Consider the following 41,879-nt stretch of genomic DNA (forward strand, 5'->3'; position numbering starts at 1 on the left):
TTTTCAAAGAGCATTTTCACAACAACCTCTTTATCTTATCAGGTTGTCCAAGTCGTGTCAACAAGTTTTTTTAACGTGTTTTTCAGCGACCTCATTAATCTATCACATTTCTTGAAGGAAAAGCAAGAACTATTTTCACATCATTTTTGTGATCGATTAAGTAAAAAAGAAGAACAGGTATTAATATAACACTTAACCTTTTTAAGTGCAAGTAAAAAAATAAAACCACCTGAGTTTTTCTCAGATGGTTTTATTCTGCTAGACTAGTCGCGGTTACGCATATGAGGGAACAGCAGTACGTCGCGAATAGAAGGAGAGTTGGTCAACAGCATTACCAGACGGTCGATTCCGATTCCTAATCCTCCAGTTGGCGGCATGCCGTACTCCAGCGCTTCAATGAAATCGTCGTCCATATCATGCGCTTCGTCGTTACCAGCTTCTTTTTCCAAGAGCTGTGCTTCAAAACGTTCGCGCTGGTCAATTGGATCATTGAGCTCTGTAAATGCATTAGCATGCTCACGAGCTACGATAAACAACTCAAAACGATCCGTGAATCGCGGATCCTGGTCATTTTTCTTCGCCAATGGCGAAATCGCCACAGGATGACCGTAAACAAAGGTAGGCTGAATCAGCGTATGCTCCAGCTTTTGCTCAAAGAATTCATTCACTACATGTCCGAACGTATGGTGAGGCTCAACGGATACGCCATGCTCTTTTGCCAAAGCACGCGCTTCATCGTCACTCATTTCCTTCCAGAAATCGACACCGAGATTTTCCTTAATCAAATCTACCATGTGTACACGGCGCCATTTTGGTGTCAGGTCAATCTCATTGCCTTGATATTGAATTTTCATAGTGCCCAATACTTCCTGTGCGATATGAGCAACCATTTCTTCAGTCAGGTTCATGATATCCTGGTAGTCGGCATAAGCTTCGTACAGCTCAATCATCGTGAACTCAGGGTTGTGACGAGTAGAGATACCTTCATTGCGGTATACGCGACCGATCTCATACACCTTTTCCAGGCCACCGACAATCAGACGTTTCAAGTGCAGCTCAATTGCAATACGCATATAAAGCTGCATATCCAATGCATTGTGATGCGTGATAAATGGACGAGCAGATGCACCACCGGCAATCGCATGGAGTGTAGGTGTTTCTACTTCCAGATAGCCCAGGTTGTCCAAATAACGACGCATCGAAGTCAGAATGCGGCTACGCGTAATGAACGTGTCGCGAACTTCTGGATTCACAATCAAATCCACGTAACGCTTGCGGTAGCGAGTCTCGATATCTTTAAGACCATGGTATTTCTCAGGCAGTGGACGCAGTGATTTGGTCAGGTAGGAAAGTTCCTTTGCTTTTACACTAAGCTCGCCGGTTTTTGTTTTGAAAACAACACCAGTTACACCGATCATGTCACCGATATCAGCCAAATCAAATACTTTGCTCAGCTCTTCGCCAACGGTATCCTGACGGACGTAGATTTGAATTTGTCCGGAACGATCCAGCAGTTGAGCAAAGCTCGCCTTACCCATTCCACGTTTCGCCATCAAGCGGCCTGCAATCGTAACGACGTTCTCTTCCGCTTCCAGCTCTTCCTTGCTCTTTTCGCTAAAAGCTTTCGTTATATCTGCAGCGTGATGCGTTTGCTCGAATTTTTTACCGAACGGATCAAAGCCCCACTCACGCAATTGATTCATTTTGTCGTGACGCACTTGAAGAAGCTCGTGGAGCCCTTCCTGTTGCTGTTCTTCTTGCTGTAGGTCTTGCTCGTTTGCCATTTTACTCACTCCTCTAGAAAATGCCTGCATTAACAATTTTGTACAGACTTTTATAATAGCGATACGGCGTACCTCGCAAAAGGTACGCCATAGATCGACTGCTTACAGGTTAATATCAAGAATCTCGTACTGAATGACTCCCGCCGGTACGTTAACGTCAACAATCGCGCCTTTTGCTTTGCCGAGGAGCGCTTGACCTACCGGGGACTCGTTGGAAATCTTGTTGTTCATCGGATCGGATTCAGCAGAACCTACAATCGTGTAATCTACAACATCACCGAACTCGAGGTCTTTCAGCTTCACACGGGAACCAACGCTTACAACACCTGTATCTACATCTTCATTTGTGATGATGCGGGCATTGCGCAGCATTTTTTCCAGCGTCAGAATGCGGCCTTCAATGAACGCTTGCTCATTCTTTGCCTCTTCGTATTCAGAGTTCTCACTGATATCTCCAAAGCTAATCGCTTCTTTAATACGAGCAGCTACTTCCTTGCGTTTAACCGTTTTCAAATCTTCAAGCTCTTGTTCCAGCTTCGTTAAACCTTCTGGTGTAAGGATGACTTCTTTTTCAGACATGGTTCAATTCCCCCGTTTTAAAAAATGATTCCATTTATACTGGGTAAAGTACAAAGGATTATATGTAGATGTTCTATACAATATACAGCAGAATGCAATCGTCTGTGAGGTTCAAAGGTAAAGCTGCCAGTGTGGACTGGCAGCTCGGCTCCCAATATTACGGAGTATTATAGGATATGAAGGAACCCTTGTCAATGTCTGGAATGAACCACCAATTTTAGTAGCTGACAGCCTCGTCACGTTCTGTTTCCAGCGGTTCTTCGCTGTCATCTGCGTAGTTTTCAATCCAGTCGACATAGTTCATGAGGACGCTGCGAAGCTCCTCTTCTGTCTCAACTGCATTCACGAGATTTTTCGTGTGCGTCGAGCCCTTCAAGCCTTTCAAGTAATACGCCGCGTGCTTGCGCATCTCAAGGACTCCCACTCTCGGACCCTTCAGCGCGATTAAACGCTCTGCATGCAATAAACAAATATTCATCTTTTCACGTGCGGTTGGCTCTGGACCAAGCTCGCCCGTCGTCAGGTATTGAATGGTGCGATACAGCATCCACGGATTTCCGAGAGCAGCACGTCCAATCATAACGCCATCGCAACCCGTTGTATCCAGCATGCGTCTCGCATCCTCAGGAGTAGCCACATCCCCGTTTCCAATCACCGGGATCGAAACGGTTTCCTTCACCCGACGGATCCAGTCCCAGTCCGCTTTCCCTTTGTACATTTGTACGCGGGTGCGTCCATGAACGGCAATCGCTTTGCCACCTGCACGTTCTACCGCCTTGGCGTTATCCAGTACGTACAGATGATCTTCGTCCCAGCCCAATCTCATCTTCACGGTAACCGGCTTGTCGACCGCATCGACTACAGCAGATACGACTTCGTAGATTTTATCTGGATCGAGCAACAGACGCGCACCTGCATCACAGCTCGTAATTTTCGGCACAGGACAGCCCATGTTGATATCAATGATATCCGCGTTCGTATGCTGGTCTACATATTTCGCCGCACTCACCAAGGTTTCCTTGTCTCCGCCAAAAATCTGCAAGCTTAGTGGTTTTTCGCGTTCGTCGACAAACAGCATATCCATCGTTTTTTTATTTCCGTGCACAATGCCCTTGTCGCTTACCATCTCGGCGCAAACCAATCCAGTACCGAACTCCTTGGCAATCAGACGAAAAGCAGGATTACAAACACCTGCCATTGGAGCGAGAACTACGTTGTTTTTTAATTCGATATTGCCGATTTTCATCTATTTTCGCCTCCTTATTCCCGATTAGTCGGGGTCTTGGAGAGGACAATCCTATCCAAACTTCATTACATCACTTATTTATAGCACATAATTCATCGTAGTCTACCTGTAAAGTGCTGGCGATCTTACGTAATACAGGCTCTGTTGGCGTACGAGTTCCTCTCTCTAGCGATCCAACAAACGACAGTGACACTCCCATCTTTTCCGAAAGGGACTGTTGCGTATACCCTTTTAGCTTTCGGAAGGACCGGATTCGATTTCCCAGTTGATTGCTCCCCACTCACGTACCCCCTTGTGATCTTCTACCAATAAGGAAAGATAATGATCAATGGTCTGGTTATGCTCAGGTAAAACGCCGCCTTCCCAAACGTCTCGAAGCGGCACGAGTACAAAAGCACGCTCGCTCAGCCCGGGATGAGGAATCATGAGATTGTCTTGCGAAACACGAGATGTCCCGTACAACAGTAAGTCAATATCAATCGTGCGCGGTCCCCATCGAACTGTTCGTACACGTCCCAGCTCTCGCTCTACTGACAACGCCGTCTCTAGCAGCTGATCTGGGGTCTGTTCTGTTTCCACAGCGATCGCCATATTCAGAAATGCGTCTTGTTCAACATAACCAAATGGATCCGTCTCATAAACAGAGGAGGTACGAAGGACGCGAATTCCAGGTTGCTCATTCAGTCTCTGTATCGCCCGGCGCAAGTTCTGTGCCCGATCCCCGAGATTGGAGCCTAACGCTAAATACGCACAAACTGTCATGAAGCAAAATCCTCTCTTCTACGGATCATCTCAATCGCAACCGACTCGTAATGCCCATTGATCGGCGGATTCGGCTTGGTTACTTTTGCTTTGACTTCATGCAAAGGGAATTGCTCCAATAGACGTTCTGCTATCACGGCAGTCAGTTTTTCGACCAGATGAAATCGTTCACCCTCGACAATTTTTTGCACACAAGTAAAGATATCGGCGTAATTGACTGTATCATGAAGATCGTCACTTTCTCCGGCTTTGGATAAATCGAGCGATAGCTCCAAATCGACATAAAACCGTTGGCCCAGTTCAGCCTCTGCTCCAAACACACCATGATATCCGTAAAAAGACATGCCATTGAAGTAGATTTTATCCAAGGTTAAATGCCCCCTTTTAGCATCGCATCCATCATCTTCGTCACGCGCTTCATTTCTTTGACGTCATGCACCCGTACCATATGACAGCCTTTTGCCGCCCCGAGAGCAACTGTCGCTGCCGTACCTTCGACACGTTCATCTACAGGCAAGTCGAGAACATGGCCGATCATCCGCTTGCGTGAAGTAGCGAGCAGAACGGGGTAGCCCAACCCTACCAGATCATCCAGCCTGCGCATCGTTTCGAGATTTTGCTCGACAGTCTTTACAAACCCGATCCCCGGATCAAGAATGATTCGCTCCTGTTTTACCCCCGCCTGCAAGGCGATCTGTACTGACTCACGCAGGTCTTTGATATAGTTTGGGAAAAAGTCGTGATAGTCCGTGTCTTCACGATTGTGCATCAGGATAATGGGCACATCGAGACGAGCAGCTACCTCTGCCATCCGCGGATCACGCTTCGCTCTCCATACATCATTGATGATATGTGCCCCTTCTAAAATGGCCTGTTCCGCAACTGCCGCTTTGTACGTGTCAATGGACAGCGGAACAGACAATTCCTGCGAAAGTATCCGAATGACTGGCAGCACTCTGTCCAGCTCCGTCGCCTCATCGACTGCTTCCGACCCCGGACGTGTCGATTCTCCCCCGATATCAATCAGGTCAGCTCCAGCCTCAACCATTGCACGCGCTTGTACCAGTGCTGCCTCCACATCGACATAGCGACCGCCATCCGAAAACGAATCAGGTGTCACATTCAAAATACCCATGACTAGCGTACGCTCTCCCAATGGCAGGACATACTGGCCACAGTTCAGTTCGCGGCGCGCACGAAGCTTGGCAGGCATAGCTAAAACTTCCCGTACCTCTGCCGCCAACGCTCGCAGTTCTTCCGTTTGGGTTTTCATATAATCCAACGCCAAATCCATCTTCTTGTGTGAAGCCAACAGCAGCACGTATTTTTTGTCGGCAGTACCTGGTTGGTCTGAGATAACGGCTTCCGCATCAAAAGAGTGCATAATCTCTCTCACACTCTGTGCTGTTGCCACACTCATGTTTTCCGTGTGAATCTTCAGGATCGTCCCCGCTTCCGTCATGCGTTCGGCTTCAGGAACAGGTACTCCCCTTTTGACAAGCTCCGATACCATCTCAGCGAAGGTCGCAGCATGGATTCGAAATGAATTGTATTTCATGACCAAACTCCCTTTTTCCGTCTTCGCACATTGAATAGTAGCATACCATAATTTACTCGCTAGCCGCTACAGACTGACGGTAGGCGCGGTGCAGTTCGTACGAATATGTACCATATGTCGAAGGAACGGATTGCCCGTCAATTTCGGTAACCGGAACGATCTCTTGCACGGAATTTGTCGTAAAGACTTCATCGGCGTTGAGCAGATCTTCCAAGTGATACCGACCTTCTTCGACAGGCATCGATAATTGCTGTGCCAAAGTCAAAACATGTCGCCTCGTCACACCATCAAGAATGCCCGTATCAATAGAAGGGGTAAACAACTTGCCGTTCTTGACCCAGAACACATTGCTCACAATTCCTTCTGCCACGAAGCCATCATGCGTCAAAAACAGACCTTCCACATCGGGACGTGCGCCGAGTTCTTGTCGAGCAAGGGCATTGTTTAAGTAATTGTGCGATTTAAAGCGCTGCTGGCCTTCTGCTGTCTGTCTTGCCAACGCCAATGTCTGCAACCGTTTTGGCGAAGGAGGTACTGCTAAAGGAGCTACGGGTTTGGCAAATACAAATAAGGACGGACGCTCGTACCCCCCTGCTACCAAGCCTACTCCTTCTGCGCCAGCCGTAATACTCAAGCGGACGTAAGCATCACGCAAATCATTGGCATCAATTGTCTGCATAATAGCTTCAGCCAATTCTCCCTTGGTCCAGGCAGGGTGAATCTGCAACGCCAAAAGCCCGGAACAGAGCCGGGCGTAATGGGCATTCCATAAAAATAGCTTGCGGTCATATACACGTAACGTTTCAAACAGACCAATGCCGTATAAAAAACCGTGGTCCAATACTGATACTGTAGCCTCGTGAGCTGGACATATCGTCCCGTTAACATAAACGTGCATCTTCGCTCTCTCCCGATTATATAGTCGAGAGCATCATATCATATTTTCCGAGGAAACCGCTGTCTCCTGCACACGTTTGCCATGTACGAAACGCGAGATAGTAATGGAGATTTCATATAAAACGATGAGTGGCACAATTACCATAATATCGGAAAGAAAATCAGGCGGCGTAATGGTAATCGAGATAATCGCGAGCACCAAATAGGCGGGTTTGCGCATTTTAGCCAAGCGATGCGGGTTGAGAATCCCCAAATGGCTCAAAAATAAAACGATAACTGGCAGTTCAAAAAGCAACCCAAACGGCAGACACAGATTGAGCATAAAGGTGAAATAATCGTTCGCTGTAATGACCAGTTCAAAATTCCCGTTGGATAGCCCCAGTACAAATTTGTACATCATAGGAAAGAGCACAAAGTAGGCGAAGGAAAGCCCGAAAATAAACAACAGGAATAGAGCCGGGATATACATAAGCGCCACTTTTCGCTCTCTTTCTTCCAATGCGGGCACCACGAAGCGCCAAACTTGATACGCGGCAACCGGGATTGTTATCGCAAGCGCACCGACTGCGGACAACTTCACATAGATCGACAGGATATCTCCCGGCCCAAGAATCGCCAGCTTTTCCCCTGAATGATTCGCTAACGCCAAATAAATATGGTCCACAAACAAAAAGCAGATAACCATACTGACAACCAGAACAGACAGCACAAGCAAAATTCTGCGGCGCATGTCTGTAACATGCTCAAGTATAGGCATCTCTTTGCTCACTCTAACTCCTCCTCATGCGCGGAAAAAAGGCAGTGCGTCTCGTGTACGCACCGCCTCCTCTCAGGCTGGATTAGTTGATTCGTTTCAACGCTTCTTCTGGAGCCTTCTCTTTTTCATCATCGTCTTTGGTCAAATCTTTTGCTGCGGTTTTAAATTCGGTCAAGGTTCGTCCAAAAGCACGACCGATCTCTGGCAGTTTACTCGGCCCGAAAATCACCAAAGCAATGATCAGGATCAGAATTAATCCAGGAATACCGATGCTCGACAGCATAATCTGTTACACTCCTTGTCCTAGAAACCTGTAATAGCAATCACGCTCGGCATGGCTACTGCATTTCCGCCTTTAGGCCAGTGGCTGGTCGGCTTGTCATACGACTTCAGGTTTTCACCTGGATGCTGCACCGCCAGGAACAGTGTTTTTTCATCAGGGGTGAACCAAGGGCCTGTCATTTCAGCGCCTACTGGTGCAGACGCGAATTGTGCGGCTTCTCCCTTGCTGTTACCCGTTGTTGGAATGAAAAACACACCATTGTTTCCAAAGGATTTATAAATACCGCTGTTCATCGACGAGGACGAGATATCTGTCACGACCCACAGGTTACCCGCGCTGTCGAAAGCCATGTTGTCTGGCGCCGCAAAACCGCTTTGTGGTCCACCTGCTGCAAAAATCTCAAACGTAAACTCCAAGCCTGCATGGTTGTTGTCATTCTCGAACAGGCGAACGATTTGTCCGTAGAAGTTTCCATGCTTGTCGTTGTTGGTCAAGGCAATGAAGACGGAACCATCAATCGGATGCACTTCCAGGTCTTCTGGGCGATCCATCGGGGTAGCCCCTACTGCTTTGGATGCATCTCGGCAGTTGAGAAGCACGTCAGCCTGAGAAGCAAACATTGGTTTGCCATCTGCATTGACTGCCTTTTTCAGTGCTTCGTTTGTTGCGAAATCCAACGCAATCCACTTGCCCTTACCGAAGTTGGCAACGTACAGTGTACCCTCTTCCAGCAGTTTGGAATTGTTTTTCCCTGCCTTCGGATCGTACTTGCCTTTAGATACATACTTGTACACGTATTGGTCCTTCGCATCATCCCCCATGTAAACGACCAATTGTCCAGATGGAGCCAGAACCATCGCCGTGTTTTCGTGGGAGAATCTGCCCAGTGCCGTATGCTTTTTCGGAGTCGATTTCGGATCAAATGGATCAACCTCAACAACCCAGCCATAATGCTCGGCTTCAGGCAGCTTGCAATCACCGACGACGTCCATGTAGTTTTCCTCGCAGGAAAGAATTGTATTCCACATCGTCACGCCGCCAGAGCAGTTTGCAAATGTTCCGGTTACTTCTTTAGCAATAGAAGCTGCTGGGCCAGTCAACACATGCTTGGTCAGTCCGCTTACCCGACGGCCATATTCGGAATCGGAAACAAGCTTCCAGCTGCCATTTTCTTTTTTGATTTCAATAACGGAACCGCCCAGTGCATACAAGTACTTCTTGATTTGCTCAGGGGTACGTTTGTTGTCATCTTCATCTGCATTCAGATAGTCATAGCCATTCACGTAATATTCCAACTCACCTAAATATTCGTGATTCACCCAAAGCAGGCCATGATCGGATTTGCCTTCGATTGGCAGGAAACAGGTGAAGTCATTGTTGAATCCGAAGGTATCTCCTGCTGCATTGATTTTATCGCCATAGGAAGCCACTACATCGTATTTGAAGCCGTCCGGCAGCACAACATCGTCTTTCGTAGTCGGATGAATTTCTTTGAATTTCGGATTGAAGTTATGTTTTTTTGTATCGAGACCAAACAGATGGTCGGCTGTTTTTCCTGATAGGGTATTACCAGCTGCCAGAGCAGGAATTCCTGTTGCTACCGAAGCCAACGCCGCTGTCCCTACACCGAGATAAGTCAAAAACTGTCGACGATTTACATCCATTTACTATCTCTCCTTTTTTGCCTTCTTCTGTTTCATTGTACAAGCCGTATATCGAGGAACCATGAATGTTGTATAAAGAGTATGTAAATAAAAAACCGCCTTCGAAAAAAGGCGGTTTTCCTGTCGTCTCTATGTGTTAACCTGTCGTATGGCGCGCGTATGCAGTAAGGAAGTTCTTCAGCAATTGCTTGCCGTGCTCGGTAATAATCGATTCAGGGTGGAACTGGACGCCTTCGATTGGGTACTCCCGATGGCGCACAGCCATGATTTCTCCTTCCGCTGTCCGGGCGGTTACTTCCAGCTCACTCGGAATGGACGCTTCCTCAATAATCAAGGAATGATAGCGTGCCGCTGTAAAAGGGGAAGGGATGTCCTGAAAGATGGTTTTGCCGTCATGGAAAACTTCCGACGTTTTTCCGTGCATCAAGCGCTCCGCCCGAATGACTTTTCCGCCAAACACTTGCCCAATGGACTGATGGCCCAGACAAACACCCAAAATCGGAATTTTTCCGGCAAAATGGCGGATCACATCCATGCTGATCCCCGCTTCATTTGGTGTGCACGGCCCTGGAGACACCATCAAATAATCAGGTGCCAATCGTTCGATTTCTTCCAGTGTAATTTTGTCATTGCGATACACTTGCAGTTCTTCCCCAAGCTCTCCCACATACTGCACCAAATTGTAGGTAAAGGAATCGTAGTTATCAATCATCAAAATCATCGTACACTCATCTCCTCTCAACTCATCGTTCTCTGCTCGCTCAACTCAAGCGCTTTCCACAACGCTTCTGCCTTTTTCAATGACTCGGCATACTCAGCCTCTGGAACCGAGTCAATCACAATACCCGCTCCCGCCTGCACATGAGCTACGCCATCCTTGATCACCATAGTGCGGATGGCAATGTTGACCTCGATATCGCCATTGAAGCCAAACCAGCCGATTGACCCCGTATAGACGCCTCGCTTGACTGGCTCCAGCTCTTCGATGATTTCCATCGTGCGAACCTTGGGCGCTCCGGTGATCGTCCCTCCCGGAAAAGTCGCCTCGATCGCATCAAGCGCATCCTTGCCTGCTGCCAGCTCTCCTTTGACGTGGGAGACGATATGCATGACGTGGGAATATTTCTCCACGACCATGAATTCGCTGACCTCCACACTGCCAAAGCGACAGACGCGGCCCATGTCATTGCGTTCCAGATCAACCAGCATGACATGCTCTGCGCGTTCCTTTTCATTATCAATCAGCTCACGTGCCAACGCATCGTCTTGCTCGTCCGTTAATCCGCGCGGACGTGTACCGGCGATCGGACGCGTATGCACTTCCTTGCCTTTTACCTTTACAAGTAGCTCTGGCGAGGCACTAACCAATTGAAATTCAGGGAAGCTCAGATAGCCCATATAAGGAGATGGATTCAGCTTGCGAAGCACATCGTACACTTCTGGGGCTGTCACCTGCACCGGCTTGCTTTGCCGCACCGACAGATTGACCTGAAAAACATCCCCTTGGGCGATGTACTCCTGCACACGACGAACAGCATTCTCGAATTGGTCTTTGGCAAAGGATACTGACGCTGGCACCAGCTTGGCAAGCGGTCTTTTGCGCAAAGCTTCCCAATCTGTCTCATCGTGATCCATTGCCAATGAAGCAATCGAGTCCATACGTTTTTCCAGCTGGAGTCCTGCTTGTCGATAGCTCTCTTCGGTCAAATTGTCCGCGTTCAAATGCGTCAGGCAAATGATCTCTCGGGTCTCATGATCAAAGACAAGAAGGTCTTGCATTATCATAACATACAGGTCTGGCAACTGTAAGTCGTCAGTCGCTATCTGTGGCAAGCGGGGCTCAAAAAAGCGGTTCATCTCATAGCTGATATAGCCTACAGCCCCTCCGGAAAAATCCGGCATACTTGGAATCGCAGGCGTACGGTAACGAGATAGCAGCTCTCGTAAAGCATTCAATGGGTTGTTAGCATCTATGCTTTCAATTTTTCCTTCTGGGTACGAAACGATGGTTTCTCCTCGCTGACTGCGCAGCGTAGCGATAGGCTCATATGCCAAAAAGGTATACCGCCCAGCTCGTCCACTTTCCAACAGGACAGCATTTTGCAGAGAAGGCTGTAGTTTTGTGAGCACCTGCCACGGATCAAACGTCGAAGACCACGGTCTACGCAGGGCTAGGGGAACCAACGAATAAGATAAGGCATATGTCTGGCAATCAGCAAAGGTAGGGAACATTCTTCCTCTTCACGCTCCGGTTTTCACTATTTATCCGTTCATTATATAGTTGCCTGATACAAAAAGAAAAGACCACGTAGCCAACATGGCGCTCCGTGGTCTTGCGGTATCTTTTTACAATTAATCTTCGAACTGATAAAGAGGCGTGGACAAATAACGCTCCCCATTCGAAGGAATGATAGCGATCACTTTTTTGCCTTTGCCGAGCTTGGCTGCTACTTGCAGAGCCGCATGGATCGCTGCTCCAGAAGAAATCCCGCCGAGAATACCTTCCTGACGAGCAACACGACGCGCGGTTTCAAAAGCGTCCTCGTTTTCTACCTTAATGATCTCGTCGTAGATTTGGGTATCGAGAATTTCTGGGACAAAGCCAGCCCCGATCCCTTGGATCTTATGTGGACCTGGTTTGCCGCCAGACAAAACTGGCGAAGCCGCAGGCTCAACAGCCACGATTTGCACATTTGGATAGTGTTCACGAAGAACTTGCCCTACACCCGTAATCGTTCCGCCTGTACCGATACCGGAAATAAACGCATCTACACCGCCGATTTCCTTCGCTTGATCTAACAGCTCACGGGCAGTCGTCTCACGGTGAATGGCCGGGTTTGCCAGGTTTTTAAATTGCTGCGGAATGAAATACGAGCTATCTTCTTTCGCCAGCTCTTCCGCTTTGCGAATCGCTCCGCCCATCCCTTCGCTGCCTGGTGTGAGAACCAGCTCCGCACCATATGCACGCAACAGATTGCGGCGTTCCATACTCATCGTCTCTGGCATGACCAGAATAGCACGATATCCTTTTGCAGCAGCAACCATCGCGAGTCCAATACCGGTATTTCCGCTCGTAGGTTCAATGATGGTATCACCCGGTTTCAGACTTCCATCTGCCTCTGCTGCCTCAATCATCGACAACGCAATTCGGTCTTTTACACTGCTTCCCGGGTTGAAGAACTCCAGCTTCAAGTAAATGTCCGCAATATCTTCGGTGACAACACGATTCAGCTTTACAAGCGGAGTAAATCCAATCAAATCGGTAATGGAATTAGCCACGCGCATATGTTCTGCCCCTCCTATTTTTCATAACCGAGTAAAACGCTAGGATTTATTGACATAATTATATCAACGGTAGCCTATTTGGTCAATGAGGCATTTGCCCAGAAATCTGGACCCCTACCGATTTTCGCAATCGCTCCAGCACGACATCCAGCGACTCAACCTGGGCAAATGCAATTTCTCGGCGCAGCTCATCTTTTACCTCTTCAAACGTCCGTTGACTGGCTTCCCTGCGCTCTATCAGTTGGTAAATGACGTATTGATCTTCTATTTTGATCGCTTCGCTATATTTGTCTTTCTCCAGCTTTTCTACAATGGGCTTCGCCTCGTCAGGCAATCGATTATCCTTGATGGAAACCCAGCCTACATCGCCGCCATTCACCGCTGTATCCGCATCAATCGAACGCTCTTTGGCAATCGTCTGAAAGTCGGCCCCGTTTTTTAAATCAGCCAAAACTTGTTCCGCTTCTTTTTGTGAAGCCACGACGATTTGCCCTAAACGCATCTGCATCGGTCGGGTATAACGGTCAGATCGGCTATTATAGACCTTTAATATCTCTTCATCCTTGATGGTCATGTCCTTCGTTGCCAGAGTTTGCAACAGGATTTGGTAAGAAATCTCCTGCTTCAGAGCTTCCACGGTCGTCCCCGCTTGTTTTAACAGCGCAGCCTCAAACTCACTGTCTGTCCGACTGCCGTAACTGTCGCGAATCTGGGAAAGCTCTTGCTCCAGCTGCTTCGGATCAACCGTGATGCCGGATCGCTTCGCCTCTTGAAAAACGACTTCCCGGTTAATCATGTCGTTTAGCACTTGCTTACCGAACTTTTGTTTCAGCGCCGTTACATACTCGTCGTTGCTAATCGTCTTATCCCCTACGATGGCGGCAGGCTGCAGCTTGCCTGATGCCTGGTACCATGCCCAGGTAACGGCAAGCAGCAACAATACAAGCGCCCCAATGAATGCCCACAACCCTTTTACGTTGGTCATGCCAACACTCCCCTACTTGACGCCGCGCTTACATGTCTTTCAGGATGTCTTCCAACGCGGATCTGTCATAATGGTAACGTTCATTACAGAAATGACAGTGTACTTCTGCTTCGCCCTGTTCCTCAATCAGACCTTCCATTTCTTCGCGTCCCATGCTGATCAGTGCCTGAACTACCTTATTCGCTGTACATTTGCAGCTAAATTGAATCTCCGTGCGGCTCAGGATTTTGGGATCATCCAATACGCGGGCCAAAATCTCTTCAGGAGTCAAACCTTCGCCAATCATGCGAGAAACCTGTGGAAGCTGTCCCAAGCGCTCTTCAATTGCTGCCACAACCTCTTCAGGCGTATTCGGCAACAGCTGAAGAATAAATCCACCCGCAGCCAAAACAGAACGGTCTTCAGGATTCACCAGTACACCCACACCTACTGCTGAAGGCGTTTGCTCGGACATCACAAAATAATAAGTGAAGTCTTCCCCAATCTCACCAGAGACGATCGGCGCACTGCCTTGATACGGCTCCTTGAGACCGAGATCTTTCGTTACGTACACAAACCCGTCTGTTCCCACTGCACGCGCTACATCGAGCTTGCCTTTATCGTTTAGCTCAAAGTGGACGTGCGGGTTGGATACATACGCGATTCCTTCACCATGTGCGTTTGCTTCCGCCATGATCTGCCCGATTGGTCCGCCTCCTTTTACTTTGACATGGAGGCTCTCGTTTCCTTTTAACATAGCCCCCATCATCAAGGTAATAGTCAGCGTACGTCCCGCTGCAGCTGTCGCTGTATTCCACATGTCGTGACGACGACGCATATCTTCGACAGATTCTGTCGTGCGTGCGGCAAATGCGCGAACATGCCCATTAAAACCCGTTGCTCTTATCATATAATCGCCCATGTAGCGATCCTCCTTTTTGAACTCCTTCTTTAAAATAGCGAAAAAATCATGAAGCTATCTTACCAGTTTACCACAAGGAGAAAAAGACTACGCTTCTCCCGCTGTGAGTCTGACACTTTGAGAATTCGACCATTTCTGACAGAAAAAACCCCTCTGTACGAAGAGGGGCCGAAATATCCAAATCCTATGTTAGGTTAAATAATCTTTTAATACGTGTGAAGCTTTTTGCGTTCGCAATCGGTCAATCGTCGTCGCTTCAATTTGGCGAATACGCTCGCGGGTAAGACCAAACATTTTCCCCACTTCCTCCAGCGTATACACTTGATCATCATAGAGACCATACCGCATGGAGATAATTTCTTGGGCGCGGGGACTAAGTCGCTCCAACGCTGCGCGCATTTGCGAGCGAAGGTCTACCTTTTCAATCCAGTCATCCAGCGAGGACAACCCATCATCCATGATTTCTGCGTAGCTCAAGCTCTCGTCTTCATGCCAAGCTTGCCATTTCTCACTATCCAGCTCAGCGTCGATGGATTCCATCTTCATCATGAGAGCCAGCTCGATGGCCTCCACCTTTTCTAATGGAATATCCAAGAGTACGGCAATCTCCTGCCGATCTGGCGTCCGGTTCAAAGCATGGACGAGATGTAGTACTTGCTTCTGATACTGACGAATCTGCTCATGCATGTGGACAGGAATGCGAATCAAAGTTGCTTTGTCGTTGATGGCACGGGTGATCGCTTGAGAGATCCACCAGTGCGAGTAATGATAGAGACGCACGCCTCGTCCCACATCAAATTTTTCAATCGCGGTAAACAAACCTATCGTGCCCTCCTGAATCAAATCCAGGAACGGCATCCCTCTTTTCAAATGGCGCAAAGCAGTACTAACTACGTATCGTAAATAGGCGCGCACAATCGTTTCACGTGCTTCAAGATCGCCATCCCTTTGATAGCGAATCAGGCAAGCAAGCTCTTCTTCTTTGTCCAACATGGGTGTTGCAGCGACGCTTTCCAAAAACAGTAGAGCCGAAGTGTCCGATCGAAGCGATCGAGGGACAACAATTCCCAACTGTGTCTCCACTTCCCGCCAACGACGGGGAGTTGAATGGAACGAGGAGGTACTCAGAGTCATATGCAACCCTCACTTCTCTGGAATGGAAGATCACGATGAAGTAGGTGAGTCACGGAATGTTTTACTGTATCCGTATTTCGACAAAACCCGTTCGATTCCTGCCAGTTTACAGAATATTAACAGTTCTCATCTGCAAATAGTTGATGAAAGCCCTTTCATGCGATAGAATTAAAAGTTTATGAAGAAAAAGCCATCCCCGTTAATCAGGGATGGCAAAAAGACAGTGTCGAATCTTCTGATAAAATCGAAGACTACTGATACAAGTGACAGGAGACGAAGTGGTTGGTGTCTACTTCCTGCCAGATAGGCTTCTTTTCGGCGCATACTGCTTTGGCTACCGGACAGCGCGTACGGAACACACAGCCGCTAGGTGGATTGATCGGGCTCGGAACGTCACCTTCGATAATAGTGCGCTCACGGCTTTTCTCCAAATCGGGATCGGGGACAGGAATGGCCGACAACAACGCCTGCGTGTAAGGATGCTTCGGTGATTCGTAAAGGATTTCACTGGCAGTCATCTCGACCATATTGCCCAGGTACATGACGCCAATACGGTCACTGATGTGCTTAACCATCGCCAAATCATGCGCGATAAACAAATACGTCAGCTTTTGTTCCTGCTGCAATTTCTTCATTAAATTAACGACCTGTGCCTGAACCGAAACATCGAGTGCCGAAATCGGCTCATCGGCAATGATGAAGGTAGGATTGACGGCAAGCGCCCGCGCAATCCCTATCCGCTGTCGCTGACCACCACTGAACTCGTGCGGGAAACGGTTGGCATGCTCTTTTTGCAAACCAACCATCTCCAACAGCTCGATCACACGTTTCATTCGTTCCTTCCCTTTATATAGCCCATTAAGATACAGGCCCTCTGAAATGATTTCCGCAATGTTCATTCGGGGGTTCAGAGAAGCATACGGGTCCTGAAAAATCATTTGCATATGGCGTGTCAGCTTGCTCCGCTCAGCAGATGATGCCTGATGGACGTTTTGCCCATCAAAAATGACCTCCCCTGTCGTCGGTTGATACAATCCGATGATTGTACGGCCTGTGGTCGATTTGCCGCAGCCAGATTCCCCTACCAGTCCAAACGTTTCCCCCTCATATATATCGAAGGAGACATTGTCCGCTGCCGTAAGTGAGAGCCCTTTACCCAACGTAAAGGTTTTTGTCAGGTTCTTTACTTGGACCAGCTTCTTTCGTTGCATCTGGCCACTCCTCCCCGTTATCCGTTTACCAGTATCGTCTGGAGACGCAATGTTCCTTTTCGAGCTTGTAGCCATCCATCTTGACGATCTCGATGGCACTTCGCGAATCCGGAGAATGAATCATTTCGCCATTCCCCATGTAAATACCCACGTGATGGACTCTGCCTTTCCCCTCTTCATGGGCAAAAAACAGCAGATCGCCCGGAAGCAAAGCTTCTTTTTCCACGAGCTGTCCAGCTTTTGCCTGATCAGATGCATCACGCGGAATCTGGAGACCGACAGATCGGTGCATGTTGTACGCAAATCCTGAGCAGTCATACCCGTAAGAGGACATACCGCCCCATAAATAATGCAGGTTGAGGAATCGCTTGCCCGCTTCTACGATTGCCTCTCCACGATTTCCGGAAAGCTCGATGGGCTCGTTTGCCTTGACGATTTGGACGTCTGCTTTTGGCAAAAGTCCTGTGCCGCTCGGTGTCGCTACCGTTACCCAGTCTGTGGCTTCCTCGATCAGCGGCAGTTTGGTCAAAAAGGCAAGCTCCATGTCTGGCTTCTTGTCGGCTGTGTGTAGATGGGTAAACGCCGCCGTGACCATCGCCAGCTTTTGGCCTTGCTGTACCTCAAAGGCATCTGAACACGGTGCTAGCTGACGAGACGGAACCCAGCCGGGATAGCCTGTTGCGCTTTTGTTCGTAGTCTGATCAGGAATCAGAATATGTGACCATTCCCCTTGCTCCTCCACTACCTCTACGCGTGTACCGTACAACGCTTGGGTTTGAATCGCGTTATTGTCGTAAAAACCGAGCTTCTCCTCAACAGTAAGGGAAGCGAGCCAGCTTCGTGCATCTACCGGGGATTGAAGCGCTACTTGGTCAATATCACGCGGCGACTCCGGCTTGGTCCACACAGTGGCGACAGAGACAGAAACAATGGCAGATTTCATCTTAGTTCTCCCCTTCCCACAGGCTGACGGAACGAATACCGAGCCCAGACTCTTCTGGCATGCGCATCAAGCGGCCTTCGTACGTTACGCCACCTTCTATACCATCGTGCAAAAGCATCAACGGGGCATCAAAATCAAAGCGTGTGATGTTTTTCTTGCTGGCTGCAAAATGTGCTGCTGCTGATACAGCCAGACGCGATTCGATCATGCTGCCAACCATGCATGGAATACCGTGCTCTTCAGCCAATTGGTTGATTAATTGTGCTTTGTAAATGCCGCCAGCCTTCATCAGCTTGATATTAATCATGTCAGCCGCACGGTTTTGCAAAACCTGCAGGGCCTGCGCTGGTGAAAACACACTCTCGTCAGCCATGATTGGCGTATCGACTGAATCTGTTACCCGCTTCAAACCTTCTAAATCATGGGCTTTTACAGGCTGCTCAATGAGTTCGATGCCAAGACCCATGTCCTCCATTTTGCGAATGGATAGGATCGCTTCTTTTACATTCCATCCCTGGTTGGCATCAAGACGAATCTTCACCTGATTGCCCACGGATTTGCGAATTTCCTGGATGCGCAAAATGTCATCCTCGATATTGTCCTTACCGACCTTGATTTTCAGTACATGAAAGCCTTGCTTGAGATAGGCGGCCGCATCCTCGCCCATTTCCTTGGGGGAGTTCACGCTGACGGTATAATCCGTCTCCAATTGGTCACGGTAGCCACCGAGGAATTGATACAACGGCATTCCTGCGCGCTGAGAAATGATGTCGTACAACGCAATGTCTACCGCTGCCTTCGCACTCGTATTTCCTACCATGGATTGGTGCAAGGTTTGGAAAACCCGTTCATAGGCAAGCAAATTCAAGCCGATGAGCTGAGGTCTCATCGTATTCATAATCGCCGACTCGATGCTTTCGATGCTGTCTCCGGTAATGACGACCGTAGCCGAAGCTTCGCCCCACCCGACCATACCATTGTCGCAGGTGATTTTCACCAGAATCGATTCCAGACTATGCACCGTTCGCAAAGCCGTTTTAAAAGGCTTTTTCAATGGAACAGATATTCGTTTTACTTCGATGGCTTGAATAATCATGTTTTCCTCCATCTTCTCCAGCACTCGTGCTTTCTTTCGTTGTGTTTTTTCTAATAGACATACTAAATTATAGCACTATTAAAAATTCTAGCAAAAAAGGGGGAGAGTCATTCCACCCGCCTGAAATGACTTCTCCCAACTTACTCCTTCTTACTTCACGACAGCTTTTCTCAGGTCTGTGTAGCTCAGTGAGGAGCTTTGTACACCACTCACCTTGTCGCTTGAGAGCAAGGAAGTGTTATAGAAATAAAGCGGTGCGATTGGCGCTTCATCCAACAAGATTTTTTCTGCATCATGCAGCAGCTTCAGACGTTTTACATCGTCTGGCTCCTTGTATGCGTCTTGGATCAGCTTGTCGAATTGCGCATTGCTCCAGCCCGTACGATTGCTTGCTGCCTTCGATTGGAAAATATCGAGGAAGTTGATCGCATCACCGAAGTCAGGCAACCAGGAAGAACGGGCAATTTGATACTGCAATTGTTTTTGCATATCCGTCAAAACTTTTCCTTCCACCTTTTGCAGCTTCACATCTACGCCCAGCGTCTGCTTCCACATTTCTTGCGCGGCTTGTGCCGTTTTTTCGTTAGCCGTTCCACTGCGGTAGGTGAGTGTAACCTCTGGCAGTTTTGTATAGCCTTTTTCTTTCATTCCTTGTTCCAGGAGCTTCTTCGCTTCATCTGGGTTGAAGTTCACCAATTCTCCGCCTACTTCACGGAATTGTCCTTCACCGTTGGCATCAGGCAAACCATAAGATACGAAGCCTGTTCCCGGCTTTTGTTGACGCATCAGCACCAGATCGACCAGTGTCTTACGGTCAATCGCCAAGCTAAAGGCTTTACGAATATTGGCGTTATCAAATGGCTCCTTCGTTACGTTGAAACGATAGAACTCTGTACCTGCTCCATCACGCACGAATACTTTGCCTTCTTTGAACAATTGGTCTGCCATGTCTGCCGGAACGGTTGTCGTTCTGTGCAGCTCCTCGTTCGTAAACATTTGATACTCGGTATTCTCGTCATCAATCATTTTCCAAACAGCGCCAGGCAGGGTTACATTAGCTGCATCCCAGTACGTATCGTTCTTCATCATTTTCAGTTCACTGTCATGCGCCCACTCTGTCAGCTTGAAAGGTCCGTTTCCAACAAAACTTGCTGCTTCTGCTGCCCATTTCGGGTCTTTTTCTACAGTTGCTTTGTGTACAGGGAAGAAAGCTGGGTTGGATGCCAACAGGAGCGTCCAGGAAGCTGGTTGAGCGAGCACGACCTCTAGTGTTTTGTCGTCCACCGCTTTTACTTTTACGCCATCCGCCGGTCCTTTACCGCTGTTATATGCCTCCGCTCCCTCAATAATGTACGCGAGGGATGCTGCCGGAGATGCCAGTGCAGGATCAAGCATACGTTTCCACGCGAATTCGAAGTCCTGAGCCTTTACCGGTTCACCATTGGACCATTTATTTTCACGCAGGGTAAAGGTGTAGGTTTTTCCATCCTCGGAGATTGTCCATTCGGAAGCGGCAGCTGGTTGAGGCTTTTGATTTTCATCCAGGCGAGTCAAGCCCTCCATCAAGTTGTTCAAAATGTTATAGGACGGCTCATCGAAGCCAATCGGCGGGTCCAATGATGTCGGTTCCTTGATATTATTCAACAACAGGAGCTTTGCCGCTTGATCGCCCGGCGTGGGAGCGTTTGGCTGAGCCGTGTTGCCTGGTGCAGGCTCACTCGGTGCAGCTGGTTGACCCGATGTACATCCAGCCATGAGCATAGACACACCCAACGTAGCCGTCAGCAACAATGTTGATAGTTTTTTCACTGTTTCTTCCCCCTTATTTTTTGTTTTTGTATGTCGTAAAAGGATAGCGCCGTCAACGACACCCTCTTTTACACGAATGCACTGCCCTCCAAAGCTATGAATCAAGTCCCCGTTGGCGGTTGCATCGACGCCAGCAACTTCTTCGCCCGTGGGTCCTGCAACCAGCAGGAAACCGCGTGTTTGCTGTGGACATGGGTCTCCGCAGGCTGGTAATTCCGACATACTTCCAACGCGTAGTCACAGCGCGCAGCGAATGCACAGCCAATTGGCGGGCTGAACAAATCCGGGGGTGTTCCAGGTATTGGGCTGAGCGGAATGGAGCGATCCGAATCCAAACGAGGCATCGACGCCAGCAAGCCTTTGGTGTACGGATGCTGCGGATTGTAAAAAATGTCGCGAACAGGTCCGGTCTCTACCACTTTTCCGGCATACATGACGTTGACCCGATCCGCAATCTTGGCGACGACTCCCAAGTCATGCGTGATAATAATGATCGAGACTCCCGTCTTTTGCTGAATGCTTTTGAATAGCTCGATGATTTGCGCCTGAATCGTTACATCCAACGCTGTCGTAGGCTCATCCGCAATCAGAATAGACGGCTTACAGACAAGCGCAATCGCAATCATGATTCGTTGGCGCATCCCGCCACTGAACTGGTGTAAGTACTGCTTGAGACGACTTTCTGGATTGGCGATTCCGACCAAGGTGAGAATTTCAATTGCTTGCCGCTTGGCTTCGCTTCTGGTGACCTTTTGATGGCGAATGATTCCTTCCATAATCTGCTCACCAATGGTGATGGTCGGGTTGAGCGACGTCATCGCATCTTGAAAGATCATGGAAATTTCTTTTCCACGCAGCTCGCGCATCTGCTTTTCCGGTAGCTTTGCCAGGTCCTGCCCTTTAAAATGAATGCTTCCACCCGCGATTTTTCCGATATGCTCCGGGATCAGACGCATAATGCTCCTTGCAGTCACGCTTTTCCCACATCCGGATTCACCAACAATGGCCAGTGTCTCCCCTTTGTTCAAGGTAAAGTTCACGTCCCGAACGGCGTTCACTTCACCGCCATGCGTCTTGAATGTGACCCGAAGCCCACTGACTTCCAGCAGCTTTTCCGTTTTATCCATGTTGCCTACCTCCTTGACTTCGGATCGAATGCATCGCGCAAGCCATCACCGAGCACGTTGAACGCGAGCATCGTCAGCGAGATTAGGAAAGCAGGGAAAAAGAGTCGCCACCAATGACCGGACAAAATGGTTGGGAGTCCATCATTCGCCATTACCCCCCAGCTAGCCATCGGTGCTTGGATGCCGAGACCGAGGAAGCTCAGGAACGCCTCTGCAAAAATCGCAGATGGAACAGATAACGTGACATATACAATGATGATGCCAATTGTGTTGGGCAGCAGGTGCTTGCGAATGATGTAGAAAGGCTTTGCCCCCATTGTTTTTGCCGCCAGTACGTACTCGGAGTTTTTCATTTGCAGAACCTGTCCGCGCACAGTCCGGGCCATCCCAATCCAGCCTGTCGCACTCAACGCGATAATAATGGTTAAAAGTCCTGGCCCCATAACGACCATCAGCAAAATCACAACCAACAAATAAGGAAGTCCGTACAAAATGTCGACGAAGCGCATCATGATGTTATCGATTCGCCCGCCCAAATATCCGGCAATTCCTCCATACAAGACACCAATGAAAAAATCGATAAGGGCTGCTGTCAAACCGACAAACAGGGAAATGCGCGCACCATACCAAACGCGGGTGAACACATCACGGCCAAAATCATCAGTACCAAACCAGTTCGCTTCCGATGGCGGTTTGTTTTTCATAATAATCGACTGTTTCGCGTATTCATGACCAGAGATTAGCGGTCCAATCGTAGCCATAACCCCAAGCAAGACAATAACCACCAACCCCATCAGAGCCAGCTTGTTTCCTCTCAGGCGAAGCCAAGCTTCTTGCCAAAACGTCAGTTGAGGTCGCACAATCGCTTCCGCATTGAGGTTATCTTTTCGCATGGGGACAAATAAATCATCAGAAACGATCATCCTTCGCTCTCCTTTCGATGCAGCTTAATTCGTGGATCAATGATGCCATACAGTACATCGACGACAAACATCAGGAAAATCAAAAGTGCGCTATAGAAGACAGTCGTGCCCATAATGACAGAATAGTCGCGGTTATTAATGCCTGCGACGAAATATTTCCCCATCCCAGGAATCGCAAATATTTTTTCGATCACAAAGCTTCCCGTTAAAACGTTGGCAATCAATGCGCCTAGTAGCGTAACGACAGGCAAAATCGCGTTACGAAGTGCGTGCTTCAACACGATCGTCGCTGGAGACAGCCCTTTTGCACGAGCGGTTTCAATGTATTCCTGAGTCAACACTTCCAGCATGTTGGTTCGAGTCAAACGAGCGATAATCGCAATCGGACCAAACGCCAATGCAAGCGCTGGCATAATTACATGCTGCCAAGTACCCCACGTTGCGGTGGGCAACAGCTTCCATTCGACCGCCAAATATTTGATTAATAAAGAAGCGACAACAAAGCTGGGAACAGATATCCCAATAACTGCAATAATCATGGCAAGGTAATCAATGAGACGGTTATGTCGTAGTGCGGCGATCACACCGAGTGCGATACCCGTGACAATCGCAAAGACGACAGAAATCAGTCCGAGTTGAAAAGAGACGGGGAATCCACGGGCGATCATTTTGTTGACCGTATCCGAGCTGTTGGCAATCGATGGTCCAAGGTCAAACTGCACCAGCTTTTGCAAGTACAGCCCGTATTGGACGAGTAGTGGCTTATCCAGGTTGTAGTAGGCATTGAGGTTCGCAGCAACTGCTTCGTTTAATGCCTTTCCTTCTTTTTCAAAAGGAGATCCTGGAACGGCATGCATCAGGAAAAAGGTGAGGGTAATGATGAGCCATAACGTCACGATCATGGAGATAAATCTGCGGAAGACAAAAGATAGCAAGGACTCTCCTCCTTTTCATCAAAAACTGACCTCTCGTAATAAGCAAAAAACCCAGCAAATGCACGCGATCATGGCATTTGCTGGGTTTTACTTACGTGTATGCCGTGCATACGAATAAATAAAGCAGCGGGTGTATTCATTTGGTGACTGTGGCTTTATTTCTCGTGGAAACTGCTTGTTTGTACTTCTTTTGGGCGTCCTTAAACGCTGCGATCAATGTTTTTTGGGAAGATCCAAAATACCGAAAGCGAATCTCTTCGCCAATTTCCTCCGACGCCATAATCGAATGACCGACAAAGATCGACCGAGCAAAATCAGACGTCAGTTGGACCGTGGAGGAACAGGCCGCATCTACGATCTTGTCGTTGGAAGTATCGACAACCAATCCAATAAAAAAAGCGCTGAATTGCTGTGTAATAGGATTGTTCGAAGAGGACTGTGCATCGCCTACGATATAAATGGTATCTTTATCAAACAAATCAATAACCCCACTTTTACTATGCTTAACGGACCGGCAAACGGGATGTTCGGAGAGCGACTTCCTCACAATCGCAAGCTGGGTAAGCACTTTCCTACATAGTACCAGAAGAATTTGCAATTTGCAAATAAGTCTGACTAATCTTTCAGTTCTTCTACAGATACGACCGGAAACGAGTGTGACGGCAGTATCGGCAGAAACGGTCGCTCGTCGATGTAGGCAACTACGACATGGGATGGACCGACCATCGTTTTCGGTGCTAGCTGCAGTTCCTCCCCACGCTCAGTTACGACGGTAATTTGCAGCATTCCACCTCCCGGACGAGCTGGTCCTTTCGTTGCTCGCTCTGTCACGAGAGTTGTCCCATTGTACTGCAGGCGTAATTGAAGGTCATTGCGCCACGAACGGAAATCCACATAATAGCGGGAGAAAGGAATGGGATCAGTGGTCACACTGTCTGCTTGAGGGACGAACATGGCTTGCTCACGACGGTAACCACCATTCTCATACATTCTGTCATCAAAACGTTCAAGAGCCTCATTTTCGAGCAAATCAATCACACCCTCTGTTTTCAATACAGGATCAACAGCAAAGGTGGCGTGATGATTAGACAACTCCAGGAGTATCTTCAGTTCTGTTTTTTTCTGCATGGCGATGTCTGCATCTACAATAAACATACCTACCAGCAAAAAGAACAACATCGTAGAAATGGATAAGATATTTATACCCGTAACAATAGCCTCCTAACGGGAGCTTTTACAGATCGTAGTCCATGATGTTAACTGTACCTATTCTTTGGACTTGCAAGGAATTAGCCGGCATTGGAATCCACGAGGTAAAGCCGGGGTATGGAATTGCCAGCTCCACGACAAACTCATCTTCGTGGCTCCACAGAACGGGATCAAGTGAACGAGTCCGAGTGACACTGACAGACAGCTCCTTATCTGGAATGGAGAACTTTTTCTCTCTCAGCTCCCGAGCGATCAATGCCCGAACCTCTTGTTGCAGGTTGGCTGCACTCGTCCCCCCGTGGTTGCTAACGTATTTTGTAGCGGCCGCGCTCACTTCCAATAATTCGTTCCTGGCCTGAACAACCGTATGTACCTGTAAAAGCCCTAATGGAACGAGTAGCATAACCATAATGTTCAGTAACACAGCGATTAATTGACCCATTAGCCTGTACCAAAACGCGTTACTTCAGCGAGCAAATCACCGAAAAACTGCGTACATGCCGAAAAGAGATTTTGCGGACCGTTGAGAAGCAGACCTACCGTCAAAGGCAAAACAATCGCCATTACAGCCAAAATGCTAATCATTTTATTCATGCACTACCACCCTGGATCAAAGTATTCGGACGGACGGCTTCCCGTAAAGGAAAAGGATGTATCCCCCTCCACAAATTTGTGCAGCCATTGGGTCACTTTTGAAGGCTGGATGGTAACCGACAGGGTAATCGTCTCCTGCCGCTCTTTGCGAGCCCGCTCGCTCTCGGTTCGAGGCCAACTCCCAGCAAACGCATCCCCCGTCACTTCCCAACCCAGTTCTTTCATTTTCAGAAGATAGTAATCTGCTAACATCGGCTCCAAATACCCGATGTCCTGCATATCATCCAGTAAGTCAGCATAGATTCCACGGGCAATCGCCCTTTCCATTGCGTACAAGTGGTAAGCTCCCAGTGCGGAAGTGATCAATAGAAGGACCAGTAGACAAATAAGAAAGACTTTTGCTTTCACCATTTTTTAGAAACGCCAGCTCTTCTTTAATGGAAGATGACCGTCGCTGCTCTATACACCCTTTCTTGTTGTGTCTGTTTAAGCTGCTCCTCCGGTTGGAGATTCCAAAGCACCGCGCACAAGCTCCCTACCATAATCGAAATGATGAGAAGTACGTGGATGTGCAACATCAGTTTGACGACGTATAGGATGTGCCGTTTTGCATTCTAAAGTTGATGTTTTCATTTCGGGTATCGTAGTTCAACGATGTGATGGATTGGTTAATGCTCTCGGCAGAATCGTTTGCCGCAGGGCTTAACTCATTGCCATAACTGCTGACACCGATCCCTAACACCATGACGCACGCTAAAAATATAAAAAACATTTTCGACATTTCAATTTTCCCCTTTTCTCATACGTGATTTAAGGTATAGCTTTGTCGATCCACCCAACTGCTCGATCTCTCAGCCCGTCTTCTCTCACTACCGATGTGTTTATTTCAGACAGGCTAGAAACAATTATTCCTAAAGAGAAAACGATGCACATGATGATAGATAATAGCTTCGTCATAAGTTGCTCCTCCTCAGGTCAAATATTTATCCAATATTTCTGTCAGCAGCTTATACCAAGGAAACATGGCTACCAATAAACCCATGTAAAATGCCGGGTAGACAATGACCGTGTAGCCAATCCCTAAAGACTTTATCTTTTTTCGATGACGAAACATTCTTCGATGATCGACAGCCCACTCCATTCGTTGCATAGTTGCACTTACTTGTCCTTCGCTCAGCGTCTCAATTGTACGCATACTTGATACGAGGATAATTCCGTCATCGACGCCAATTTTACGTTTAAAGCTCTCAAGAGCATCATTAGGGTCTCTGTTCCACTCAGATAAAGTAGGGATATATTCCTTTAGCTTTCTAGTCGGTCTTGCTGCCTTGACCATGGCATTGTAAATGGGCACCTGATTTTCCAGAAGGGTCACATATCGATTGATAAATCTGGCGATATCTGTGCTCAGCATGTCCTCTCTGTGATTTGCCCACATCTTCAAGCCCATGTAAGGAAGCATGTAACTGCCTGCAGTTGCCAGACACATCGACAGAACTGGGAATGATTCCATTCGACTCACGACGACCCACATAAGAATCAGGATGCAAACGGTACTTCCAGTCAACATTTGAAGAAACACCCACTCCGGTTTCCCCCATCCAAAAGGCCTTCCTGCTCGTGATAGTAACTGCTCCCATTTGTCGTCTTCGTCAGGCTTGAGTGCCTGCTCCCACTTTTCCCACCACACCCCAGAAACAAACAGCTTCGGCTTTTGCTTGTGAAACAAATACTTCCCGATCATAAACGCTGCACTAAAAACAAATAGAGCGCCTAATCCAAGGTAGGTATACATGATTAGCTTTGGCATTAGCGATATCTCCTTCCCCAAATAAAAGCCAATAGGATCGAAAAAATCCACACAGTCACCGCAATCGATAATATGGCTTGTCCATCTGGCGTGTAGAAATAGAGACGATAGGAATCCTGAAGCAACCCTTGATTGTAGGGGATCAAGCAAATGCAAATCGCTATGACGATTAACAGGCTGATCCAAATGGAGTATATTTCACTATCACGCTCATGCTTTTCATCTTGTTGTACAAACATCTCATTCGTTAACCGATTTAGTGGTGCTTGAATATCTTCTGTTTCCCCTTCCAAACCGCTGGAAATATACGTTGCAAAGTCAAAAGCCCATGGATGGTCCAGTCTCTGCGCAAACTGTTCCACTGCCGCAACCGAGTTTCCCCCATCCGAAAGGCTATTGTTTAGCAGAAGGAGGTCAGGTAATAACTCTTTGGGGCATTCCTCTATCATTTCGCGAAAAGTAAGGACAATGTTTTTTCGACTGTTATAATAACGGGAAAACAATTCTACGAAACGACAGAATGAGCTGATTTTTTTATTCATTTGTACGGTATAGCGCGCGTATAGGATCAGTGTTGGCAGCAAGAGGAATAAGAGAAAAAGCGATAAGGATACAATCATATTCCCTAGCAAAATACCCGAGATGAATCCCGCTATCCCGCCAATCATGGATAGTAATAAATACCCTTCTGGTTTACCTTCCACGATTTGACACCAACGCTCGAAGCATTCATACATCATGCGCCGGGTGGAATGCCTTAAGAATTTCTCTCTCCATACCTCAACTGTACGCGGGAAGAATACGCGCGGACTTCTCCATCCCTTATAAAAGTGTAAGCCGAGAAACAAAAAGCCAGAGAAGAGACATAGAAACACTGGGAAAAGAAACGTGTAAATCATAGTTGCCTGCTTATATCGGTGAGACGTAGCTCTTTCAACACTTCCATGTCGGCTTTGCCGACGTAACACATGTATTCAACTAAATGTGGGCTCAGTTGATTCCCCGTCCATTCATAAGCTCCCGTCTGCATGTTGCGACTTACAAGGGGAATAGATTCGACTCGGTTAAAAGCTGAATTCCACTCCGTCGTGTGAATGGCATCAATAAAACGGTGACCACTGTTGCGGTATGTAAGCGAATTGACAAAATTAACTGCCCTGCTAATTCGCTCCTGGGTCAGCTCGACACTTCGCCCTCCGTATTGATAAACAAGATCGGTCAAATCATGTAAAGCTCTATGAGCAAATCGTTCGTGCATCGCTCCGATTGTAGCGTCTGTCCCTCTGATTCCGGCATTTATAAAATGGTACGCTTCTATAGGCTCACGAATTTCGCCAATCAAAATCGTATTTGCTGTTGATCGATACATGTCTTTGAAGCAGTGCCCTAATTCAATGCCGATTTCCTCCACGTTTTGGAGTTCAATCACTTCCCCTGGCCAAATATCACCAAATCGCATCTCGTGTTCGCTTTCAAAGATCGTGATATATTCTGTCCGAGGGTCCTTCAGCTTCAACATGCACATCATCAACGTTGTTTTCCCTGCAGCCATCGGTCCAATAACCAGCACATTGCTGCGTCCGTACACTTGCTGTTCGATAAGCCATTGAATTCTTTCGTCGAAGGCTGGCTGTTGCTGTGTACGGAGTTGGTCGAGCGAAAACGCAGGTGTTGTAAATCTTCGAACCAGAATGGTTGGTACTCTGGAATAAGGGAAAGTGAACATGGTCAATCTCGCTTTTAGTGAATGTAAGTATCCGCTCAATCTTGGTTTTTTTTCGTTAAATGATAGGCCCGCTGTATTGGTCAATTTTTGTTGTAGGGTTTCAACCTCTTTCCAGCTTGGTGTGTAAGAGAGAAATTTTTTGACCCCTTGCTCCAAGTACGCAATGTTGCGGTTTGCAGAAATTCGCACTTCCTCTACCCACGGAGACAAATGGAGGACAGCATCGAGTATGCCCCAACCGTAAGTAGAAAAGGTGAGACCTTCGTAACCATTAACATGCGGCAAAATTTGTTCGGTTACGGGTCGTTGGAGAACTTCCTCAAAATAATGCTGTAAACGAAGAATAATATGATTGTGACTATCACGGTCTCCCTGTTCTGCCAGAGCGAGAATTCGTTGCATCTCTAGCTTCTCTTCTCGAGTTTTGCCAAAATGATTTAAATAATCTCTTGCTACTTGTTTAATGTCCTCGATGGTTTGGATGTCCGATTTAACTGGTTGTTCTCTATCTATCCCTCTCATCAGCAAAACACCGCACTTCTCTCCATATATTGTGCCTTAGCAATTTCCTTCAAACTGCTGATGTACGATTTGGGCGCGAAAAACTCTTCTATTAATACACTGCAGCTCTGATGAGATTGCATGAGCCTGCTCTCCGAAATGCGTGGTACTACACCGTAGACTGAAACATCCTCCCCGATTCGAAAAGGTTGCCCAGGATCTAAATGACTGAGCAGAACCTCGCATTTTACTCCTCTTTCTCTCCATTTATAAAGCCACTCTCTAGCACTATCGATACTAAAGGGATCAGCTCTCACGAATAAAAGATTGCGGTCAACAGTATGAAGCAACCTCTGTAGAGTCTCAGACTCAGGAAAGCAGTAACCCCAATCGACGTATACATAGTCAAACTGCATGCGAAACACATTAATTAGATTGCTTAATTCTGAGCTTTTCCATTTGCTAGCAGCATGAGCGTAATACAAATTAGGTAAGTGAGCGCTCTGTTTGCAGACATTGCTCCAGTTACGCTTGGCAGTTGTTTGTATATCGATAAAGTCAGGACGAAATAAAGATAATTGATGTTGTTGGAGTTTGAAGAATCGTGATAAATCCGGCTTAGCGTCATTCATATCAAGTACGACAATTCGCTTTTCAGGATGCTGCCTCGCTAGTATGACTGGATAATTAATACAAAAAGTAGTAATGCCAGAAGCACCGTAGCTCAATAAAGCGTAAACGAGCCCCTTTTCTTTTGATGATCGGATATCTACACACTCTTTGACGAAGCCTAGAATCAGACTGATTTGGTGGCGTATTTCTTCTTGGGATAAATGGGCTGATAACAGGTATACATGCTCTAGCCCGGACTCCTCAGCTACCTTCTCAATCATCTTCTCATCCCGATAGAGAGGAACAATAATTAACGGTGAGTTAGGCGGGAGCTGTGCTTTCAGTGCCGGAAGCCATTCCCAAACGGGAGAGTTGAACATTTCGGAAAAGATCACGGAAGCTTCTGGCATATAAAGCTGCACAAGCCTTGAAAACTCCGCCGCCGACTCAGCTACCAGCACATCACTGTACACAGGCATATACGTCTTGGCGAGTGACTTCATCGGATAACAAACTAAAATTTTCATGACGCTTGCTCCTTCGAACCCATGATATGACCTACCTGAAGCATCCCATATGACATTGCCTCGCTTACTATCACATACTCCTCGTCTGTCAAATTAAAGCCGATAAAAGCAGGTAGTGCTGTTGGCTGAACTCTGTAGTCACGATATCGTTTTTCGCCATTCTGCAACGGTTTTTCTCGTGATCCATGAAAGATGGAATCCATCTGATCAGGCGATGGCAACAAGCTCGGCTTTAATGTATAGATCTCAATACCATTACTGTCCCTCACGCTTGCAAGCTGACTTTCAAATAACAGATCTGCCGTATCATTAGTTTTTTGAAAATGTATTGGTGCAGGATAGCCTTGCAGTTCCGAAGGACTCTTGTATTTGACCCAAATTTTCACATGATCGCCCTTACGTAATTCCGTTAAAGGATGAATGGATAGTAGGGGGAACTCGTAACGCGCCTCCCCTTTTTCCGGTAAAAGCTGCGAATCTGTCAGCTTCTCCACTAATAATTGCTCGCCTTCGTATATAGTCTGCGTGCTCCTTTTCCCCAGAACGGTATCCAAATCACGCGCTGAACCTGGAAGAATTTCATCCACCTCTTCCTGTACAAGTATCACGTCATCTTGTGTAATTGGCTCAAAGGCTGATATTTCTTTCCCTGCGGCTACCTTTACGACTGGGGCAAACAGCTTTTCCGCAGCCATCGCGTCAATATATTGAGTCGCTGCATAAAAGGACGACCCTGCTAGCAAAAACGAAATTAAGCAAATGACAAGCAATGTTTGCTTCTTCATAACATCCTTCCTTTATAAGCATGAATCAATGACTGAAACTCAATCTCTTCCTCGGGGAAAAGCTCCAAAAGTAGATTGGCTTTGGCGCTTGCCATTGCTGTTTTCTCTCCATCCATCAACGGAATCATGTCAGTTACCTGTATGCCTCCAGGCTGCTGATCCCATAGGGAGAGCGTTCCTTCTACTTTTTTCATGATGCTTGTCCGAGACAACCGGCTATTCCACTTGTTTGCTATCATTTTTATTTTTCTTCTTTCTGTCTTCCACCAAGCAGGGATAGGCTCTACCAGGAATAAACGGGTAAGCCTAGCCAAATCGGCATCAAAAACTACCCATATTTCGTCGGCATGCTCAAAAATTTGTTTGGAGTGGATATCATTCCAGTAGGAAGAAACATCAATGACAACAATGGGACTATCCTTACAAACTCGTAGTAACCAGTTGGCTGTATCTGCTTGAGAAGATTCGTGCTGAAGTTGTGCTGGGGGTTCTATCTGGATGCGAAGATGGTTATTCTGCATGAGGAGCAATGATGTAGGAGAGTCTCTTACTCTTTGTTGAGCTCTACGTTCAAAATCTAGAGCAAAATAATAATAGGATGTCACTTTTGGCAACTCGCAAAGGGTAACAGGAATACCTTTTCCGGACCATGAATACGCTAGGTTACTCGCAAGAAAACTAGCTCCAGCCTGTGCATACAAACTCATAACGGCAATACATTTACGCTGATACGACTCCTGTTGATCAACTATTTGTGGAGAAGCAAGCTTTTCTTTAAGTACTCTCCATTGCCGCTCTTCCTCAATAGACTGTGAAAACTCCTGCTGCTCCAAATCACGGAACCTGGAGACAAAGCGGCTCATTTGGTGAAACATGATTATCCCACCTGGGAATCATTTGATTTATTTTTACTGGCGATGTATTTCTCAAATTTCTCAACCATCTCTCGAACAGTGAGGGACTTGCGATGATAATAGTATATTTTGCGAAGCCGCTCCCGTTCCTGAGCTGTCATTTCTGGTCTCACTTTCATGGCTAGCTCGATTAACAGAGCGAGCTCGACGTTGTTAGGTCTTCCCCTTCTTGGTGGATTGGCAAATAGCTCCTGCTGCTTCTTATTAAATGCGTTTGGGTACTCTACCAGCCACATGTCTACCAACGTTTCAATATCTTCATGTGTACGTACTCCGAGCTTCATCAAGTATTTAAAATATGTAGGGATGGGACGTTCACGTATCTGGCCATTTTGCCATCGGGCGAGGAACCCATTTGGCATAGTTAGGAGCTTGGTTACGTCTCGGATGAGTGCTATCCGATTTGGCGATTGGTATTGAACGACTGCTTCCTTTACCAGCGTAAACAAAATGTCATGATAATTGACGCCTTTATACCCGCTTCCATACTCTGTGATGTACCATTCCTCAACTGCACGATCAAAATCTCTCCGGCAATTCGATAACTGAAGCTGATTCAGATGCTCATAAAACTCTTCCAGATCATACTGAACCATAAACTCTTCCTGGTAATCTCCAAAAACAAAAGCAATAAAGGATTCCTTAAACTCTTCCAATGACAACAATGTCAGCTTGTTTGTCTCCTCATAGCAGCGGTTGACTAATTCGATTGCACTCTTTGCCAACACGTCAAGATACCCCCATTTTCCTTTTTATAGAACGATAGATATTCTCCAACAGCGTTCTCAACTCGTCGATGAATCGTATTTAGCCTGATAAACCAGGCATTTCGCTTTATGGGTCGCCTCACACGCACCCGTGCAAGGCGATTAAGAGAACCTACTCAGTTACAAAGTAAAGTTCTTCTCCGGTCGCGAAAAGAAGAGCGATCCTTCCCCCGCGCTCCATGACGGTTGGAGCATTCTCCATTACTATTAGCCCGTCATTGAGTACTACTCTGTCTCCAAATCGATGTACGGATTCGATCTGGAACGCTCCCTGCGGAACTCTTTCCACTGAAAGATGTCTGCCGGGTTTGTGCTTCTGGTAGCGTACTTGTCGCCCTAGAAGCTGCTCCACGGATGCAGAGCATTTCTGGTGAGCCTCTACTGTTGCCATACGCAACGCCTCCTTCTCTCACCTGTAGAGTACGGCCGTTTCATCTGCTTATAAGCCTATGAAACTATCTCTACCGTAAAAAAAGACAGCAGGGTTGTGCAAATATTTTTATAACTCTTCCCAATAAGAGGGATCACTCAGTTCGGGATACATTTCAGTGACCATATCAAACGGTGAAAAGTAGAGTGTATCGACGAGAATCTTGAGTTTATATGTTTTCAGGAGCGTATAGGCTCTCTCTGTTTTGCTGAAGATACTTGGTAGTTGACGCAAATCTGCCAGCTTTAGCAGATGCTTGCACATGTAGTCGACGCATATTTTTGCCCGTTCCTCACCCTTTATGCTCTGAAAATAAGCTGGGGGAAAATGACGTCTTATGCCTGAAAGAACTTCTTGGTAAACCCACAACACTCGTTGTTCTTCTGAAAGCCGAGGTAAATACGGATAAGCGAATTCGACGAAGTAATACACATCCTCCGCCTTTGCCTCGATAGGCGGCTCAATAAATTCTCTCACCAAATGCAGCTTTAGTTCTTTGACATCCTGCAAGCTCAATTCACGTCTCGCCTGCTCAGGAGTCCATCTTTTTACATTTTCAATCGCATATCTAACAACTAATTGGACTTTTTGCTTTCGGTACATCACATCTTCGAACTCATACGGGGAAAAACGCTTTTGCTCTCCATTAAGAATTCGTTTGTACCGATCAACTATTTTTGAGGGCACTGTCATCTCACTCCCATCCCCATTTCTGGAATATGCTACTAAATTACCATGCGGGATTAGGACAAAAATAACAGTATCTTCGTTCAAAATTGTGACTTTATTCATAGAGCCCAGACTGGGAGACTCTGTTCATTTTTACAAAAAGCTCATCCCAAAATACAGGTATATTTTTTTCAACCTTTACTTCTAAATGGTAGATTCCTTGCAAGTACAAATAAGGCCGTTCACCTTTTTGGTGAATGACAGAGACCTCATCACTTGTCCCCTCTAGATTCGGCCTGTTTAACCTCCAAAGAACCCCCGCTTCTTCACGTGCCCCGCGAATGATATCCGCATCACGCTCTTCAGCTTCTTCTGTTGTCGCAAACAATCTGGTTTGCTTATCTCCGTTTGTATCCACGTACTCCCATTTTCCAGCCGTACGTGCTCCTTTGGTAATCAGATCTGCCGTATGTTGCATCTTCATTTTTAGATAATCTGTTTGCTCCAAAAATAACAAGATAGAGAGCAGACTGCCCAAGCAGAAGAGAAAGAAGAGCACAGTAATCATTGTTGCCCCGCGCTCTTCCTTCACTCGAATCAAAAAATGATGCAACGAATCATTCATTGCTTCTCCTCCGCATTTTCAACCATCATGTGATAGCTTTCCGTTATCTCGAATAATTCTCCCGTGGCGAGAAGCCGAAATGAAACTGTTGCTTCAGCTTTTACATGACTGCCTTTTCTCCAGCCGTTCCCATCAAGCTCCAGCTGCACATCTTTGTGAATGACTCCAATACCTTGTGCTAATTCGGATGTACCTCGCTGTTTCGCATGGAATTTGGCCAAACCGAAATTAGGCTGCACTGCAGCAATTCTCCCCGCCTCATACGCAGCCGCCAATGCCTTTTGCTTGTTGTACATCATGCTGAATTGGTCAAAGGAGAATACGATCAAGATCCAAACTAAAGGAAACACTAAAATAAACTCGATCATTTGGCTGCCTCGCTCATCTTTCACCCTCGCACGTATCACTCGTCCCATGCGTATGATCATCTGCTTGCTCCGATGACATCACATACGAAATGGAACACAAAAGCACCCAGCAAATATACGGCGTAGGGGAATGAAAAGGCTGTTTTTTCCCTGCCTGGAAGCCAAACTTGTCGATGAGCTGTCCATCCGGCTGCTATAATTTGAAGATTGTTGTGAAGGCGAGCCCAATTTTGCGGATAGAACACCATAACAATCAGGCACAAAATGATAGAATGCAAAAACAAAGAATACACAACGCTCCAGCTCGTCCAAGCCCCAACCGCCATTAGTAGCTTTTGATCACCCATCCCCATCCCTTTTAAGAATACGGGGCCAACTGTCAACAAAAAGGCTCCTGCCACACCTAACAATGCTCCGGCTAATAATTCACCTTCCCACTGATACCATAAACCCACAGCAATCACTGGAAAAACAAGAGTATTCGGTATTTTTCTTTGTCTCCAATCCATCCATGCTGCCGCCCCTAATACGCCTAGCAAGACTACGTTTGTCATTTGCTTATCTTTTCTTGCAGTTCCTTCAGCTTCTCGTCTTCGGCAGTGCCTAATTGTGTCAGTGTCGGAATAAGCACAATCAAGATGACAGCAATGATAATGACCATTTCCACGATCGTAACACCGTCCTCCTCATACCAAAAACGCTTGACGTAATCTGCGATGGTTCCCATTCCATTCACTCCTCATTGAGATTTTGGTTCTATTATCACTCTGCCAAAAGACAGTGCCTCTCGCAAAAATATTTACACATGCTTCTTTTTCTACAAGCTTTCCCCGATGCCAATGAATGCAGGACCCATCACCAAGAACAACAGCGGCAGACCCATTAACAAAATGACAAAAGGCAATAACCTGATATTCAACCGATTCATATGGGTAGCAGCTTCATCTTCTTGTTGTCTCACTTGCTCCTCTACTTGGGCAGACAACATTTGTGATATGCTTACCCCTTTTTTCATCGCCTCGTTCATCTCCAGCGCGATGGTAGTCAACGAATCTACCTCCCACCGAAAGGCCAACTCTTCAAGCGCCTTTCTCCAGTTCCCATGCTTTTTTTCACCCATTTCTAGGCTCGCGAGCTCTCTGCCGAGTCTTGCATCAAAACGCCTCGCTGTCTGCTTAACAGCTTGCTGCAATGGCGTGCCTGCTTCCACCAGTGATTGCACAATGCTGAAAAAGATAGGGACCTGCTCTCGAATTTCAGCTTTTGCTCGCTTGTCCGCCCGATCTAGCAGCATGTTCGGCAACAAGTACAAAAATAAGCTAAACATTAAGGGAAGCCCATCCACCGTACCAACTTTTTCACCGTTCACCATGCTCATTGACAATGAAGATAGTGATGAAACAATGAAACACATACTGATGAGCCGGAACAAAACAATCTCTGTCAGGCTTATATCGATCCCCAGACGAGCCAATGTTTCCTCTATTTTTTTCTTATCAATACCCGTCCATTTGTAGAAATGCTGTAGCAGTACTTGGTTTTTCTCCAAGCTTTGAATCAGTGTCCACCTTTTTCTTCCTTGTTGAAACGATTGCTCAAGCTTGGCTTGTTTCTCGGAGTCAATCCTGCCGGATAGAGTGGCGGAGACTGGTTCCCCTTTACTCACACAATACGGCAAGCCGTACAGAAATATAGCAACACTCACCAGTGTACTAAGAACGAGAACGAACATTGCATCCTCTCCTATGCTCCCCTGCTTATGCTTTTATGCGCAACATAACGAATCGCTTCTCCCCCAATCAAAATAGAAGCCAAGCTTGCCAAAATAAGAAACCGTCCCCCCATTGTGGCCGTTAGTGGGTCGAAATGATTCGGATTATTCACATACAACGCAATGACAAAAACAAACGGCATGACACTTAGTAAATTCACTTGTGCAACGATCTGAGCCATAGCTGCTTTTTGTCTACGGAGCGACTGTCTGCGCCGCAATATCGAAGAGGCAGCCAAATCGAGCGTTTTGGCCATATCTCCCCCCATCTCACGTTGAATGTGGACGATAGTTGCTAAATATTTGACATCTGCTGATCCTGTGCGTTCAAAGAATCGATTCATTACGTGCTCCAACGGGACTTGTGCCCGCAATAGCTCTACAATACGCCTGTATTCCTCTAAAACGATTTCTGATAAAAACGGACTAGCTGCTACCTGTTCAAACGCATGCAAATACGATGGAGAAGTACGTAAAGAACTGGCCATGAGGCGAATTGCTTTTACATTGCCTGCTTCGAACTCGTCCTTTCGACGAGCTCCCCATACACTCACTAATCGTTCAGTGAACATAATCCCCGCCAGCAAAGCAGGCAGTGCCATCCACCAAGACTGCAAGATCTGACTACTTACACCAAAGGACGCGATCCCCAATAAAAAAGAGAGGGTCACATACTGGTTTACCCCCCACCCTGAGCGCGATTTGACCAGCCTCTCCTCAAACTGCTTCCAAATAGTTTTTCTGTCCTGTTGCAGCACTTCTACGATTTCGTGCTTCCCCATTGGTTCTCGCATATACAATTTGTTGGGCAAGATCAATAACAGGATGGCCATCCCCATCCCGAGTGCAACAGGTAAGCTAACGTCCATGCTTTCCCCTCCTATAGCGGTATTGGTGTGGTGAAAAAGACTTGCTCAATCTCCTCTCGCGACAGCCCTTTCTCTAGCCATCGCTTAATCAGCCGCTCTGGGCGATAGCCTGTCCATTTGAAGTGACCCTTTACTCTCCCATTCTCCACCCCTGTTGCTTCGTACACGTATATATCCTGCAAATACACCCGATCAGGGAGAACCTGTTTAATATTGCAGGCTCGCTTTATCCATTCTTCATGCGATTGCCCCGTCCCAACTACCTCCGTTATCGCTACCACCTTGCGACTGCCATCTTCTTCAAAACGTTTTACTTGAACAATCAGATCCAGTGCTGAACCGATCATTAAATTGCGCTCTTCGGAACTATACCCTTCATCTGCTTTTCCAAATAAAATGGGCAATGTTGAATCAACCAAAGCACGCGGTGAGTTTGCATGCGCTGTGCTCCAGCTACCAGGGTGGTCCGTATTCATCGCCCAAAGCATATCTACGATTTCCCCACCTCGTGTCTCACCGACCATAATGACATCCGGCCTTTTTCGCAAGGACAAGCGAACACAATCCTTGATCGAAAACCCACCCTTCCCCTCGTAATTTGCAGGTTTCGCTAAAAATCTGCGTACAAAAGGATGCTGAAGCTTCATCTCTAAAACGTCCTCGATCGTAATAATACTTAAATGATCAGGGACGTATTGGGAGATAAGATTGAGCATGTGTGTCTTGCCTGAGCCTGTTCCTCCACTGACAATGCCAGATGCACGAGATAAACGTACGGCTCTGTTTAAAAAGAGAAGCATGGGCTCACAAATGGAACCGTACCGCAAATAATCGGATTCACTGAGTAGCTCACGGTGTTTTCTGATCGTGAGCATATGACCATCGGGAGAAATAGAGCGATGCGTAGCAGCAACCCGGGAACCGTCCGGAAGCTGTGTATGCAACTCTGCTTTTGTTTCATTAAACTCACGTCCCATTGTCGCTGCAATCTGTTCCAATAAGCGCAGCAGCTCTTCCTCATCGCGAAAAACAGCAATGTCCGGAGATTCAAGACGACCAGTACTTTTTCTTTCAATGACGAGATAGTTATATCGATGAAAAAGAATCTCCGTGATGTCGTTATCCTCTAATAAAGCGTCTAATGGGCCCCAACCCGTCAAGGAATGCAGCAGTCGTTTTACTTCTGTTTCCATTTGTATGGATGTCAGGGTGGTTTGCGACTCCAGCAGTATTCGAATATCTGCCGTCAGCTCATCTAAAAAAAGTGGGGAATGCTTTTCCTCCCATAATCGCTTTCCGTATTTCTCGACAATCTGGGTGCGAATCGACGTTTCTCTATCTGTCCCAACCCATTTTTCATTCGTCCGCTCGTGATCCGGGGCTTGCATTTTTTCGTGAAGCGTCGTAGGAACTCCCGCCATTCCCCTCCCCGCTGATCGTATTTCTTGCGTAGGGCGGACTTGATTAGAAATGCCTAGTAACTGTTTTTTATCGAACATGACACCCTCCCTCATCCCCATAACCACTTGAAGAGAGATGTTTTCTCTTTTGGTTTCTCTCTTCCATCCGCCTTCACTTGCTCCTCATCTACGGGGAACAGTGCTTTTCCTAGTGTCTCAATGGCTTCCTTGGCCGGAATTCTCCCTGACTGGAGCATGACCGGCGTTCCGGTGTTAATCGATTTTTTTACTTCCACATCGTCAGGTATGGAGAAGATTTTTTTGCTAGGGTGAAGTTGGAAGTAGGCCCGAATTTCATCTAAGCTAAACATTTCTTTCCGCTGCAAACGATTCATGCAAATTTGAATGCGTTCTTCAGGATACTCTGCTTCCCTCAACAGTTTCAGCAATCGTTGAATATTTTCAATGGAGTCTACCACCGGATTTCCCACCATCACGACATGTTCTGCAAAAAATAGAGCTTGAATCGTTGCATCTGTTGTATCCGGGGCCGTATCGATAAGAATGACGTCGTAGTTGCTTTGTTTTAACGTTTCGAGAATCAGATATAAATGATAGTCACGGATTTCAAAGCTTTGCCGAATATCACGGGGGGACGTAAGTACATGCAATCCCGTATCAGGATGAGCAACCACATATTTCTCGATTTGTTGAGGAGATAACGGCAAGGCTTGTGCGTATTCCTGCCATTCCTCACTGCTAATGGAATACGGGTCTTTTCCTTGACCCTGAATATACGAATGCAACTGAGTATCAAGATCTTTTACCCACGTAAAAAGATTCGGAGTACGGGGGAGATTCAAAGTAGTCGCAAATGTACCGAGATCAAGATTGAAGTCAACAGCGATTACCCGCAATGAGACACCCTCGTTTTTTTGCATGGAAAAGAAAATCGCTAGCTCACGGGAAATAAATGTTTTTCCTACACCGCCTTTGGGGCCGTAAACAGTAATAAGTTGTTTGGAGCGAGTCATTTCAGGAACCAGACTACCTGTGATCGGCTCGGAGAATGAAGGCGGCTGGCTCGGATAGCTCTTGGTCTGTTCCTGGATTACATACTGGTGTTGTTGTGGAGCAGCTTCTGCTACCATGCCTGGAGGTTGTATCATCATGGCTAACGCTTCGATTTGCCCTGGTTCAATGGGCTTGGCAATAACCCATAAGCCTAAGTTCCGGAAAAAAGGCTCCCACATTAATTCATTGCTTGAGCAAGCAGCAATAAATGAAAGATGAGGAAAGGCTAGCCGAAATTGCTGACACAACACACCTCTTTCCGTTCCCTTTATACCACCCAGCAACACCAAATGGGGTTGGTTTTCCTGTAATTTTGCCCATGCCTCTTCCACTCCGAGTGCTTCCCCGCACACTTCGATCCATCTGCTGTTTATAAGTTGCGCCGTTAACAAACGAACTGAATCTCGATCGTCATCTACTATGAGCAAACGTCTTTTCACTCATGCTCCTCCTTTTTAATACCCCAGCGTGTTTTCGTCTTCATTAAATCTGAAGCGAATTTTACGTCTCCTATTCCCGGATTTCCCTCATCCTTCACTGCAGCTAAGCCCAATCTGATTTTTCCATAATGAAGTGCGTGTGTTAGCAGAACAGCCTCATCTCGTGTCAGGGAGAGAGTCACAGCTACCAGATTGGGATGATCGCCTTCCATTTCGCGTTGGATGCCAATGATTGGCATGTTTTGCAATAGGAGTCCAGAATGTGCTCCTGTCTCATCTTCAAAGGAAGCATAGACGTGCACCCTTTCTCCGCTTGATACATGCGGTGAAACTCCTGCTACATTGTCTACGGGGATGCTCATACCTGTCATTTTTTCTGTGATCACTCCGCTGCCTTGCGCATTACTGGTTTGTTCCAAATCACTTTGCAATAACGGTCGGCCTCCCTTCACTTGACGGGTGAATGCTAAACCGACAAGACTCTGTCCTTCTTCCCATGGAATCAAGCCTGGAATTGGGGCAATGGGTTGTTGAAAGATCCCTCCCAGTCTCAGTGTTAATGGCTCCATATCCCTTGCTTCAAGTAATTGACCACTTTCTTTTTCTACTGTTGATCGCAATTGAATATAGGTCACTTGATGCGGCTTCAAAATGCTGTAGGTCGCTACACCAATACTTGTAGCGAGAAGCAATATAGCCAAAAGTCGTAACGGATGTATGGACATTCTCCCCCTCCTTCCATTGTTTCTAGCGTAGGGGAGAATAGAGGGACAAAAAAAGAAAACGAAAAAACCGTGCAGATCGAATGCACGGTTAACCTATTACATAACAAAAAAAGCTGCATTCTCCATTACTTTTACAAGTAATCGGGAATACAGCTTTTCGCCTCATTCCTTCAAAACTGAATAC

General features: G+C 47.0%; 49 protein-coding genes. All 49 read right to left on the minus strand.

Annotation, left to right across the window (positions count from 1 at the left end):
• Positions 1-263 precede the first annotated feature (263 nt).
• Positions 264-1,784, minus strand: a complete 1,521-nt coding sequence (gene lysS, locus C7R91_RS27835; protein WP_047074767.1) for a lysine--tRNA ligase — start codon at positions 1,782-1,784, stop codon at positions 264-266.
• Positions 1,785-1,886: 102 nt separating this feature from the next.
• Positions 1,887-2,363, minus strand: coding sequence for a transcription elongation factor GreA (gene greA / locus C7R91_RS27840; RefSeq protein ID WP_047074771.1), 477 nt, complete (start codon positions 2,361-2,363; stop codon positions 1,887-1,889).
• A gap of 217 nt (positions 2,364-2,580) precedes the next feature.
• Positions 2,581-3,609 carry a tRNA dihydrouridine synthase DusB gene (dusB, locus tag C7R91_RS27845; protein ID WP_047074772.1) on the minus strand — a complete coding sequence of 343 codons (1,029 nt, stop codon included), beginning with the start codon at positions 3,607-3,609 and terminating at the stop codon, positions 2,581-2,583.
• Between the two features lie 70 nt (positions 3,610-3,679).
• The gene (locus tag C7R91_RS27850; protein ID WP_047074774.1) at positions 3,680-3,889 is read right to left on the minus strand and encodes a helix-turn-helix domain-containing protein; all 210 of its coding nucleotides are present in this window, start codon (positions 3,887-3,889) and stop codon (positions 3,680-3,682) included.
• Complete coding sequence (gene folK, locus C7R91_RS27855; protein ID WP_047074776.1) at positions 3,841-4,371, minus strand: 2-amino-4-hydroxy-6-hydroxymethyldihydropteridine diphosphokinase; 531 nt, start codon at positions 4,369-4,371, stop codon at positions 3,841-3,843. Before folK ends, C7R91_RS27850 begins: the two co-directional genes overlap by 49 nt.
• Positions 4,368-4,739 (minus strand): dihydroneopterin aldolase, encoded by a 372-nt coding sequence (gene folB / locus C7R91_RS27860; protein ID WP_047074778.1) that lies wholly within the window; start codon positions 4,737-4,739, stop codon positions 4,368-4,370. The genes folK and folB overlap by 4 nt, the downstream gene beginning before the upstream one ends.
• Positions 4,740-4,741: 2 nt before the next feature.
• Positions 4,742-5,929, minus strand: a complete 1,188-nt coding sequence (gene folP / locus C7R91_RS27865; protein ID WP_174769398.1) for a dihydropteroate synthase — start codon at positions 5,927-5,929, stop codon at positions 4,742-4,744.
• Positions 5,930-5,981: 52 nt separating this feature from the next.
• Positions 5,982-6,827, minus strand: a complete 846-nt coding sequence (gene pabC, locus C7R91_RS27870; protein ID WP_047074780.1) for an aminodeoxychorismate lyase — start codon at positions 6,825-6,827, stop codon at positions 5,982-5,984.
• Positions 6,828-6,860: 33 nt separating this feature from the next.
• Positions 6,861-7,595, minus strand: a complete 735-nt coding sequence (gene tatC / locus C7R91_RS27875) for a twin-arginine translocase subunit TatC (RefSeq protein WP_047074782.1) — start codon at positions 7,593-7,595, stop codon at positions 6,861-6,863.
• A gap of 70 nt (positions 7,596-7,665) precedes the next feature.
• Positions 7,666-7,866 (minus strand): twin-arginine translocase TatA/TatE family subunit, encoded by a 201-nt coding sequence (gene tatA / locus C7R91_RS27880; protein ID WP_017247013.1) that lies wholly within the window; start codon positions 7,864-7,866, stop codon positions 7,666-7,668.
• Between the two features lie 20 nt (positions 7,867-7,886).
• Positions 7,887-9,530, minus strand: coding sequence for a PhoX family protein (locus tag C7R91_RS27885; RefSeq protein WP_047074784.1), 1,644 nt, complete (start codon positions 9,528-9,530; stop codon positions 7,887-7,889).
• A 136-nt stretch (positions 9,531-9,666) separates the two neighbouring features.
• On the minus strand, positions 9,667-10,251 hold the full coding sequence (pabA, locus tag C7R91_RS27890) for an aminodeoxychorismate/anthranilate synthase component II (protein WP_007725240.1): 585 nt from the start codon (positions 10,249-10,251) through the stop codon (positions 9,667-9,669).
• 17 nt (positions 10,252-10,268) lie between these two features.
• Positions 10,269-11,762, minus strand: a complete 1,494-nt coding sequence (locus tag C7R91_RS27895; RefSeq protein WP_047074786.1) for an anthranilate synthase component I family protein — start codon at positions 11,760-11,762, stop codon at positions 10,269-10,271.
• Positions 11,763-11,882: 120 nt separating this feature from the next.
• Entirely contained in the window at positions 11,883-12,815 is a 933-nt protein-coding gene (cysK, locus tag C7R91_RS27900; RefSeq protein ID WP_047074787.1) for a cysteine synthase A, read from the minus strand.
• An 82-nt stretch (positions 12,816-12,897) separates the two neighbouring features.
• A complete protein-coding gene (locus C7R91_RS27905) occupies positions 12,898-13,800 on the minus strand; it encodes a peptidyl-prolyl cis-trans isomerase (protein WP_047074789.1) in 903 nt (300 codons plus the stop codon).
• 28 nt (positions 13,801-13,828) lie between these two features.
• Positions 13,829-14,701 carry an Hsp33 family molecular chaperone HslO gene (gene hslO, locus C7R91_RS27910; RefSeq protein WP_047074791.1) on the minus strand — a complete coding sequence of 291 codons (873 nt, stop codon included), beginning with the start codon at positions 14,699-14,701 and terminating at the stop codon, positions 13,829-13,831.
• Positions 14,702-14,890: 189 nt separating this feature from the next.
• Entirely contained in the window at positions 14,891-15,835 is a 945-nt protein-coding gene (locus C7R91_RS27915) for a sigma-70 family RNA polymerase sigma factor (RefSeq protein ID WP_047074793.1), read from the minus strand.
• Between the two features lie 251 nt (positions 15,836-16,086).
• Entirely contained in the window at positions 16,087-17,046 is a 960-nt protein-coding gene (locus C7R91_RS27920; protein ID WP_047074794.1) for an ABC transporter ATP-binding protein, read from the minus strand.
• A 25-nt stretch (positions 17,047-17,071) separates the two neighbouring features.
• The gene (locus C7R91_RS27925; protein ID WP_047074796.1) at positions 17,072-17,989 is read right to left on the minus strand and encodes a C40 family peptidase; all 918 of its coding nucleotides are present in this window, start codon (positions 17,987-17,989) and stop codon (positions 17,072-17,074) included.
• Between the two features lies 1 nt (position 17,990).
• Positions 17,991-19,085 carry a dipeptide epimerase gene (locus C7R91_RS27930; RefSeq protein ID WP_047074798.1) on the minus strand — a complete coding sequence of 365 codons (1,095 nt, stop codon included), beginning with the start codon at positions 19,083-19,085 and terminating at the stop codon, positions 17,991-17,993.
• Positions 19,086-19,235: 150 nt separating this feature from the next.
• Positions 19,236-20,894 carry a peptide ABC transporter substrate-binding protein gene (locus tag C7R91_RS27935; RefSeq protein WP_047074801.1) on the minus strand — a complete coding sequence of 553 codons (1,659 nt, stop codon included), beginning with the start codon at positions 20,892-20,894 and terminating at the stop codon, positions 19,236-19,238.
• A gap of 101 nt (positions 20,895-20,995) precedes the next feature.
• On the minus strand, positions 20,996-22,021 hold the full coding sequence (locus tag C7R91_RS27940; protein WP_047074803.1) for an ABC transporter ATP-binding protein: 1,026 nt from the start codon (positions 22,019-22,021) through the stop codon (positions 20,996-20,998).
• Positions 22,022-22,026: 5 nt separating this feature from the next.
• Entirely contained in the window at positions 22,027-22,944 is a 918-nt protein-coding gene (locus C7R91_RS27945) for an ABC transporter permease (protein WP_047074805.1), read from the minus strand.
• Complete coding sequence (locus C7R91_RS27950) at positions 22,941-23,879, minus strand: ABC transporter permease (protein WP_047074807.1); 939 nt, start codon at positions 23,877-23,879, stop codon at positions 22,941-22,943. Before C7R91_RS27950 ends, C7R91_RS27945 begins: the two co-directional genes overlap by 4 nt.
• Positions 23,880-24,015: 136 nt before the next feature.
• Positions 24,016-24,357, minus strand: coding sequence for a DUF3870 domain-containing protein (locus C7R91_RS27955; protein WP_047074809.1), 342 nt, complete (start codon positions 24,355-24,357; stop codon positions 24,016-24,018).
• A 137-nt stretch (positions 24,358-24,494) separates the two neighbouring features.
• Positions 24,495-25,058, minus strand: coding sequence for a hypothetical protein (locus C7R91_RS27960; protein ID WP_047074812.1), 564 nt, complete (start codon positions 25,056-25,058; stop codon positions 24,495-24,497).
• Positions 25,059-25,113: 55 nt separating this feature from the next.
• On the minus strand, positions 25,114-25,530 hold the full coding sequence (locus C7R91_RS27965) for a hypothetical protein (protein WP_047074813.1): 417 nt from the start codon (positions 25,528-25,530) through the stop codon (positions 25,114-25,116).
• Positions 25,530-25,682, minus strand: a complete 153-nt coding sequence (locus C7R91_RS29550) for a hypothetical protein (protein WP_162837773.1) — start codon at positions 25,680-25,682, stop codon at positions 25,530-25,532. The genes C7R91_RS27965 and C7R91_RS29550 overlap by 1 nt, the downstream gene beginning before the upstream one ends.
• Before the next feature lie 3 nt (positions 25,683-25,685).
• Positions 25,686-26,009: a hypothetical protein gene (locus C7R91_RS27970; RefSeq protein WP_236697993.1), complete on the minus strand. Its 324-nt coding sequence runs from the start codon at positions 26,007-26,009 to the stop codon at positions 25,686-25,688.
• A 250-nt stretch (positions 26,010-26,259) separates the two neighbouring features.
• Positions 26,260-26,463, minus strand: a complete 204-nt coding sequence (locus tag C7R91_RS27975) for a hypothetical protein (protein WP_007725184.1) — start codon at positions 26,461-26,463, stop codon at positions 26,260-26,262.
• 29 nt (positions 26,464-26,492) lie between these two features.
• A complete protein-coding gene (locus C7R91_RS29555; RefSeq protein WP_007725181.1) occupies positions 26,493-26,639 on the minus strand; it encodes a hypothetical protein in 147 nt (48 codons plus the stop codon).
• Positions 26,640-26,652: 13 nt separating this feature from the next.
• Complete coding sequence (locus C7R91_RS27980) at positions 26,653-27,492, minus strand: hypothetical protein (RefSeq protein ID WP_047074817.1); 840 nt, start codon at positions 27,490-27,492, stop codon at positions 26,653-26,655.
• Positions 27,492-28,196, minus strand: coding sequence for a hypothetical protein (locus C7R91_RS27985; RefSeq protein ID WP_236697992.1), 705 nt, complete (start codon positions 28,194-28,196; stop codon positions 27,492-27,494). The genes C7R91_RS27980 and C7R91_RS27985 overlap by 1 nt, the downstream gene beginning before the upstream one ends.
• Positions 28,197-28,387: 191 nt before the next feature.
• Positions 28,388-29,740 carry an ATPase, T2SS/T4P/T4SS family gene (locus C7R91_RS27990; RefSeq protein WP_047074846.1) on the minus strand — a complete coding sequence of 451 codons (1,353 nt, stop codon included), beginning with the start codon at positions 29,738-29,740 and terminating at the stop codon, positions 28,388-28,390.
• The gene (locus C7R91_RS27995; RefSeq protein ID WP_047074820.1) at positions 29,740-30,858 is read right to left on the minus strand and encodes a hypothetical protein; all 1,119 of its coding nucleotides are present in this window, start codon (positions 30,856-30,858) and stop codon (positions 29,740-29,742) included. The genes C7R91_RS27990 and C7R91_RS27995 overlap by 1 nt, the downstream gene beginning before the upstream one ends.
• Entirely contained in the window at positions 30,855-31,643 is a 789-nt protein-coding gene (locus C7R91_RS28000) for an SAF domain-containing protein (protein WP_047074822.1), read from the minus strand. Before C7R91_RS28000 ends, C7R91_RS27995 begins: the two co-directional genes overlap by 4 nt.
• On the minus strand, positions 31,640-32,518 hold the full coding sequence (locus tag C7R91_RS28005) for a CpaE/TadZ family protein (protein WP_047074823.1): 879 nt from the start codon (positions 32,516-32,518) through the stop codon (positions 31,640-31,642). Before C7R91_RS28005 ends, C7R91_RS28000 begins: the two co-directional genes overlap by 4 nt.
• 2 nt (positions 32,519-32,520) lie before the next feature.
• Positions 32,521-33,285, minus strand: a complete 765-nt coding sequence (locus tag C7R91_RS28010; RefSeq protein WP_047074825.1) for a hypothetical protein — start codon at positions 33,283-33,285, stop codon at positions 32,521-32,523.
• Between the two features lie 151 nt (positions 33,286-33,436).
• Positions 33,437-33,715: a hypothetical protein gene (locus C7R91_RS28015; RefSeq protein ID WP_047074827.1), complete on the minus strand. Its 279-nt coding sequence runs from the start codon at positions 33,713-33,715 to the stop codon at positions 33,437-33,439.
• 108 nt (positions 33,716-33,823) lie between these two features.
• Positions 33,824-34,441 carry a DUF4046 domain-containing protein gene (locus C7R91_RS28020; RefSeq protein ID WP_047074848.1) on the minus strand — a complete coding sequence of 206 codons (618 nt, stop codon included), beginning with the start codon at positions 34,439-34,441 and terminating at the stop codon, positions 33,824-33,826.
• A 97-nt stretch (positions 34,442-34,538) separates the two neighbouring features.
• Positions 34,539-35,048: a hypothetical protein gene (locus tag C7R91_RS28025; protein WP_047074829.1), complete on the minus strand. Its 510-nt coding sequence runs from the start codon at positions 35,046-35,048 to the stop codon at positions 34,539-34,541.
• Complete coding sequence (locus C7R91_RS28030; protein ID WP_047074831.1) at positions 35,045-35,476, minus strand: TadE/TadG family type IV pilus assembly protein; 432 nt, start codon at positions 35,474-35,476, stop codon at positions 35,045-35,047. Before C7R91_RS28030 ends, C7R91_RS28025 begins: the two co-directional genes overlap by 4 nt.
• Positions 35,473-35,970 carry an A24 family peptidase gene (locus C7R91_RS28035; protein ID WP_047074833.1) on the minus strand — a complete coding sequence of 166 codons (498 nt, stop codon included), beginning with the start codon at positions 35,968-35,970 and terminating at the stop codon, positions 35,473-35,475. Before C7R91_RS28035 ends, C7R91_RS28030 begins: the two co-directional genes overlap by 4 nt.
• The gene (locus C7R91_RS28040; RefSeq protein WP_012683911.1) at positions 35,967-36,143 is read right to left on the minus strand and encodes a hypothetical protein; all 177 of its coding nucleotides are present in this window, start codon (positions 36,141-36,143) and stop codon (positions 35,967-35,969) included. Before C7R91_RS28040 ends, C7R91_RS28035 begins: the two co-directional genes overlap by 4 nt.
• 90 nt (positions 36,144-36,233) lie before the next feature.
• Complete coding sequence (locus C7R91_RS28045) at positions 36,234-37,148, minus strand: type II secretion system F family protein (RefSeq protein WP_047074835.1); 915 nt, start codon at positions 37,146-37,148, stop codon at positions 36,234-36,236.
• A gap of 11 nt (positions 37,149-37,159) precedes the next feature.
• Positions 37,160-38,056 carry a type II secretion system F family protein gene (locus tag C7R91_RS28050; protein ID WP_047074837.1) on the minus strand — a complete coding sequence of 299 codons (897 nt, stop codon included), beginning with the start codon at positions 38,054-38,056 and terminating at the stop codon, positions 37,160-37,162.
• 11 nt (positions 38,057-38,067) lie between these two features.
• Positions 38,068-39,555 (minus strand): TadA family conjugal transfer-associated ATPase, encoded by a 1,488-nt coding sequence (locus tag C7R91_RS28055; protein ID WP_047074838.1) that lies wholly within the window; start codon positions 39,553-39,555, stop codon positions 38,068-38,070.
• An 11-nt stretch (positions 39,556-39,566) separates the two neighbouring features.
• Positions 39,567-40,970 carry a CpaE/TadZ family protein gene (locus C7R91_RS28060; RefSeq protein ID WP_047074840.1) on the minus strand — a complete coding sequence of 468 codons (1,404 nt, stop codon included), beginning with the start codon at positions 40,968-40,970 and terminating at the stop codon, positions 39,567-39,569.
• On the minus strand, positions 40,967-41,695 hold the full coding sequence (gene cpaB, locus C7R91_RS28065) for a Flp pilus assembly protein CpaB (RefSeq protein ID WP_047074842.1): 729 nt from the start codon (positions 41,693-41,695) through the stop codon (positions 40,967-40,969). The genes C7R91_RS28060 and cpaB overlap by 4 nt, the downstream gene beginning before the upstream one ends.
• Between the last annotated feature and the right edge of the window lie 184 nt (positions 41,696-41,879).

The organism is Brevibacillus formosus (genome assembly GCF_003013405.1).
Taxonomy (GTDB): Bacteria; Bacillota; Bacilli; order Brevibacillales; family Brevibacillaceae; genus Brevibacillus; species Brevibacillus formosus.

Coding starts and splice junctions, on each gene's coding strand:
- hslO (WP_047074791.1), bottom strand. CDS start 14,701: ATGGGCGATTATATGATAAGAGCAACGGGTTTTAATGGGCATGTTCGC.
- tatA (WP_017247013.1), bottom strand. CDS start 7,866: ATGCTGTCGAGCATCGGTATTCCTGGATTAATTCTGATCCTGATCATT.
- C7R91_RS27905 (WP_047074789.1), bottom strand. CDS start 13,800: ATGACCAACGTAAAAGGGTTGTGGGCATTCATTGGGGCGCTTGTATTG.
- C7R91_RS28045 (WP_047074835.1), bottom strand. CDS start 37,148: ATGTTCGTTCTCGTTCTTAGTACACTGGTGAGTGTTGCTATATTTCTG.
- C7R91_RS27980 (WP_047074817.1), bottom strand. CDS start 27,492: ATGCCAAAGCTAATCATGTATACCTACCTTGGATTAGGCGCTCTATTT.
- C7R91_RS28030 (WP_047074831.1), bottom strand. CDS start 35,476: ATGATCATACGCATGGGACGAGTGATACGTGCGAGGGTGAAAGATGAG.
- C7R91_RS28000 (WP_047074822.1), bottom strand. CDS start 31,643: ATGAAGAAGCAAACATTGCTTGTCATTTGCTTAATTTCGTTTTTGCTA.
- C7R91_RS29550 (WP_162837773.1), bottom strand. CDS start 25,682: ATGAATAAAATGATTAGCATTTTGGCTGTAATGGCGATTGTTTTGCCT.
- dusB (WP_047074772.1), bottom strand. CDS start 3,609: ATGAAAATCGGCAATATCGAATTAAAAAACAACGTAGTTCTCGCTCCA.
- C7R91_RS27940 (WP_047074803.1), bottom strand. CDS start 22,021: ATGGATAAAACGGAAAAGCTGCTGGAAGTCAGTGGGCTTCGGGTCACA.
- C7R91_RS28050 (WP_047074837.1), bottom strand. CDS start 38,056: ATGGACGTTAGCTTACCTGTTGCACTCGGGATGGGGATGGCCATCCTG.
- C7R91_RS27995 (WP_047074820.1), bottom strand. CDS start 30,858: ATGAAAATTTTAGTTTGTTATCCGATGAAGTCACTCGCCAAGACGTAT.
- C7R91_RS27975 (WP_007725184.1), bottom strand. CDS start 26,463: ATGTCGAAAATGTTTTTTATATTTTTAGCGTGCGTCATGGTGTTAGGG.
- C7R91_RS27970 (WP_236697993.1), bottom strand. CDS start 26,009: ATGGAAAGGGCGATTGCCCGTGGAATCTATGCTGACTTACTGGATGAT.
- cysK (WP_047074787.1), bottom strand. CDS start 12,815: ATGCGCGTGGCTAATTCCATTACCGATTTGATTGGATTTACTCCGCTT.
- C7R91_RS28025 (WP_047074829.1), bottom strand. CDS start 35,048: ATGAATGATTCGTTGCATCATTTTTTGATTCGAGTGAAGGAAGAGCGC.
- C7R91_RS27885 (WP_047074784.1), bottom strand. CDS start 9,530: ATGGATGTAAATCGTCGACAGTTTTTGACTTATCTCGGTGTAGGGACA.
- C7R91_RS27930 (WP_047074798.1), bottom strand. CDS start 19,085: ATGATTATTCAAGCCATCGAAGTAAAACGAATATCTGTTCCATTGAAA.
- folK (WP_047074776.1), bottom strand. CDS start 4,371: ATGACAGTTTGTGCGTATTTAGCGTTAGGCTCCAATCTCGGGGATCGG.
- C7R91_RS27920 (WP_047074794.1), bottom strand. CDS start 17,046: ATGCAACGAAAGAAGCTGGTCCAAGTAAAGAACCTGACAAAAACCTTT.
- pabC (WP_047074780.1), bottom strand. CDS start 6,827: ATGCACGTTTATGTTAACGGGACGATATGTCCAGCTCACGAGGCTACA.
- cpaB (WP_047074842.1), bottom strand. CDS start 41,695: ATGTCCATACATCCGTTACGACTTTTGGCTATATTGCTTCTCGCTACA.
- greA (WP_047074771.1), bottom strand. CDS start 2,363: ATGTCTGAAAAAGAAGTCATCCTTACACCAGAAGGTTTAACGAAGCTG.
- C7R91_RS29555 (WP_007725181.1), bottom strand. CDS start 26,639: ATGACGAAGCTATTATCTATCATCATGTGCATCGTTTTCTCTTTAGGA.
- C7R91_RS27915 (WP_047074793.1), bottom strand. CDS start 15,835: ATGACTCTGAGTACCTCCTCGTTCCATTCAACTCCCCGTCGTTGGCGG.
- C7R91_RS28005 (WP_047074823.1), bottom strand. CDS start 32,518: ATGTTTCACCAAATGAGCCGCTTTGTCTCCAGGTTCCGTGATTTGGAG.
- C7R91_RS28040 (WP_012683911.1), bottom strand. CDS start 36,143: ATGGGAACCATCGCAGATTACGTCAAGCGTTTTTGGTATGAGGAGGAC.
- C7R91_RS27895 (WP_047074786.1), bottom strand. CDS start 11,762: ATGTTCCCTACCTTTGCTGATTGCCAGACATATGCCTTATCTTATTCG.
- C7R91_RS28035 (WP_047074833.1), bottom strand. CDS start 35,970: ATGACAAACGTAGTCTTGCTAGGCGTATTAGGGGCGGCAGCATGGATG.
- C7R91_RS28055 (WP_047074838.1), bottom strand. CDS start 39,555: ATGTTCGATAAAAAACAGTTACTAGGCATTTCTAATCAAGTCCGCCCT.
- pabA (WP_007725240.1), bottom strand. CDS start 10,251: ATGATTTTGATGATTGATAACTACGATTCCTTTACCTACAATTTGGTG.
- lysS (WP_047074767.1), bottom strand. CDS start 1,784: ATGGCAAACGAGCAAGACCTACAGCAAGAAGAACAGCAACAGGAAGGG.
- C7R91_RS27965 (WP_047074813.1), bottom strand. CDS start 25,530: ATGGGTCAATTAATCGCTGTGTTACTGAACATTATGGTTATGCTACTC.
- folP (WP_174769398.1), bottom strand. CDS start 5,929: ATGAAATACAATTCATTTCGAATCCATGCTGCGACCTTCGCTGAGATG.
- C7R91_RS27925 (WP_047074796.1), bottom strand. CDS start 17,989: ATGAAATCTGCCATTGTTTCTGTCTCTGTCGCCACTGTGTGGACCAAG.
- C7R91_RS27960 (WP_047074812.1), bottom strand. CDS start 25,058: ATGTTGTTCTTTTTGCTGGTAGGTATGTTTATTGTAGATGCAGACATC.
- C7R91_RS28015 (WP_047074827.1), bottom strand. CDS start 33,715: ATGGCAACAGTAGAGGCTCACCAGAAATGCTCTGCATCCGTGGAGCAG.
- C7R91_RS27945 (WP_047074805.1), bottom strand. CDS start 22,944: ATGATCGTTTCTGATGATTTATTTGTCCCCATGCGAAAAGATAACCTC.
- C7R91_RS27990 (WP_047074846.1), bottom strand. CDS start 29,740: ATGAGAGGGATAGATAGAGAACAACCAGTTAAATCGGACATCCAAACC.